At 70.0% G+C, this 57671-nt stretch carries 46 protein-coding genes (2 of these 46 only partly in view); 27 read left to right on the top strand and 19 right to left on the bottom strand.

Annotation, left to right across the window (positions count from 1 at the left end):
- The 4 genes from LPC10_RS22915 to LPC10_RS22900 all read right to left on the bottom strand — a co-directional run.
- Positions 1-1357: the 5' portion of a bifunctional transaldolase/phosoglucose isomerase gene (locus tag LPC10_RS22915; RefSeq protein ID WP_231344545.1), read on the bottom strand. It extends 1466 nt beyond the left edge of the window; only the first 1357 of its 2823 coding nucleotides appear in the window; its start codon is at positions 1355-1357; its stop codon lies beyond the left edge, outside the window.
- A 235-nt stretch (positions 1358-1592) separates the two neighbouring features.
- Positions 1593-3668: a transketolase gene (gene tkt / locus LPC10_RS22910; protein ID WP_231344544.1), complete on the bottom strand. Its 2076-nt coding sequence runs from the start codon at positions 3666-3668 to the stop codon at positions 1593-1595.
- A 51-nt stretch (positions 3669-3719) separates the two neighbouring features.
- Positions 3720-5579 carry a glycoside hydrolase family 15 protein gene (locus LPC10_RS22905; RefSeq protein ID WP_231344543.1) on the bottom strand — a complete coding sequence of 620 codons (1860 nt, stop codon included), beginning with the start codon at positions 5577-5579 and terminating at the stop codon, positions 3720-3722.
- A 206-nt stretch (positions 5580-5785) separates the two neighbouring features.
- Positions 5786-6403 (bottom strand): hypothetical protein, encoded by a 618-nt coding sequence (locus LPC10_RS22900; protein ID WP_231344542.1) that lies wholly within the window; start codon positions 6401-6403, stop codon positions 5786-5788.
- A 236-nt stretch (positions 6404-6639) separates the two neighbouring features.
- Here LPC10_RS22900 and LPC10_RS22895 point away from each other — a divergent pair, with 236 nt between their 5' ends.
- The 8 genes from LPC10_RS22895 (at position 6640) to LPC10_RS22860 (ending at position 16337) form a co-directional block, all read left to right on the top strand.
- Positions 6640-7227, top strand: coding sequence for an ANTAR domain-containing response regulator (locus LPC10_RS22895; RefSeq protein WP_108942211.1), 588 nt, complete (start codon positions 6640-6642; stop codon positions 7225-7227).
- The gene (locus LPC10_RS22890) at positions 7224-8240 is read left to right on the top strand and encodes a CmpA/NrtA family ABC transporter substrate-binding protein (protein WP_231344541.1); all 1017 of its coding nucleotides are present in this window, start codon (positions 7224-7226) and stop codon (positions 8238-8240) included. The genes LPC10_RS22895 and LPC10_RS22890 overlap by 4 nt, the downstream gene beginning before the upstream one ends.
- Before the next feature lie 487 nt (positions 8241-8727).
- A complete protein-coding gene (locus tag LPC10_RS22885; protein ID WP_231344540.1) occupies positions 8728-10020 on the top strand; it encodes a CmpA/NrtA family ABC transporter substrate-binding protein in 1293 nt (430 codons plus the stop codon).
- Complete coding sequence (gene ntrB, locus LPC10_RS22880) at positions 10020-10877, top strand: nitrate ABC transporter permease (RefSeq protein ID WP_231344539.1); 858 nt, start codon at positions 10020-10022, stop codon at positions 10875-10877. Before LPC10_RS22885 ends, ntrB begins: the two co-directional genes overlap by 1 nt.
- A gap of 13 nt (positions 10878-10890) precedes the next feature.
- On the top strand, positions 10891-11685 hold the full coding sequence (locus LPC10_RS22875; protein WP_231344538.1) for an ABC transporter ATP-binding protein: 795 nt from the start codon (positions 10891-10893) through the stop codon (positions 11683-11685).
- 25 nt (positions 11686-11710) lie between these two features.
- A complete protein-coding gene (locus LPC10_RS22870; protein WP_231344537.1) occupies positions 11711-12931 on the top strand; it encodes an NAD(P)/FAD-dependent oxidoreductase in 1221 nt (406 codons plus the stop codon).
- Positions 12932-12942: 11 nt separating this feature from the next.
- A complete protein-coding gene (locus tag LPC10_RS22865) occupies positions 12943-14736 on the top strand; it encodes a NirA family protein (RefSeq protein WP_231344536.1) in 1794 nt (597 codons plus the stop codon).
- On the top strand, positions 14733-16337 hold the full coding sequence (locus tag LPC10_RS22860) for a sulfite reductase subunit alpha (protein WP_231344535.1): 1605 nt from the start codon (positions 14733-14735) through the stop codon (positions 16335-16337). Before LPC10_RS22865 ends, LPC10_RS22860 begins: the two co-directional genes overlap by 4 nt.
- Positions 16338-16481: 144 nt before the next feature.
- Here the strand turns inward: LPC10_RS22860 and LPC10_RS22855 are convergent, their stop codons facing one another.
- Positions 16482-17387, bottom strand: coding sequence for a LysR family transcriptional regulator (locus LPC10_RS22855; RefSeq protein WP_231344533.1), 906 nt, complete (start codon positions 17385-17387; stop codon positions 16482-16484).
- 153 nt (positions 17388-17540) lie between these two features.
- Between LPC10_RS22855 and LPC10_RS22850 the strand changes: the two genes are divergently transcribed.
- Positions 17541-18167, top strand: a complete 627-nt coding sequence (locus tag LPC10_RS22850) for a glutathione S-transferase family protein (protein WP_231344531.1) — start codon at positions 17541-17543, stop codon at positions 18165-18167.
- Positions 18164-19087 carry a pyridoxamine 5'-phosphate oxidase family protein gene (locus LPC10_RS22845; protein ID WP_231344530.1) on the top strand — a complete coding sequence of 308 codons (924 nt, stop codon included), beginning with the start codon at positions 18164-18166 and terminating at the stop codon, positions 19085-19087. Before LPC10_RS22850 ends, LPC10_RS22845 begins: the two co-directional genes overlap by 4 nt.
- 54 nt (positions 19088-19141) lie before the next feature.
- On the opposite strand, the gene LPC10_RS22840 is transcribed toward LPC10_RS22845, so the two are convergent.
- A complete protein-coding gene (locus LPC10_RS22840) occupies positions 19142-19843 on the bottom strand; it encodes a hypothetical protein (RefSeq protein WP_370644607.1) in 702 nt (233 codons plus the stop codon).
- Positions 19844-20023: 180 nt separating this feature from the next.
- On the opposite strand from LPC10_RS22840, the gene LPC10_RS22835 reads away from it, so the two are divergent.
- A complete protein-coding gene (locus LPC10_RS22835) occupies positions 20024-20353 on the top strand; it encodes a hypothetical protein (RefSeq protein ID WP_231344528.1) in 330 nt (109 codons plus the stop codon).
- A 243-nt stretch (positions 20354-20596) separates the two neighbouring features.
- A complete protein-coding gene (locus LPC10_RS22830; RefSeq protein ID WP_231344527.1) occupies positions 20597-22723 on the top strand; it encodes an ABC transporter ATP-binding protein/permease in 2127 nt (708 codons plus the stop codon).
- Positions 22724-22858: 135 nt separating this feature from the next.
- On the opposite strand, the gene LPC10_RS22825 is transcribed toward LPC10_RS22830, so the two are convergent.
- From LPC10_RS22825 to LPC10_RS22810, 4 genes are read right to left on the bottom strand one after another with little or no spacing between them, the layout of a single operon-like run.
- Positions 22859-23665: a fructosamine kinase family protein gene (locus LPC10_RS22825; RefSeq protein WP_231344526.1), complete on the bottom strand. Its 807-nt coding sequence runs from the start codon at positions 23663-23665 to the stop codon at positions 22859-22861.
- The gene (locus LPC10_RS22820) at positions 23662-24153 is read right to left on the bottom strand and encodes a low molecular weight protein-tyrosine-phosphatase (protein ID WP_231344525.1); all 492 of its coding nucleotides are present in this window, start codon (positions 24151-24153) and stop codon (positions 23662-23664) included. Before LPC10_RS22820 ends, LPC10_RS22825 begins: the two co-directional genes overlap by 4 nt.
- On the bottom strand, positions 24150-25988 hold the full coding sequence (locus LPC10_RS22815; RefSeq protein ID WP_231344524.1) for an aminopeptidase P family protein: 1839 nt from the start codon (positions 25986-25988) through the stop codon (positions 24150-24152). The genes LPC10_RS22820 and LPC10_RS22815 overlap by 4 nt, the downstream gene beginning before the upstream one ends.
- A gap of 41 nt (positions 25989-26029) precedes the next feature.
- The gene (locus LPC10_RS22810; RefSeq protein ID WP_231344523.1) at positions 26030-26947 is read right to left on the bottom strand and encodes a 50S ribosomal protein L11 methyltransferase; all 918 of its coding nucleotides are present in this window, start codon (positions 26945-26947) and stop codon (positions 26030-26032) included.
- Positions 26948-27262: 315 nt separating this feature from the next.
- Between LPC10_RS22810 and LPC10_RS22805 the strand changes: the two genes are divergently transcribed.
- From LPC10_RS22805 to modA, 3 genes are all read left to right on the top strand, one after another.
- Positions 27263-27463: a hypothetical protein gene (locus tag LPC10_RS22805; protein WP_231344522.1), complete on the top strand. Its 201-nt coding sequence runs from the start codon at positions 27263-27265 to the stop codon at positions 27461-27463.
- Positions 27464-27568: 105 nt separating this feature from the next.
- A complete protein-coding gene (locus LPC10_RS22800) occupies positions 27569-27739 on the top strand; it encodes a hypothetical protein (RefSeq protein WP_231344521.1) in 171 nt (56 codons plus the stop codon).
- A gap of 162 nt (positions 27740-27901) precedes the next feature.
- The gene (gene modA / locus LPC10_RS22795) at positions 27902-28723 is read left to right on the top strand and encodes a molybdate ABC transporter substrate-binding protein (protein WP_231344520.1); all 822 of its coding nucleotides are present in this window, start codon (positions 27902-27904) and stop codon (positions 28721-28723) included.
- 31 nt (positions 28724-28754) lie between these two features.
- On the opposite strand, the gene LPC10_RS22790 is transcribed toward modA, so the two are convergent.
- Positions 28755-29300 (bottom strand): hypothetical protein, encoded by a 546-nt coding sequence (locus LPC10_RS22790; protein WP_231344519.1) that lies wholly within the window; start codon positions 29298-29300, stop codon positions 28755-28757.
- A gap of 270 nt (positions 29301-29570) precedes the next feature.
- On the opposite strand from LPC10_RS22790, the gene argC reads away from it, so the two are divergent.
- The 3 genes from argC to LPC10_RS22775 all read left to right on the top strand — a co-directional run bounded on the left by argC (position 29571) and on the right by LPC10_RS22775 (position 32520).
- Positions 29571-30515: an N-acetyl-gamma-glutamyl-phosphate reductase gene (gene argC, locus LPC10_RS22785; protein ID WP_231344518.1), complete on the top strand. Its 945-nt coding sequence runs from the start codon at positions 29571-29573 to the stop codon at positions 30513-30515.
- Positions 30516-31441: 926 nt separating this feature from the next.
- The gene (locus LPC10_RS22780; protein WP_231344517.1) at positions 31442-31966 is read left to right on the top strand and encodes a MucR family transcriptional regulator; all 525 of its coding nucleotides are present in this window, start codon (positions 31442-31444) and stop codon (positions 31964-31966) included.
- Positions 31967-32244: 278 nt separating this feature from the next.
- Complete coding sequence (locus tag LPC10_RS22775) at positions 32245-32520, top strand: hypothetical protein (RefSeq protein ID WP_231344516.1); 276 nt, start codon at positions 32245-32247, stop codon at positions 32518-32520.
- Between the two features lie 59 nt (positions 32521-32579).
- Here the strand turns inward: LPC10_RS22775 and LPC10_RS22770 are convergent, their stop codons facing one another.
- Complete coding sequence (locus tag LPC10_RS22770) at positions 32580-33584, bottom strand: hypothetical protein (RefSeq protein WP_231344515.1); 1005 nt, start codon at positions 33582-33584, stop codon at positions 32580-32582.
- Positions 33585-33851: 267 nt separating this feature from the next.
- Between LPC10_RS22770 and thiE the strand changes: the two genes are divergently transcribed.
- From thiE to LPC10_RS22755, 3 genes are all read left to right on the top strand, one after another.
- The gene (gene thiE / locus LPC10_RS22765) at positions 33852-34613 is read left to right on the top strand and encodes a thiamine phosphate synthase (RefSeq protein ID WP_231344514.1); all 762 of its coding nucleotides are present in this window, start codon (positions 33852-33854) and stop codon (positions 34611-34613) included.
- Between the two features lie 111 nt (positions 34614-34724).
- Positions 34725-35531, top strand: a complete 807-nt coding sequence (gene thiD, locus LPC10_RS22760) for a bifunctional hydroxymethylpyrimidine kinase/phosphomethylpyrimidine kinase (RefSeq protein ID WP_231344513.1) — start codon at positions 34725-34727, stop codon at positions 35529-35531.
- Positions 35532-35726: 195 nt separating this feature from the next.
- Positions 35727-36356, top strand: coding sequence for a helix-turn-helix domain-containing protein (locus tag LPC10_RS22755; RefSeq protein ID WP_108942164.1), 630 nt, complete (start codon positions 35727-35729; stop codon positions 36354-36356).
- Positions 36357-36608: 252 nt separating this feature from the next.
- Here the strand turns inward: LPC10_RS22755 and LPC10_RS22750 are convergent, their stop codons facing one another.
- Entirely contained in the window at positions 36609-44870 is an 8262-nt protein-coding gene (locus LPC10_RS22750; RefSeq protein WP_231344512.1) for a hypothetical protein, read from the bottom strand.
- A gap of 363 nt (positions 44871-45233) precedes the next feature.
- Here LPC10_RS22750 and LPC10_RS22745 point away from each other — a divergent pair, with 363 nt between their 5' ends.
- The gene (locus LPC10_RS22745) at positions 45234-45578 is read left to right on the top strand and encodes an Hpt domain-containing protein (protein WP_231344511.1); all 345 of its coding nucleotides are present in this window, start codon (positions 45234-45236) and stop codon (positions 45576-45578) included.
- Positions 45579-45585: 7 nt separating this feature from the next.
- On the opposite strand, the gene LPC10_RS22740 is transcribed toward LPC10_RS22745, so the two are convergent.
- Positions 45586-47217: an NAD-dependent malic enzyme gene (locus tag LPC10_RS22740; protein ID WP_231344509.1), complete on the bottom strand. Its 1632-nt coding sequence runs from the start codon at positions 47215-47217 to the stop codon at positions 45586-45588.
- 310 nt (positions 47218-47527) lie between these two features.
- On the opposite strand from LPC10_RS22740, the gene LPC10_RS22735 reads away from it, so the two are divergent.
- Together LPC10_RS22735 and LPC10_RS22730 are read left to right on the top strand one after the other, a co-directional pair.
- The gene (locus LPC10_RS22735) at positions 47528-47848 is read left to right on the top strand and encodes a 2Fe-2S iron-sulfur cluster-binding protein (RefSeq protein ID WP_108942160.1); all 321 of its coding nucleotides are present in this window, start codon (positions 47528-47530) and stop codon (positions 47846-47848) included.
- A gap of 49 nt (positions 47849-47897) precedes the next feature.
- The gene (locus tag LPC10_RS22730; RefSeq protein ID WP_231344508.1) at positions 47898-48323 is read left to right on the top strand and encodes a hypothetical protein; all 426 of its coding nucleotides are present in this window, start codon (positions 47898-47900) and stop codon (positions 48321-48323) included.
- 43 nt (positions 48324-48366) lie between these two features.
- Here the strand turns inward: LPC10_RS22730 and LPC10_RS22725 are convergent, their stop codons facing one another.
- Positions 48367-49542 (bottom strand): VWA domain-containing protein, encoded by a 1176-nt coding sequence (locus LPC10_RS22725; RefSeq protein ID WP_231344507.1) that lies wholly within the window; start codon positions 49540-49542, stop codon positions 48367-48369.
- Between the two features lie 257 nt (positions 49543-49799).
- Between LPC10_RS22725 and LPC10_RS22720 the strand changes: the two genes are divergently transcribed.
- On the top strand, positions 49800-50207 hold the full coding sequence (locus LPC10_RS22720; RefSeq protein ID WP_231344506.1) for a hypothetical protein: 408 nt from the start codon (positions 49800-49802) through the stop codon (positions 50205-50207).
- Positions 50208-50578: 371 nt separating this feature from the next.
- Positions 50579-51115 (top strand): MucR family transcriptional regulator, encoded by a 537-nt coding sequence (locus LPC10_RS22715; protein ID WP_231347128.1) that lies wholly within the window; start codon positions 50579-50581, stop codon positions 51113-51115.
- A 488-nt stretch (positions 51116-51603) separates the two neighbouring features.
- On the opposite strand, the gene LPC10_RS22710 is transcribed toward LPC10_RS22715, so the two are convergent.
- The 4 genes from LPC10_RS22710 to LPC10_RS22695 form a co-directional block, all read right to left on the bottom strand.
- Positions 51604-52338, bottom strand: coding sequence for a sigma-70 family RNA polymerase sigma factor (locus LPC10_RS22710; RefSeq protein ID WP_231344505.1), 735 nt, complete (start codon positions 52336-52338; stop codon positions 51604-51606).
- A gap of 295 nt (positions 52339-52633) precedes the next feature.
- Positions 52634-53443 (bottom strand): class II glutamine amidotransferase, encoded by an 810-nt coding sequence (locus LPC10_RS22705; RefSeq protein ID WP_231344504.1) that lies wholly within the window; start codon positions 53441-53443, stop codon positions 52634-52636.
- A 51-nt stretch (positions 53444-53494) separates the two neighbouring features.
- The gene (locus LPC10_RS22700) at positions 53495-54724 is read right to left on the bottom strand and encodes a hypothetical protein (RefSeq protein ID WP_231344503.1); all 1230 of its coding nucleotides are present in this window, start codon (positions 54722-54724) and stop codon (positions 53495-53497) included.
- Positions 54721-56649: a DUF3341 domain-containing protein gene (locus LPC10_RS22695; RefSeq protein WP_231344502.1), complete on the bottom strand. Its 1929-nt coding sequence runs from the start codon at positions 56647-56649 to the stop codon at positions 54721-54723. The genes LPC10_RS22700 and LPC10_RS22695 overlap by 4 nt, the downstream gene beginning before the upstream one ends.
- A gap of 454 nt (positions 56650-57103) precedes the next feature.
- On the opposite strand from LPC10_RS22695, the gene LPC10_RS22690 reads away from it, so the two are divergent.
- Positions 57104-57671 carry the 5' portion of an ATP-binding cassette domain-containing protein gene (locus LPC10_RS22690; RefSeq protein WP_231344501.1) on the top strand. 2036 nt of this gene lie beyond the right edge of the window, so only the first 568 of its 2604 coding nucleotides appear in the window; its start codon is at positions 57104-57106; its stop codon lies off the right edge, out of view.

Genomic DNA, 57671 nt, shown 5'->3' with positions numbered 1-57671 from the left:
CGAGCACCACCGCATCGGTGAAACCCTCCGCCCGGACCTCCTCGGCGAAGCCCTCGTAGAGTTCGACCCGCTCCAGTTCGTCCTCGACGATGCGCAGCCAGCCGAGCCACTTGTCCTCGTCGCGGCCGGTCCAGACGCTTGCGTCGTGGGCCCAGAGGCGGCGGATCGCGCCGCTGGCGCGCCAAGCCTCGACCGCCTTGTCGGTCGCCGCCTGGAGCGCGTCGTCGAACTTGAAGGTCTGGGCATCGAGCCGGTGGTCGAGGAAGGCCGCGCGCTTGCCCGCGACAGCGCCGAGCAGCGCGTCGGCGGCATCGACGAAGAGCTGCACGCCCTCATCGACGAGTTGGCGGGCCACCGCCTCGATGTCGATGCCGGCCTCAGCGAGCCGCGCCATCACGGTCTCGGCCTCGCCGATATTCTCCTCCAGCGTCGCCCGCACCCGTCCATGGTCACGGAACGCGTCCATGGTGGCTGGCGGCATGGTGTTGACTGTGTTCTTGCCGATCAGCTCCTCGACGTAGAGCACGTCGGAATAGGCCTTGTTCTTGGTCCCCGTGGAGGCCCAGAGCAGGCGCTGCGCCTTGGCGCCCTTGGCCTCCAGCGCCGCCCATTTCGGCCCGGAGAAGATGCGCTTGTAGCGCTGGTAGGCGAGCTTGGCGTTGGCGATCGCCACCTTGCCCTTCAGATCCTCGTAGCCGCCGATTTCGTCGAGCCGCTTGTCGACGAGGGTGTCGATGCGGCTGATGAAGAAACTCGCCACGCTCGCGACCCGAGAGACGTCGCCGCCCCTCTCTCCGAACTCGGTCAGGCCGTCGATGAAGGCGTGGGCGACCTCCTCGTAGACATCTTGCGAGAACAGCAGGGTGATGTTGACCGAGATGCCCTCCCTCGTGAGCTGGCGGATCGCCGGCAGGCCGGCAGGGGTGGCCGGCACTTTCACCATCAGGTTGTCGCGCCCGACCGCCTGATGCAGGCGGCGCGCTTCCCTCAGGGTCTCCTCGGTGTCGAGGGCGAGGTAGGGTGAGACTTCGAGGCTGACATAGCCGTCGGCGCCGTCGCTCGACTCGTAGACGGACCGCAGCACGTCGGCCGCCGCCTGGATGTCGGCGATGGCCAGCCCCTCGTAGAGGTCGATGACGCGGGCGTCGCCGTGATCGAGGGCGGCCTTGAGGCTGTCGTCGTACTCGGCCGAATGGCCGATCGCCTTCTCGAAGATCGCCGGATTGGAGGTGACACCGCGCAGGTCGTCCTTCTCGACCAGCGCCTTGAGTTCGCCCTTGGCGATGAAGCCGCGGGCCACGAAGTCGAGCCAGACCGCCTGCTCGTGCTCGGAGAAGAGGGCGTTCAGCGCGTTCATCTCGGTCGTCCTCGCGTGAAATTTTCAGGCGTCACCTGCCCGTAGATAGGGCGGCGCGCTGCACGTTACCCTCCCCCCTCTGCGGGGGAGGGTGGCCCGCGAAGCGGGTCGGGAGAGGGGCAAGGTTTCCGCTGGATCGACGCCCGCTTGACCTGGCGCCGTCGCGCTGCCCCTCACCCGCCAGCTCCGCAGGCACCCTCTCCCGCAGAGGGGAGAGGGTTCATCGCCTGCGCCCTTATTTCTTGTGCTTGGTCACCTGCGCGCGGGCGGCTTCGATCACCTTCTCGGCGGTGAAGCCGAACTTGCCGAGCAGGTCCTTGATCGGGGCCGAGGCGCCGAAGGTGTGCATGCCGACGATCGCGCCCGAGGAGCCGGCGTAGCGGTCCCAGCCGATCACGCTGCCCTGCTCCACCGCCACGCGCGCCAGCACGTCCGGCGGCAGGACGCTGTTGCGGTAGGCCTCGTCCTGGCGCTCGAACAGCTCCCAGGACGGCATCGAGACGACGCGGGCCTTCACGCCCTCGCCCTTCAGGGTCTCGTAGGCGCCGATGCAGAGCTGCACCTCGGACCCGGTGCCGATCAGGATCACGTCCGGCGTGCCGTCGCTGTCGGCCAGCACGTAGGCACCCTTCGCCGTGCCCGAGGCGGGCGCGTATTTTGTGCGGTCGAAGGTCGGCAGCGGCTGGCGCGAGAGCGCCAGCACCGCCGGCTGGTCCTTCAGCGAGAAGATCACCCGGTAGGCCTCGGCCACCTCGTTGGCATCGGCCGGGCGCAGCGTCACGAGGCCGGGGATGCAGCGCAAGGAGAGCAGTTGCTCCACCGGCTGGTGGGTCGGCCCGTCCTCGCCCACGCCGATCGAGTCGTGGGTGAAGATGTGGAAGACCGGCAGCTCCATCAGCGCAGCGAGCCGGATCGGCGGGCGCATATAATCGGCAAAGACCAGGAAGGTCGCGCCGTAGGCCCGCAGGCCCACGAGGCCGAGGCCGTTCACGATCGAGCCCATGGCATGCTCGCGCACGCCGAAATGGATGTTGCGCCCGCCCGGCTCGAACGGGGTCAGCGAGCCCGCGCCCTCGAAGGTGAGGTTCGACTTGTTGGAGGGCGCGAGATCGGCCGAGCCGCCGAGCAGGAACGGCACGTGCTTGGCGATGGCGTTGAGCACCTTGCCGGAGGATTCGCGGGTCGCGAGGCCCTTCGCGTCGGCTTCAAAAACCGGGATGTCGCGGTCCCAGCCCTGGGGCAGCCGGCCTTCGAGGAAGGCGGAGAGTTCCTCGGCGTGCTCGGCATCGGCTGCCTTGGCCGCCTCGAAAAAGCCCTGCCACTGGCTGTAGAGCGCGGCGCCGCGCTTGCCGATGCCCTCGGCGAAGGTCTCGTAGACCCCGTCCGGCACGAGGAACTCGGAATCCTCCGGCCAGCCATAGGCGCGTTTGGCGCCCTTCACCTCGTCGGGGCCGAGCGCGTCCGAGTGAGCCTTCGACGTGTTCTGCTTGGTCGGCGCGCCGTAGCCGATGATCGAGTTGACGATGATCAGGGTCGGGCGGTCGCTCGATTGCAGGAAGGTCTCGAGCGCCGAGGCGATGGCGTGGGTGTCGTTGGCATCGGCCACCCGCAGCACCTGCCAGCCATAGGCGAGGAAGCGCGCGGCGACCTCCTCCGAGAAGGCGAGTTCGGTGTGGCCCTCGATGGTGATGGTGTTGTTGTCGTAGATCCAGCACAGGTTCGACAGGCGCAGGTGCCCGGCGATCGAGGCCGCCTCCTGGCTGACGCCCTCCATCAGGTCGCCGTCCGAGCAGATGGCGTAGACGTTGTAGTCGAACAGCGGCAGGTCGGGCCGGTTCAGGCGCTCGCCCTTGAAGCGGCCGCCGATCGCCATGCCGACGGAATTCGCCACACCCTGGCCGAGCGGGCCGGTGGTGGTCTCGACGCCGGTGGTGAAGTGGTATTCCGGGTGGCCCGGCGTCCGGCTGTCGAGCTGCCGAAACTTCTTAATGTCGTCGAGCGAGATAGCGGGCGTGTTGCCGCCGTCCTTCTCCGCGACCCGAGCCAGATGCAACAGCCCGTAGAGCAGCATCGAGGCGTGACCCGCCGAGAGCACGAAGCGGTCACGGTTGGGCCAGTGCGGATGGGCCGGATCGTATCGCAGATACCGGTTCCACAGTGTGTAGGCGACGGGAGCCAGCGCCATCGGCGCGCCGGCATGGCCGGAATTCGCCTTCTGCACCGCGTCGATCGCGAGCGTCCGGATCGTGTCGATCGCGAGCTTGTCGCCCTCGCTCAGGGCCGCCTTCGGGCTCGTGTCTGCACCGCTCATGGAGTACCCGTCTTTCTCGCTTCCATTGCCCGCCCGCCGGACGGGATGCGCCTACCGCGCTGCAACGGATTCGCCTACCCTCGACTCGGAATGGTCCGCGCCGCTGCCTCGTTCCGTCGCCGGACCGACCGCGCGGCTGTAATTGAGGATCGTGTTCACGAGTGCAACATGCGTGAACGCCTGAGGGTAGTTCCCCACCAGCCGTTTTTCGCGCACGTCGTACTCCTCCGAGACCAATCCGAGATCGTTGCAGACGCCGATCAGGCGCTCGATCAGCGCCCGCGCCTCCTGGCAGCGGCCGAGCCCGATCAGGTTGTCGGCGTACCAGAAGCTGCAGGGCAGGAAGGCGCCCTCGTTGCCGGGCAGGCCGTCGGTAGTCTGGCCTTCGGTTTCGTAGCGCAGGATGAAGCCGTCGCGCATCAGGTGCCGCTCGATCGCCGCCACCGTGCCGATCACGCGCGGATCGTCCTGCGGCAGGAAGCCCATGTGCGCGACCAGCAGCAGGCTCGCGTCGAGCGCCTTGCTTCCGTAGGACTGGACGAAGCTGTTCAGCTCGGGGTCGAAGCCCTTCTCGCAGACCTCGGCGTGAATCTCGTCGCGGATCGCCTTCCAATGATCGACCGGCGGTTCCACGGAGTGCAGATCGTCCACGCCCATCATCTCGACGCTGCGGATCGCCCGGTCGAAGGCAACCCAGGCCATCACCTTGGAGTGGACGAAGTGGCGCCGCCCGCCGCGCACCTCCCAGATGCCTTCGTCAGGCTCGCGCCAGGCGGTCTCGAGGTGCTTGATCAGCGCCTGGCCGACGCGCAGGCCCTCCTTGTTCTGCCCCATGCCGCCGGCGCGGGCCTGGAACAGCGCGTCGAAGACCTCGCCGTAGACGTCGAGCTGGAACTGCGCGATCGCCGCGTTGCCGACGCGCACCGGCCTTGAGCCCTCGTAGCCGGGCAGCCAGTCGAGTTCGATTTCCGGCAGAAGCCGCTCTCCGGCGATGCCGTAAAGGATGTGCGCCTGCTCCGGGTTGCCGGCCACCGCCCGGGTCAGCCAGTCGCGCCACGCGCGGGCCTCCTCCATGTAGCCCGAATCCATCAGGGCGAGCAGCGTGAAGGTCGAGTCGCGCAGCCAGCAGAAGCGATAGTCCCAGTTGCGCACCCCGCCGAGTTCCTCGGGCAGGGAGGTGGTGGGCGCGGCGACGATCCCGCCGGTCGGGCGGTAGATCAGCGCCTTCAGCGTCAGGAGCGAGCGGCGCAGGATGTCGTTCCAGGGCGTCTCCAGGGTGCAGCGGCTCGACCATTCGCGCCAGAAGCGGTTGGTGTCGTCGAGCCAGCGGCGCGGCTCGATCGGGGCAGGGTCCTCCTCGTGCGAGGCGCCGTAGCTGAGGACGAACCGAACCGCGTCGCCCTTGTAGACCGTAAATTCCGAGACCGTCGTCTGGCGGGTGGAGCCGCGCATCGGCGCGTTGGTGCGCAGCACGACCTTGTGCGGCCCGGAGATGGCGCGCAGGTCGCCGAGTTCGCTGCGCGACACCCACGGCACCGCCGAACCGTAATCGAAACGCACAGCCAGTTCCATGCGCATCGCCATCCGGCCACGCACGCCCTCGACGAGGCGGATGACGTGGCTGCCGTCGCCGACGGGCATGAAGTCGGTAACGCGGACCTCGCCTTCATGGGTCTTATGCGTCGTCTCCAGCACCAGCGAGCCGGTGCGGTAGCGCCAGGAATGCTGCGCGCCCTCGGCTGCGGGGGCCAGCTTCCAGAAGCCGTGCTCCTCCGTTCCGAGCAGGCTCGCGAACAACGCCGAGGCGTCGAAGCGCGGCATGCACAGCCAATCGATGCTGCCGTCGCGCCCGACCAGGGCAGCGGTGCGGCCGTCGCCGATCAGGGCGTAATCCTCGATCCGTCCCGCCATCCCGGTCTCCGTCGTCGCGTCCGAGCCGAACGGCGTGGGGGATACGCGGGCTTCGGCTTTCTAACAGGGCATCACGCGCGCAAAAGCCGCCTCGCTGCGGAGGCGGGCGCAATCGCGGCTGTGCCCCGCGCGAAGTGGCGCAGCGGCCGCGCTTCGCAAGGTTTCCGGACTAAACGATTCTGAGAACGCCGGGCCGGTGCGCGGGCTCAGCGCAGTTCCGACACGAGACTGACGACCGAGCTGCCGAGGCTCGTCACGCCGGTCGCAACACCCGTCGCCGCTCCGGTGCCGGCCCGGCGGGCCGCATCCCAGGCCGCATCGACGGCGGCGAAGGGGAGGGCACCGGTGGGAAGGAAGCGGTCGTCCTCTTCCTCCGCGCGGGCCATCGCGGCAGGCGCCGGGACGACCGGCTCCGCATTCTTCTGGGGGTTCGCCGGCTGGGTCGTCACCATCCGGCTGGCAGGCGCGCGACGGCGCTCGGGCCGGGCGGCGACACGCGGAGGACGGGCTGCGGCCGGCGCGGCCTCGCTCGCCGCGACGAGGGGCATGAGGCGGGCGAAGGTTTCGCTGGCCGGCCCCGCCTCGACGTCGGCGAGGAGCGCCTTGCCCGGATCGAACACCGCGAGGCCAGGCGCCGCGGCCATGGCCGGAACCGGCCGCGACGAGCCGGCCGGTTCCATGGTCGGTCCCTTGGCCGGCTCGCGGCAGGCGAGCGACAGCAGCGCGGCGACCACGGCGAGGCCGAGCGTCGGCAGGAAAGGGGGAAGCACGGGGCGAGGGGTCGCGGACACGTCCGGCTTCCGCAGCAGATCGACGACGCGCATGGACCGACCCCTCTCAATGGATTCGTGAACGGCTTGAGTGTGCGCCCCGGTTTGCGGCAGAAGCGGGGCCGACAGATGTCCGGTTCGTAACTGTTGTCGCAGATCGTCGCGGATCGGGCGGCGCACGGCTTGCGTGTCAGCCGACCTTTGGTGCCATCAGCACGTTCTCAAAACACCTGCTCCTCCAACTCCCACCCGCACGTCCTCCTCGAACGGATCGAACCATTCGGGCCTCGATGACCGAGACCAGCCTCACCGTCGCCGTGATCGACCCGAGCCCCGCCCGCGCGGCCATCCTGGAGGAGGGCCTGCGGGCCTCGGGCGTCGACAGGGTCGTCGTCCTGCCCGACGGGCCCGATCTCCAGGCGCGGGTGGCGGGCCTCAAGCCCGACGTGATCGTGGTGCATCTGGAGAGCCCGAGCCGCGACGTGCTGGAGCAGATGTCGGGCCTGTCCCGGCAGGCGGAGCGGCCGGTGGCGATGTTCGTGGACCGCTCGGACCAGACCATGATGCAGGCGGCGGTCGATGCGGGCATCTCGGCCTACGTGGTCGATGGCCTGCGGACCGAGCGGATCCGCTCGATCCTCGACATCGCCATCCTTCGCTTCAACGCCTTCGCGCGGCTCCAGCGCGAACTCGACGAGGCCCGCTCCGAACTCGCCGACCGCAAGCTGATCGAGCGGGCCAAGGGCATCCTGATGACGCGCAAGGGGATGAGCGAGGACGAGGCCTACAAGCTCCTGCGCCGGCAGGCGATGAACGAGAAGCGCAAGATCGTCGACATCGCCCGCGCCATCGTTACCGCGGCGGACCTGCTCGGATGAGACTCAGGCTCGGATACGTTCCGCTCACCGATGCTGCCCCCGTGATCGCGGCGGCCGAGATGGGCTTCGCGCGGGCCGAGGGGCTCGAGATCGCGCTGTCGCGCGAGCCGTCCTGGGCAACCCTGCGCGACCGGCTGGCGCTCGGCCATCTCGACGCCGCGCACATGCTCGGGCCGCTCGCCATCGCCAGCGCATTGGGGCTCTCGGGGCCGCAGGCAGACATCAGCGTGCCGATGGCGCTCGGTCTCAACGGCAATGCGGTGACCGTCTCGAACGCGCTCTGGGCGGCGATGGCGCCCGAGAGCGACGGTCTCACCGACGTGGCGGCGAGCTTCGCCCGGGTCGCCCGCACGCGGGCCGGGGAGGGACGTCCGCTCACCATCGGCACCGTGCATCCCTTCTCCAGCCATTCCTACCAGCTTCGCCTGTTCGCGGGCCTCGGCGGGCTCGATCTCGACGCCGCGGTGCGCCTCGTCGTGGTTCCGCCGCCCGATACGGTGGATGCGCTCGGGCGCGGACGCATCGACGGCTTCTGCGTCGGCGCGCCCTGGAACAGCGTCGCGGTCGCTGCCGGCCTCGGCCGGATCGCGGCGCTCGGCTGCGAGATCGCACCCGATTGCCCGGAAAAGGTGCTGGCCCTGCCTGCCGAGGGAGCGGACTTCATGCCTCCCCTGGTGCGGGCCGTCCATCGGGCCGGGCTGTGGTGCGCCGATCCGGCCAACCGCGTCGCCCTGAGCACCCTGCTCGCCGCGCGCGCCGAGCTCGATTCGGATGCCGCGCTCATCGCCCGCACGCTCGCCGGTGCGCTGATCGTGGATGCCGGCGGGCGCGAGCGTGCGAACCCGGCCTATCTGCGCCTCGACGCCGCGACCCATCGGCCGGACCCGGCCCATGCCCGCTGGCTGGTCACGCAGATGATCGCCTGCGGGCAGGTCGCGCCCGGCGGCGACGCGGCGGACCGAGCGGCCGCGCTCTACCGACCGGACCTCCTCGAGGCGGCCATCGGCGGGTGAGCTCCCTTCGAGCGCGTCGAACCCACTTGGGCTGCGCATCGCGGCATCAGCAGCCCATTTTTTGTGCAGCGCCATCGATCTCCGGCCTGTCGACCGCGTGCAATGCAGCAAGGGGTCCGTTACGGCGGCCCGGCGTGGCGACCTTGCCCGCCCTGAGCGCGTCCCTGCATCGGTCTCACACCCTTCCCGGCCGGTTGGTCCGGTTCGGCGCCGTCATCTCGGGGCGCTGCAACACGAAGCTGGGGTGACGGAAAGCGGCGTCGAAGCGATCGAGCCGAGACCGGACGACACGTCAAACCGCTCCTGACACCGCCTTTGGCACGGCTCCTGCAAAGCCGTTCGCACGGGCTCGCCAACGGTGACGGGCCTCAAACGTCAGCAAAGCCGCTGATCCGGAATGCCCGCACGCGACGAATGTCGATCGCGCAGGCGATCCCCGGACAGCGGCTTTTTTCATGTGCAGACAGCGCACCGGAGCGAAGAGCGGATGAGCATCGATCACGGCAACACGACCCGTCGCGGCGTCCTCAAGGGAGCGGCGGCCGCCCTCGCCCTGGCGGGTGCCGCCCGCGCCGCCCTGCCGGTCGGTGCCTTCGCGCAGGGCGCGGGGCCCGAGGTGAAGGGCGCCAAGCTCGGCTTCATCGCGCTCACCGACGCGGCGCCGCTCTTCGTGGCCAAGGAGAAGGGCATCTTCGCCAAATACGGACTGCCCGAGACAGAGGTGCTGAAGCAGGCGAGCTGGGGCACGACCCGCGACAACCTCGTGCTCGGCTCCGAGGGCAACGGTATCGACGGCGCCCACATCCTCAGCCCGATGCCCTACCTGATTTCGGCGGGCCGGGTGACGCAGAACAACGTGCCCGTGCCGATGTACATCATGGCCCGGCTCAACCTGAACGGTCAGTGCATCTCGATCGCCAAGGAGCATATCGACCACAAGATCGGGCTGGACACCAAGCCGTTCAAAGCGGTGCTGGAGGCCAAGAAGGCGTCGGGCAAGGCGGTGAAGGCGGCCATGACCTTCCCCGGCGGCACCCACGATCTCTGGATCCGCTACTGGCTCGCCGCCGGCGGCATCGACCCCGACAAGGACATCGAGACCATCGTCGTGCCCCCGCCTCAGATGGTGGCGAACATGAAGGTCGGCACGATGGACTGCTTCTGCGTCTGCGAGCCGTGGAACGAGCAGCTCATCCATCAGGGCATCGGCTATACCGCCATCACCACCGGCGAACTCTGGAAGGACCACCCGGAGAAGGCCTTCGCCATGCGTGCGGCCTGGGTCGACAAGTACCCCAACGCGGCGAAAGCCCTGCTGATGGCGGTGATGGAGGCCCAGCAATGGTGTGAGAAGCCCGAGAACCGCGACGAGATGGCGGCGATCGTGGCCAAGCGGCAGTGGATCAACGTGCCGGTGGCTGACGTCGTCGACCGGATGAAGGGCAAGTTCGATTACGGCACCGGCCGCGTCGTCGAGAACAGCCCCTTCACCATGAAATTCTGGGCCGACAACGCCTCCTACCCGTACCAGTCGCACGACCTCTGGTTCCTCACCGAGGACATCCGCTGGGGCAAGTTCGACGCGCAGACCGACACCAAGGCGCTGATCGGCAAGGTCAACCGCGAGGATCTCTGGCGCGAGGCTGCCAAGGCCCTCGGCGTCTCCGCGATCCCGACCTCCACCTCGCGCGGCGTCGAGACGCTGTTCGACGGCAAGGTCTTCGATCCCGATAACCCCGCCGCCTACCTCGCCAGCCTCGGCATCAAGAAGGTCGCGTGATGGCTACCGGAGCAACCCTCGCGGCCACCCGCGAACGCGCCGCCAAGGCCCGCGCGCCCTTCGTCACCCTGGCCGGCTTGCGTGGCGTCGCCGCCCGCGTCCTGCCGCCGCTCGTCGTCCTGGCGGGCTTCCTGCTCCTATGGGAGGTGCTGTGCTCCTCCCCCACCGCCGGCCTGCCGCCGCCCTCGCGGGTGGTGGCGGAGGCCTGGGACATCATCGTCGATCCATTCTACGACAACGGCGGCACCGACAAGGGCCTGTTCTGGCATATCGCCGCGAGCCTGAAGCGCGTGGCGCTGGGCTTCTCGCTGGCAGTCGTGGCCGGCGTCCTGCTCGGCACGCTCGTCGGCCAGTCCGAATGGGCGATGCGCGGGCTCGACCCGATCTTCCAGGTGCTGCGCACGATCCCGCCGCTGGCGTGGCTCCCGCTCTCGCTCGCCGCCTTCCGCGACGGCCAGCCCTCGGCGATCTTCGTGATCTTCATCACCTCGATCTGGCCGATCATCATCAACACGGCGGTCGGCATCCGCAACATTCCGCAGGACTACCGCAACGTCGCCGCCGTCATCCGGCTGAACCCGATCGAGTTCTTCTACAAGATCATGCTGCCCTCGGCGGCACCCTACATCTTCACCGGTCTTCGCATCGGTGTCGGCCTGTCCTGGCTCGCTATTGTCGCGGCCGAGATGCTGATCGGCGGCGTCGGCATCGGCTTCTTCATCTGGGATGCGTGGAACTCCTCCCACATCTCCGAGATCATCGTCGCCCTCGTCTATGTCGGCCTCATCGGCTTCGTCCTCGACCGGCTGGTCGCCGGCGTCGGCGTGCTGGTGACCCGCGGCACCTCCGCAAGCTGAGGGAGCAACAAACATGGCCCACCTCACTCTCTCACAGGTCGGCATCACCTTCCGCCGCGGGGCTAACACCTCTGAGGTCCTGCGCGACGTGAACCTCGACATCGCCAAGGGCGAGTTCGTCTCGATCATCGGGCATTCGGGCTGCGGCAAGTCGACGGTGCTCAACATCGTCGCCGGCCTGCTCAAGGCCTCCACCGGCGGCGTGCTGCTCGACGGCAAGGAAGTGAACGCCCCCGGCCCCGACCGCGCCGTGGTGTTCCAGAACCACTCGCTCCTGCCCTGGCTGACGGTGCGCGAGAACGTGGCGCTGGCCGTCGACAAGGTGCTCAAGGGCAAGAAGACCCGCACCGAACGCGCCCAGTGGATCGAGCACAACCTCGCGCTGGTGAACATGATGCACGCCGCCGACAAACGCCCGGCGGAGATCTCGGGCGGCATGAAGCAGCGCGTCGGCATCGCCCGCGCGCTGGCCATGGAGCCGACCGTCCTGCTGATGGACGAGCCGTTCGGGGCGCTCGACGCGCTGACCCGCGCCCACCTTCAGGACCAGCTCATGGAGATCCAGACGCGGCTCAGAAACACCGTCATCATGATCACCCACGACGTGGACGAGGCGGTGCTGCTCTCCGACCGCATCGTGATGATGACGAACGGGCCCTCGGCCACCATCGGCGAGATCCTGCCCGTGCCGCTGGCCCGGCCCCGCCGCCGGCTCGATCTCGTGGAGGACGCGACCTACGTCCACGCCCGCGCCGCGGTGCTGGAATTCCTCTACGCCCGCCACGCCAAGCCGGCGCTCGCGGCCTGAATTCGTGAAGGGGGATCACGGGTTCATGAGCGTTAAGGACAGACTCGTCGTCGCCGGCAACGGCATGGCCTCGCTCCGCTTCCTCGAGCGGCTGACGGAGCGGGCGCCGGATCGCTACGACGTGACCGTGGTCGGCGCCGAGCCGGTGGCGGCCTACAACCGGGTGCTGCTCTCCTCGCTGCTCGGCGGTGAGGTGGACGAGGCGGCCTGCGGCTTCCGCCCGCTCTCCTGGTACGAGGCACACGGCATCCGCCTCGTCACCGGCGCGCCGGTGACCGAGATCGACCGGGTCAACCGCATCGCGATGGTCGGGCAGACGCATGTCCTGCCCTACGACAAGCTGGTGCTGGCGGTGGGCTCGCTGCCGATCCGTCTGCCGCTGCCGGGCATCGACCTGCCGGGCGTCCTGACGTTTCGCGATTTCGCCGACGTGGCGGCGATCCGCAAGGCGGCGGTGGAGCACGCCAAAGCGGTCGTGATCGGCGGCGGGCTTCTGGGCCTGGAGGCCGCGGTCGGGCTCGCCCGGCTTGGCGTCGACACCACGCTGGTCCACGTCATGGACCGGGTGATGGAGCGTCAGCTCGACCACACCGCCGCCCGTCTCGTGCGCGCGGCGATGGAAGCCCGCGGGGTCCGGGTGATGCTGTGCGCCGACACGGCGGCGATCGAGGGCGACGGACGGGTCGAGCGGTTGGTGCTGAAGGACGGCACGGTGATTCCGGCCGATCTCGTGGTGATGTCGGTGGGCATCCGCGCCTCGACGGCGCTGGCGCAGGGCTGCGGGCTGACCTGCGGGCGCGGCATCACGGTGGACGACCGGATGACCACCTCCGACCCGGCGATCCACGCGCTCGGCGAATGCGCCGAGCACCGGGGTGTCGTCTACGGCCTGGTCGAGCCCGCCTACGAGCAGGCCGAGGTGCTGTCGCGCGTTCTTCTCGGCGAGGCGGCGGCCTATCCCGGCACGTCGCTGGCCACCAGCCTCAAAGTCTCGGGCCTGCCGGTCTTCTCCGCCGGGCTGGTCGATACGCCCGAGGGCGCCGAGGCCGTCGTGATGCACGACGCCGCCGCCGGGCTCTACCGCAAGCTGATCATCGTCGACGACCGCCTCGCAGGAGCGGTCTTCGTCGGCGATATCGCGGAGCAGGCGCGCTGCAAGGAGCTGATCCGCTCCGGCGCGCCGCTTTCCCCCGACGACCGGGACGACCTGATGTTCGGCCCGGCCCCGAAAACCCTCGCAGCGTGAGTGAGGCAGCGATGGCAGACGAATTCAACGCCGAGCAGACGCGGTATCTCGAAGGCTTCGCCTCGGGCATCGCCGCCGCCCGGATGACCGGCGGCCTCGCGATCGGGCAAGCGGCCGCTTCCGCCCCGCCCGCGGAGCCCACGGGCCCGGATGCGATCCACATCAAGGCGCAGGAGCGCACCGTGAAGGCGGGCGGCAAGCTGTGCGACCAGGAGAAGTGGAAGCGCGCCGAGAACCCCTTCGACGGCCATAATCGCCTGAAGGCGGAGGCCGCCACCGGCAAGGCTCCGAAGCCCGAGGACAATTTCCGCTGGCGCTACCACGGCATGTTCTGGGTCGCGCCGAACCAAGTCTCCTATATGTGCCGGATCCGGGTGCCCAACGGTATCCTGAACCACTGGCAGTTGGCCGGCATCGCCGACCTCGCGGACGCTCATGGCGGCGCCTATAGCCACGTCACCACCCGCGCGGGCCTGCAGGTGCGCGAGATCAACCCGGAGCACGCGCAGCCCTTCCTCGACGGGCTGACCGATCTCGGCCTGACCGCGCAGGGCGCGGGCGCCGACAACATCCGCAACGTCACCGGCTCGCCCGCCGCCGGCATCGACGCGCAGGAACTCTTGGACACGCGGCCCCTCACCAAGGCCTGGCACAACTGGATCCTGAACGACCGCTCGCTCTACGGCCTGCCGCGCAAGTTCAACGTCTCGTTCGACGGCGGCGGCGTGATGCCGGCCCTGGAGGAGACCAACGACATCGGCTTCCAAGCGATCCAAGTGCTGGAGGGCGCCGCCGTCGCGCCGGGCGTCTGGATGCGCCTCGTGCTCGGCGGCATCTCCGGCCACAAGGATCTGGCCCGCGACACCGGGATCATCCTCAAGCCCGAGGACTGCAACCGCGTGGCCGACGCGATCATCCGCGTCTTCATCGAGAACGGCGACCGGACTAACCGCAACAAGGCCCGGATGAAGTACGTCCTCGATGCCTGGGGCTTCGACAAGTACATCGCCGCCGTCGAAGAAAAACTCGGGCGCAAGCTCGACCGGGTCGATCCCGCCTATGTCGCGCCCCGCCGTCCGACCGACCGCTTCAGCCATGTGGGCGTGCACAAGCAGGTCCAGCCCGGCCTGAACTGGGTCGGCGTGGTGCTGCCCGTGGGCAAGATGACCACCGACCAGATGCGGGGGCTGGCCAAGGTCGCGGCCGAGTGCGGCGACGGCCAGATTCGCATGACGGTCTGGCAGAACTTCATCTTCTCGGGTGTGCCGGACGCCAAGGTCGCCGAGGTCGAGGCCCGCGTCGAAGCGCTCGGCCTGACGGTCAAGGCCGCCGGCATCCGCTCCGGGCTCATCGCCTGCACCGGTTCCCGCGGCTGCAAGTTCGCGGCCTCCGACACCAAGGGCCACGCGATGATCATCGCCGATCACGTCGAGAAGACCGTGCCGGCGCTCGACGTGCCGGTGAACGTCCACCTCACCGGCTGCCACCATAGCTGCGCCCAGCACTATATCGGCGATATCGGCCTGATCGGCGCCAAGGTCGTCGTCTCGGAGGAGGGCGACACCGTCGAGGGCTACGACATCGTCGTCGGCGGCGGCTTTGCCGAGAACCCGAAGATCGGCACCGAGATCTGGAAGGCCGTGAAGGCCGAGGACGCGCCCTCGCGCGTCGAGGCCCTGCTCACCACCTATCTCGCCCGCCGCCAGGGCCCGGAGGAGAGCTTCCAGGCCTTCACCGCGCGCACCGGCCCAGAAGCCCTGCGCGATGCTGCCGAAGAACAACCCGCCCTCAAGGCCGCCGCATGACCCAGCACGTCGCGCCCCCCCTCGTTCTCATCCCCGAGAGCGCCCCCTTCAACGCCGACCAGCGCTCCTGGCTGTCCGGCTACTTCGCCGCGCTGCTCGGCCCGGCGGTCGAGGGCGCCACCGCTCTGGCGCCGGGCGAGGCGTCCTCGACGGGCCCCAAGCTCGCCGACAACGACGACGCGCCCTGGCACGACCCGTCGATGCCGATCGACGATCGCATGGCGATCGCCAAGGATCGCTCGGAGCCGCAGAAACTGATGGCCGCCATGGCCCAGCAGGATTGCGGCCAGTGCGGCTACAACTGCGCCGACTACGCCAACGCGATCTTTTTGAAGAGCGAGGAGCGGCTGAACCTCTGCCAGCCCGGCGGCAAGGAAACGCTGCGGATGCTGAAGAAGCTGGAGGAGGAGTTCGGCGCCTCGGGCGGCCCGGCGGCCCCGAAGAAAGCGGAAGGCGACACACCGAAGAAGGAGCCGGAACTCGGGCCGCTGGGCTATTGCCGCGAAAACCCGGTCGAGGCGACCTTCCTCTCCCGCACGCGCCTCAACGCGCCGGGCGGCGAGAAGGAGACTTGGCACATCGAGATCGACCTGAGGGATACGCCGATCCAGTATGAAGCCGGCGACTCTCTCGGCCTGTTCCCGGCCAACGCTCCGGCCCTGGTCGATGCGGTGATCGCCGAACTCGGTACGCGGCCCGAGCGGAAGATCGGCGGCAAGACCCTGCGCGACCGGTTGCTCACCGACTACTCATTGGGTTCGGCGCCGGACAACCTCTACCAGCTCCTGTCGCTGCTGACCTCGGGCGAGGCGCGCAAGAAGGCGCAGGCGCTGGCGGCCGGCGAGGATCCGGACGGCGATGCCGCCTATCTCGACGTGCTCGGCGCGCTCCACAAGTTCCCCGGTGCGCGGCCCGATGCCGAGGTCTTCCTGGAGGCGCTCGACGAGTTGCAGCCGCGGCTCTACTCGATCTCGTCCTCGCCGAAGATGGATGCCGGCCGCGTCTCGCTGACCGTCGATGCGGTGCGCTACAACCATCGCTCGCGGCTGCGCCTGGGCGTCGCCTCGACGCATCTCGGCGAGCGTCTGCCCGAGCAGACCAAGGTCCGCATCTACCTGCAGAAGGCGCACGGCTTCGCCCTGCCGCAGGATGCCTCCAAAGACGTGATCATGTGCGGCCCCGGCACCGGTGTCGCGCCGTTCCGCTCCTTCCTGCGCGAGCGCGCGGCAACGAAGGCGCCCGGCCGCAACTGGCTGTTCTACGGCCACCAGCGGCAGGCGACCGACTTCTTCTACAAGGACGAGCTGAACGGCCTGAAGGACGAGAAGGTGCTGACCCGCCTCTCACTGGCCTGGTCGCGCGATGGCACCGAGAAGACCTACGTGCAGGACCGGATGCGCGAGAACGGCGCCGAGCTGTGGAAGTGGCTGGAGGGCGGCGCCCATTTCTACGTCTGCGGCGATGCCAAGCGCATGGCCAAGGACGTGGAGCGCGCGATCATCGACGTCGCCGCGCAGCACGGCGGCAAGAACCCCGACGAGGCGGTGGCCTATCTCGCCGCCCTGAAGAAGGCCGGGCGTTATCAGGCCGACGTGTACTGAGCGGAGTGGGCGGGGACTCCTTGCCCTCGCCATCATCGCGCGCGACGGCGAAGCGATCCAGCGGCGCGACGAATCCTGAAAGGGAAGAGCCCTTGGATGGCTTCGGCTCCGCGTCGCCATGACGGCGTCGGAGTCTGAGCGGCCTCACCCCGCCGGGTTCACCCTCGGATCGGCGCGCAATCGGGCCACGGCAAGATCGACGAAGGCGCGGGTCTTGGCCGGGGCCCGCCGCCCCTCGGGGCTGACCACGTGGATCGGGACCGGCGCCTCTTCATCGTCGCTGAGCAGGATGCGCAGGCGTCCCTCCGCCACCGCCGGCGCGACCTGATAGGACAGCAGCCGCACGATTCCTCCCCCGTCGAGGGCCGCGGCGAGCGCCGCATCCACGGTGTTGCAGGTGAGCCGGGGATGGACCGCGACCACGATGCGCCGCTCGGGTCCGAACCGCCATTCCGGTAGGGCACCGGGGCTCCACGCGCCGATCACCGCGTGTTCGCGCAGGTCGCGGGGCGTCTCGGGTATGCCGTGCCGTTCGAGATAACTCGGCGCGGCGCAGATGACCCGACGCACGCTGCCGACGCGGATCGCGCTCAGCCCGGAATCGGCGAGGTGCCCGATCCGCACGCCGACATCGATGCCCTCCTCGATCATGTTGCTGATTCGGTCGAGGAAGAGCGCGCGGATCGACACGGCCGGATGGCGCGCGAGATAGTCGGTCAACACCGGCAGCACGTAGAGGCGGCCGAACTGCACCGGCGCCGTCAGCGTCAGCATACCGGTCGGCGTCGCGGTCGAACCGGCGGCGGCCGCCTCGGCTTCCGCGATCTCGGACAGGATTCGGCGGCAATCCTCGAGATAGCGGCCGCCCGCGTCGGTCAGCTTCACCGAGCGCGTGGTGCGGATGAACAGCCGCGCGCCGATAGCGATCTCGAGCGCCGCGACCGCACGGGTAACGGCGGCCGGACTCATGCCGAGCGCCCGGGCCGCTCCGGCGAAGCCGCCGCTCTCGGCCACCCGCACGAACACACGCATTCCCTGCAACCGATCCATGACGGCGCCCTCCGGAAACCCCTTCCCGGCGAGCAGAGAGGCGATTGTTCCGCATAACGCAACAGTTGCTTGCCGATTATACCAGTTCACCTCGCGGCCCAGAGGGAGTGTGATCGATCCACAGCCGATCCAGCGGCTCGCGGAGACACCCCCATGAAGCTCTACAGCCTGACGCTCTCGGGCCACGCCCACCGAGCGCGCCTGTTCCTGTCGCTGCTCGGCCAGCCCTTCGAGACGGTCGAGGTCGATTTCGCCAGCGGTCAGAACCGTTCGCCGGACTTCCTGGCGATGAATTCGTTCGGGCAGGTTCCCGTCCTCGACGACAACGGCGTGATCGTGCCTGATTCGAATGCCATCCTCGTCTACCTCGCCAAGAAGCTCGGGCGCGGCGACTGGCTGCCCGAGGATGCGGAAGGGGCAGCGCGCGTCCAGCGCTGGCTCTCGGTTGCAGCCGGCCCCATCGCCTACGGCCCCTGCGCTGCCCGGCTCGTCACGCTGTTCGGTGCCGGCTTCGATGCAGCGGAGGTGATCGCCCGCGCCCACCAGATCCTGGCGCTGATCGATGCGGAATTGTCGGCACGCGATTGGCTCGCCGCCGAGCGCCCGACCATCGCCGACGTGGCGCTCTACAGCTACATCGCCGCCGCTCCCGAGGGGAACGTCGATCTCGCGGCCTACCGACATGTCCGCGCGTGGCTCGCCCGCATCGAGGCGCTGCCCGGCTTCGTGGCGCTTCCGGCCTCGCCGGTCGGCCTGAACGCGGCGGGAGGTTCGGCATGAGCGCGCAGGCCGCAGCCCCATCCTGGCCCTGGCACCGGGGCGAGGTGGCGATGCAGGAGCATGTCGGCATCGCCGGGCGGATGGCGGAACTCGGACCGCGGATGATCCGCGATCACCTGATCGAGCAGCACCGGGCGTTCTTCCCGCTCCTGCCGTTCGCGGTGCTCGGCAGCGTGGACGGGGAGGGGCGCCCCTGGGCGACCCTGCGCGAGGGGGCGCCGGGCTTCCTCCACGCGCCGGACCCGCTTCACCTCCGGGTGGAGGCGCCGCGCGATGCCGACGATCCCGCCGAGGCGGGATTGGAGGACGGGGCGGGTGTGGGTCTGCTCGGGATCGAGCTGGCTACGCGCCGCCGTAACCGCCTCAACGGACGGATCGAGCGGAGCGGTCCGGAGGGGTTCGCGGTCCGGGTCGAGGAGAGCTTCGGCAATTGTCCGCAATATATCCGCGTTCGACACGCGTCGGAACCGGACCGGCCGCGCGAATCACGGTCGCGCCCTCGCATGTCGGACCGGCTCGACGCAGCAGCGCGAGCAGTGATCGCGGCAGCGGAGACCTTCTTCGTCGCGAGCGCCGTCGAGGCACCGGACGGCCGGCGGCGGGTCGATGTCTCGCACCGGGGCGGGCCGGCCGGTTTCGTGCGGATCGGAGCCGACGGCCGCCTCACGATTCCCGACTATTCAGGCAACCGTGCCTTCAACACGCTGGGAAACATGATGGAAAACCCATGGGCGGGGCTCGTCTTTCCGGATTTCGCGACCGGCGATCTGCTGCAGATGAGCGGGCGCACCGAAATCGTGCTCGATCCGGCGGCGGAGGAACGGAGCGAAGGCGCCGAGCGCCTGTGGCGGTTCGTGCCGGAGCGGGTCGTGTTCCGGGCGGGCGCGCTGCGGCTGCGGTTTGCCGTCGATGCAGCGTAGAGCATCGTCCCGAAAGCCGGCGACCACCTTTCGGGACGATGCGCGAGCCGTTCGTCAATCGGATTTGCGGCTGCAGCGGATGTAGTTCGCTTGGCCCTTGCCGCTGCTCCAGGTGAGCCGGTCATGCTCGACGAGGAGGCGGACCTGGGAGGTCCAGCGGCGGCCACGCTCGCTGCAATCGGCGGCCATGGTCCAGGCGCTGCCCTCGCGGCGGTTGTTGCGGAAGCGGCAGACGGTGCGCCCAGCCTTGGCGCCGTCCTCCGTGATGGTGGCGGGCAGGAAGCCGCGGCGGCGCTGGCGCTGGCCGCAAGCGACCGAATTGGGTCCCCAGATGCCGACGAAGGCCGCCCGCTCCACCAGCGGCGCGGCGGGCCGCGGCTCGGCCCGGGCGACCACGGTGTCGAGCGGCGGGGCCGGTGCCGCGACCGTCAGCACCCGCGCCGGGGGGTTGGCGGCAGGTGTGACCGGCCGTTCCGGCTCGGGTAGGCGAACCTCCGGTACGTCGATCCCGTCGGCGGCGGCAAGCCGGGTGTGTCCGGCGTGCGCCGCGACCGGCCCGTCATCGGTGAGCACCACCAGCGTGTAGGCAAACAGGGCGCCCCAGCCCGCAGCGAGGACGACAGGGATCACGAGACGTCGCGACAGGGCGGTGGCGGGAGCCTCCCGCGTCGCGTCCTTCCCGTCCGCGTTGTGACCGTCGTCCGCCATCGCCGTCTCGCCGACCGTCCCTTGCGACTCTGCTCCCGACATCGTCATCGTAGCGTCCGAAAATACCTTTCAGGAAGCAGAACCTGCCGGCGCAGTCGATTTGTAAGCCTAGGAGTCGGGATAGACTCCCGGAATGCGGCAGAGGCACGGCAACCCCTTCCCGGCGCAAGCGGAACCTGCCATGGTCAAGCTTGGCGGCCGCCACCGGCCGTCGGCCGTACCCGCGTGATGAAACCTGTCACCCTCGCCGTTCTCGGCTCGGCATTGGCGCCCTTGCTGACGTCGCCCTTCGCCCTTGCTCCCGCCTTCGCCCAGTCGCGCACGCAGACGGTGCGGCCGACCTGCGCGGAGGCGATGGCCGTGGTGAAGGCGGAAGGCGCGGTGACGCTCGGCTTCGGCGGACGCCCGCCCGAGCGCTTCGTGCGCGACCGCAGCTTCTGCGAGATCACCGAGATTGCCGAGCTGCGCTTCGTCCCCACCCGCGACAACCCGCAATGCCCAATCGGCTACCGCTGCCGCGAGCCGGATTACGGCGACTGGAACTGGGACGCGAACTGATCGCGGTGACGACGCCTTTCGAGAAGTCCGGCCACGGTGTCGCACCCGGCGGACCGCGACGCTAATGAACGGCGGGCCGAACCGCGACATGACCGAAATTTCACGTGACAGGTGCGGCTCCGCGCCACGTTCTCGCCACGACGGATAGCCAGGGGCGCGGCATTCGGCAATTGAACCCGTCCGCCGGCACGATCCCTCCGTCAGGGAGGGGCAGGGCCGCCGCAGCGAGAAGGAGTGACCCGCGTGGCCGCATTCAAGAGCAGGCTCGGCATCCAGGCCGTGCTCACCGCGCTCTTCGCACTCCTGCTGCTAGCCCTGCCGGTGATCGTGCCGGGAATTCCGAGCCCGCCGCTCTACGTCTCGCTCGCGGGCTTTGCGATGGCGTGCATCCTCGTCGCCGCGAACAACCTCTCGGCCTATCTCAAGATTTTCGTCTCGGTCTACGGCATCGGCTACCTCGTTCTGGCCGGCGCCAAGACGCTCGCCGCCATGGGCGCGCTGCCCGCCACCGTCGCGGCGCTGCTGCCGCCGGATTTCGCGGCGACCGGCTCGGTGGTGTTCGGCGGCATAGTGCTCGCCATCTCCTATTGGAAGCCGATCCGCGACATCACCCTGATCGCCGACCCCTATTTCGCGAGTCACGACGCCCCGAGCCGCGAGATCGGGATGTTCCGCCGCTTCGGGCGCACGGAAGGGCAGATCGGCCGCAACCTCGTCGCGCTGTCGATCTTCGTGAACTTCGCCGATGTCGCGCTGACGCTGCGGTTCAACTTCTTCTATCGCGACATGTACAATGCGCTGCAGGAGTTCGATGCAGCGGCCTTCTGGTATCAGCTCGGCTACATCTTCGTGCCGCTGGCGATCCTCAACGTCGTGATCGGCATGATCGACATCTACGTCGATTCGGGGCTGCAACTGCGCTGGCGTACCTGGCTCACCCATAACCTGTACGAGCGCTGGCTGGGGCAGGGCACGCATTACCGCATCCCGTTCGTCGACGAGCACGCCGACAACCCGGATCAGCGCATCCAGTCGGACGTCAACAACTTCATCGCGCAGACCACGACGCTTTCGACCCGGCTCCTGTCGCAGGCCGCGCAGCTCGTGTCCTTCATCGTCATCCTGTGGACGCTCTCGCGCGACTTCGTGCTGCCCTTCACCGACACGGTGATTCCGGGCTTCCTGGTCTGGCTGGTGATCGCCTACGCCGTGGTCGGCACGTGGCTGACCCACCTGATCGGCAAGCCGCTCATCGGCCTCGACTACCGGCAGGAGCAGGTCGAGGCGGATTTCCGCTTCGCGCTGGCCCGCAACCGCATCTACTCCGAGCAGATCGCCCTGCTGCGCGGCGAGCAGGCCGAATCCTCGCGGCTCGCCACCCTGTTCCACGCCATCGTCGACAATTACGTCGGCATCATCTTCCGGCGCATCAAGCTGATCGCCTTCACCTTCAGCTACCGGCAGGCGAGCACGATCTTCCCGCTCGTCATCGCCGCGCCGTCGTTCTTCGCCAAGAAGATCACCCTGGGCGCCCTGCAGCAGACCTCGAACGCCTTCAGCAACGTTCAGAACTCGCTGAACTTCTTCATCAATTCCTACACCATCCTCGCCGCCTACAAGGCGAACACGATCCGTCTCGGCTCGTTCAAACGGGCGATGACCAAGGCCGAGGCGCTGGCGGGCGCCGGCTACGGCCTCGCCAACGGCAACGACACCGCCGGCGCCGTGACCGGCCGCGACCTGACGCTGGCTCTGCCCGACGGCCGCGAGATCGTGCAAGCATCCTCGTTCGAACTGCCCAAGGGCAGCGCGACGCTGGTCGCCGGCCCCTCGGGCTCGGGCAAGTCCACCCTGTTCCGGGCGATCGCCGGGATCTGGCCGTTCGGCAAGGGCCGGGTCGATGTGCCGGCCGGGCAGTCGGCGCTGGTCCTTCCGCAGCGGCCCTACCTCCCGCTCGGTTCGCTGCGCGGCGCGGTGGCCTATCCCAACACCATCGATCACTTCTCCGACGAGGCGATCCGCGAGGCGTTGCGGGCCGCGCGGCTGCCGCAGCTCGCCGACCAGCTCGACACCGTCGATAGCTGGGACCGGCGCCTGTCGGGCGGCGAGCAGCAGCGGCTGGCCATCGCCCGGGCGATCCTGGCCAAGCCCGACTGGCTGTTCCTCGACGAATCGACTGCGGCGCTGGACGAGGAGACCGAGGCCGAGATCTACCGGATGCTGCGCGAGACCCTGCCCGGCACCACCATCGTCTCGATCGGCCACCGCTCGACCCTGAACAAATTCCACGACCGGCGCGTCGAGATGAAGCCGACGGGCGAGGGTCGGTTCGAGCCGCGGATGTCGGCCATGCCGGCTCCGGCGGAGTAGGGACGACACACCGCGATCGGAGGCGGTGACCATACCGAATCGGGTTGATCCCTTCGGGATGGCGGATTTGGCCGTCGCTCCTGCGCGGCGCGGGCTTGCTGATCCGAACGCCGCTTTGATCAAGCGGAGATCGGGTCAGACGCCGGCCGCGTCGAGAAACCCCTCGACCATGCCATCGTAGCCGGCGCCGAACAGGCGCCGATGCACCAGGGCCGGCCAGAGCTTGTAGATCGGCGCCCGCTCCGCCGCGCCGGGCTCGAGCGCCCCGTAGGCCGCGTGGAAGGCGGGACCGGGGCGGCCGAACAGGCTGAGCATCGCCAGATCGACCTCGGCGTGGCCGTGATAGCAGGCGGGGTCGATCAGCCCCGCGACGCGCTCGCCCGCGTAAAGGATGTTGCCGCCCCAAAGGTCGCCGTGGAGCAGGGCGGCGCGGGGCCGCTCCGGCAGGCGGTTGCTCAAGTCATCCGCCAACCGCTCGACCCGCCGGAAGAGGGGAGCGGGAAGGTGGCCGGCATGGCAGAGCAGGCGGCGCTCTCTCCAGAAGGCGGGCCAGTCGTCGCTCCAACCGTTCTCGATGGCCACCGAGCCGAAGGCGTAGTCGGCGTGCCAGCCGTAGCGCGCGCCCTCCGCCGCGTGCAGACGGGCCACGACCCGGCCGAGATCGGCCTCGGCTTGCCGTCCGGCGCCCGTCGCGGGCAGGCATTCGAGGACGAGCACGGTCTCGTCGGCTGCGAGCACCGCGGGAGCCGGGGCACCGGTCGCGGCGATTGCGGCGAGCATCCGGGCTTCTTCCCGCGGCGCCGGCCCGCTTTTCGCCACCGCGTCCCGCCCATCCGTCAGCCTCAGGCGAACGCATCGGGAGAGGTCGCCGCCCGCCATCGGCCGAGCCTCGGCGACGGGGACGCCGAGCAGCCCCGCCGCGCGCCGCGCAAGCGCATTCATTCCGGCCCGGCGAGCCGGCGGGCAAGGGCGCGGGCAAGCGCGCGGGCGCCCGCGGTGACGTCGGCCCAAGTGGTGTCGAAGCCCTCATCCGCGCCGTAATAGGGGTCGGCCACGGGCTCGCCCTCCCGGCCCGGCACATGGTCGAGGAGCAGGCTCAACGCGGCCCGCGAGCCGGCCGGCCTCAGGGCGCGCAACTTGGCGAGGTTGGCGCGATCCAGGGCGACCACGTGGTCGAAGCGCTCGAAATCGCCCGGCGCGACCTGACGCGCGCGATAGCCGGAGATGTCGATGCCGTTCGCCAGCGCCACCGCGATCGCCCGAGGGTCCGGCGGCGAGCCGACATGCCAGTCGCCGGTGCCGGCGGAATCGACGGCGACATCGAGCCCGATCCGCTCCGCCTCGCGACGGAACGCGGCTTCGGCGAGCGGCGAACGACAGATGTTGCCCAGGCATACGAAGAGGACGGCGGGCTTGTGCGGCCCGCTCACGCGGCGGCCTCACCGAGCGGCCGGGTCGCCGCCTCAAGCCAGCCCCGCGTCGGCCGATCGAGGTCGGGCGACAGGACCGCCCGCACCCGCGCGTGATAGGCATCGAGCCAGGCGGTATCGGCCGGACCGAGCAGCACGGGATCGATCAGCCGCCGGTCGAGGGGGGCGAGCGTCAGGGTTTCGAAGCCGAGCATCGGCCGGTCGCCGCCGGGAATGGCGCGGGTCTCGACCAAGATCAGATTCTCGATGCGGATGCCGTAGGCGCGGCTGCGGTAGTAGCCGGGCTCGTTCGACAGGATCATGCCGGGCTTCAGCGGCACCGTGCCGGTCTTGGCGATGCGTTGGGGTCCCTCGTGGACCGAGAGGAAAGCGCCGACGCCGTGGCCGGTGCCGTGGTCGTAATCGAGCCCCGCCTCCCACAGGCTCATCCGGGCGAGGGCGTCGATCTGCGCCCCCGTCGTCCCCTCGGGGAAGACCGCGCGGGCGATGGCGATGTGGCCTTTGAGCACGCGGGTGAAGCGGTCGCGCATCTCCTCCGTTGGCGTGCCGACCGCGACGGTGCGGGTGATGTCGGTGGTACCGTCGGCGTACTGCGCGCCGGAATCGATCAGGAACAGTTCGCCCGGCTGCGCGGTGCGGTCGGTGGCGCGGGTGACGCGGTAATGGACGATGGCCCCGTTCGGACCCGAACCGGAGATGGTGGGGAAGGAGACGTCGCGCAGCCCCCCGCCCTCACGGCGAAAATCCTCCAGCGCCTCGACCGCGGCGATCTCGCTCACGCCCTCGGCAGCGGCACGGTCGAGCCAGGCGAGGAAGCGCGTCACGGCCAGGCCGTCGCGGTGATGGGCGGCGCGGGTACCGGCGATCTCGGCGGCGTTCTTGACCGCTTTCATCGCGGTGATCGGATCGGCGCCGACATCGGCGACGCCCCCGGCCGCCTCCACTCGATCCTTCAGCGCCGCGGCACCCGTCGCCGCATCGAGCCGCACCCGCGCGGCATTCTTGCAGAGACCCGCCAGATCCTCGGCGAAGGCGCTCCGCGGGCGCAGATCGGCCAGCGGTGCGAAAGCCGTGCGGAGGTCGGCATCGATCGCCTGCGAGGTCAGGTAGAGCGCGGCCCGCCCCTCGCGGGGGACGATCGCGTAACCCAGCGCGAGCGGCGTGTGCGGGATGTCGGCCCCGCGCAGGTTGAAGGCCCAGGCGAGGTTGTGCGGATCGGAGATGACGAGGGTGTCGATCCCGCCCTCGGCCAGCGCCGCGCGGATGCGCGCGAGTTTTTCCGGCACCGTCTCGCCGGCCAGATCGTCGGGATGAGCCGCCACACGGCCGGCCGGCGGACGGGGCCGCCCGGCCCAGACCGCGTCGACGAGGTTGTCCGGCACGGCCCGCAGCGACGCGCCCGCCTTCAAGGCGGCGCGTTCCAAGCGGGCCACGCCGTCGGGCGTGTGGAGCCAGGGATCGTAGGCGAGGGTCTGGCCGGGCTTCAGATGCGTGCCGAGCCACGCCTCCGGCGTCGTTTCGGCGAGCGGCACGACAGAGATCGCGCCCGTGTCGACTTGCTCCGGTGCCTGGAGGGTGTAGCGGCCATCCACGAACAGGGCGGCCTCCTCGGCGAGCACGATCGCCAGGCCGGCCGAGCCGGTGAAGCCGGTGAGCCAGGCGAGCCGCTCGGCGTTGCCGGGCACGTACTCGGATTGATGCTCATCGGCCCGCGGCACCACGAACCCGTCGGCGCCGATCTCCCGCAGGGCGGCGCGCAGGGCCTCGATCCGCTCGGGCCCCTTGGCGTGGCTCGGATCGTCGAAGGTCTGGAAGCGGGGAGGCGTCGTCGTCATGGCGGAAACCTACCGCGTCGCTCGTCCCCGCGACAGCCTTCTCAGCGCGGGCGCGCCGCCGCCCCGCCCCTGCGCAGCACCAGCGTCGCCCAGCCCTCGATCACGCCGAAGCGGGCGAGGTGGAAACCGCGATGGCGGTAGGTCGAGAGCACGCCCGGCACGTCGCGCTCGATCAGGCCGGAGAGGATCAGCACGCCGTCATGGGCCACCACGGCGGTGAGCGAGGGCGCGAGCCGCTTGAGCGGGCGGGCCAGGATGTTGGCGAACACCACGTCGAAGCCGCGGGGCCGGTCGGCAAGCGCATGGCGCACGCCCGGCGCGTGGTAGAGGCGCATATAGGGCCCGAGCCCGTTGAGGCGGGCATTGCCGCGGGCGGTGCTCACCGCCTCGGGGTCGAGGTCGCCGGCGATCACGGGCGTGCGCAGGGCCTTGGCGGCGGCGAATCCCAGGATGCCCGTGCCGGTGCCGACATCGAGCACGCGGGCCGGACGCCGCCGCTTCAACTCGTCGACCAGGGCCCGCAGGCAGCCGAGCGTGGTGCCGTGGTGGCCGGTGCCGAAGGCGAGCGCCGCCTCGATCTCGATGGCGAGATCGTTGGCCCGCACCTGATGCCGGTCATGGCCGCCATGGACGAGGAAGCGGCCGGCGCGGACCGGTTTCAGTCCCTCCAGCGAGGCGCGCACCCAATCCTGCTGGTCGATGGTCTCGAAGACGGCCTCATCCGCCTGCGCGCCGAGCATCGGGCGGATCAGTTCGCGGATCATCTCCGCGTCGGGCTCCTCCGAGAAATAGGCCTCCAGCCGCCACGCACCAGTCTCCTCCACCTCGAAGGCGGCCACCGCCGTCTCCATCGGGTCGAACATCTCGCCCAAGAGCTCGGTCATGGCGCGAGCGGAGGGCTCGTCCGTGATCAGGCGCAGGACGTGCGTGGGTCGGTGCGGCGGCAGACCTTCGAGCATGGAGCGCCCTCTACCACTCGCGCGCGTCGAGAGCCACGGTCTTCCCATCCGCCCGACCTCGATCCAGGATGCGGCGAACGGTGCGGCTCATTCAGCACAGGCAAGACAAAGTCTGATTAATCCACAGGCATGATGTTTAATTTCTAGACGAAATCCGCGGAACCGGAGCCAAAAGGCGGCGTTCACATCGTCCGGAGCGCCTTGAGCCTGCCCCTCGTCGATCCCCCGATCGGCGGGGCCATGCCCGGTTGACGGACCTTGCGAGGGGCGCTTCCCAGTACCGTTCATCATGCGCCCTTGAGTGCCTATCGCGTCATGACACCCAGATCCGTCCGCCGCCGTTCGCCTGTCGTCGTGAAGCGTGAGCCGCGGCCCGACCGCGGCCGCTCCACGCGGGCGGACATCCTCGCACCGGGGGCCCTCGAGGCCCCGTTGCCGGGCTCGCTGCTCGTGCTGCTGAGCCGCCTCCACCGCGCCGAGGTCAAGCCGACCCCGGAATCCGATTCCATCGCCTGAACCCGGCGAAGCATCCGCGGGAACCGCGTCCGCTCGGACACACTTCTGTTCCCGCGCCCTCCGGCCCGGCGGCGCGCCGGGCCCGCATCGAGAAAGGATCGGTCGATGGCCGTGGTGTCGAGCAAGATCTTCGAAGAGGGCAAGGCCGCGAAGGCGATGGGCCAGCCCGATTCCGCAAACCCCTACGAGGCCGGCTCGCAGGAGAGCCTGGACTGGCTCGAAGGCTACACCGCCGACGAACCCGAGCCGTCCGCCGCCGGCCCGGACGAGGACTGATCGGCGACCCCTCAACCCGCGGAAGGCATGGCCGCGTCGACCGGCCCCGGCTAGAAGCGGGATTGCGCCTTAACGACGCCACCCCTCATGGCAGAGGCGGCGTCACGGGATCGGCGCGATCGCGGCCGGATCGGACGCTGCGGATCATTCGAGGGTATCAGCATGTCAGCGCCGCGCTTTCATTGGACCCGCCGCGCCGGAATGGCCGGTCTGCTGCTTGCGCTCGCGGCCTGGTCGTCGCCGGGGTCGATGGCCGCCCGCGCCGCGGACGAGCCCGTCGTGGTCTTCGCCGCCGCCAGCCTCAAGAACGCCCTCGACGAAGCCAGCGCCGTCTGGGCCAAGGAGACGGGCGGGACGAGCCGGATCTCCTATGCGGGCTCCAACGCGCTGGCCAAGCAGATCGAGGCCGGCGCCCCGGCCGACCTCTTCATCTCCGCCGACCTCGCCTGGATGGACTACGCCGAGAAGAACGGCACGATCCGCGCCGACAGTCGCGTCAACCTCTTGCGCAACGCCATCGTCCTCGTCGCGGCCAAGGGGTCCGGTCAGCGCGTGACCCTTGAGCCCGGCATCGATCTCACCGCCAGCCTGGCCGGCGGTCGGCTGGCCATGGGCAACGTCGATGCGGTGCCGGCCGGCAAGTACGGCAAGGCCGCCCTCGAGAAGCTCGGTGCCTGGGACTGGGTGAAGGGTCAGGTCGCCCAATCCGAGAACGTGCGCGCGGCCCTGCTGCTCGTTTCCCGCGGCGAGGCGCCGCTCGGCATCGTCTACGCGACGGACGCGGCCAGCGACCCCGGCGTCGAGATCGTTGCGACCTTTCCCGCCGACAGCCACCCGCCGATCGTCTACCCCGCCGCGCTGACGCGGGAGGCGGCCGGCGCGACCCAGGCCGCCTCCTTCCTGAGCTTCCTGCGAAGCCCGGCGGCCCGCCCGATCTTCGAGCGTCAGGGCTTCGTCGTCGTCGGCGCCGAGAAGCGCTCCTGAGATAACAGAGGCGCCCCCGGCCTCGCGCGGATCAGGAGGCGAGGGCGCGCTCCAGTTCGCCCTTCGTCATCTTCGAGCGACCCGGAATGTCCTGCTTGCGGGCGCGCTGCATCAGCTCCGCCTTGGTCGAGCCGCCCTTCTCCGACGTCTTCCTGTCCGACGTCTTGCCAGTCCTGCCGCCTGTCTTGCGAGCGGAGGCGGCCTTCTTCGCCACATCGGCGGGCTGCTTCGAGTGCTGCTGGCCCTTGGCGGAATCGGCGCGCTTCTTGGCGGTCGAGCGCTCGTAGTCCGAGTCGGAGAGCTTTTCGCGCGCCTTCTTGGGCAGGTAGCGCTCGCCGGTCTTGCCGCTCTCCTTGCCCGATTTCGTGCCCCACTCCTCGTCGGTCCACTGCTTGAGACTGTTGTCGTCGGACTTCTTGCCGGCGTAGCCGCCGCCCTCCTTCTTGTACTCGCTGGTGGCCATCTGGGCCTTGCGGGCCGACCATTGTCCGGGCTTGCCGCCCTTGGACGACTGCGTGACCTCTTTCTTTACCTTGTCCCAGAGCTTCGGATCGGTCTTCTTTGCGGCGCCTGACATGGTTTTCACCTCCTGAGCGACATTCGGCTGTCAACAGAAGGCGTCATCGTCAGTTCCGGCCGCGCCGAACCTGTCCAAGGACAAAGATCCGCGAGGGCGGCCGCGGGAAGCGGATGCAGGGTTTGCCGGGGGCCGTTGACAGGGGAGGACGAAGCTTCCACCTCCGCGCCACCGACAAATCGTGCCGCTGGCGGCGTCCCCTAACGGGGAGGCTCCGCCCGCCCTGTGTTTCAGAGCGGCCCGGATCAGGGCCGAACGAGGATTGTTGCGATGTCCGACGGCGTCAGCGCCCCGAAGGTGTTCATCGATGGCGAGGCCGGCACCACCGGCCTCGGCATCCGCGAGCGCCTGGAGCGCGAGGGCAGGGTGCGTCTCGTCAGCATCCCGCACGAGAGCCGGAAGGATGCCGGCGCGAAGCGGGCGATCCTCGCAGAGGTCGATCTCGTCGTGCTCTGCCTGCCCGACGAGGCCTCCCGCGAGACCGCGGCGCTCGCCGACAGCCTGCCGGAGGGCGGCCCCAAGCTGCTCGATGCCAGCACCGCCCACCGCATCGCGCCGGGCTGGGTCTACGGCTTTGCCGAGATGGCGCCGGAGCAGGCCGAGGCCATCCGCGCCGCGCGCCGTGTCGCCAATCCCGGCTGCTACCCGACCGGGGCGATCGCGCTGCTGCGCCCACTGGTCGAGCGTGGCTTGATTCCGTCGGATCATCCCGTCAGCATCAACGCGGTGAGCGGCTACAGCGGCGGCGGCCGCAGCATGATCGAGAGCTACGAGCGCGGGGAGGGCGCGCCGTTCCAGCTCTACGGGCTCGGCTTCGGCCACAAGCACCTGCCGGAGATCGAAGCCTATAGCCGGCTCACCCGGCGGCCGATCTTCATCCCCTCCGTCGGCAACTTCCGGCAGGGCATGCTGGTCAGTATCCCGCTCCATCTCGGTGCCCTGCCCGGCCGCCCGAAGCCGGGCGATCTGGAGGAGGCGCTGGCCGATTGGTACGCGGACACCCCGCTGGTGAAGGTGGTGCGCGGCGCGGAGGAAGGCGCCCACCGCGAGCGCATCGAGCCGGAAGCCCTCAACGACACCGACCGGCTCGAACTGAGGGTCTTCGGTTCCGACAATCACGGCCAGGCCGTGCTGGTCGGCCGCCTCGACAACCTCGGCAAGGGCGCCTCGGGAGCGGCGGTGCAGAATCTCGGGCTGATGCTCGGCCTCGACTGAGCGTCTCTCACAAAGCTCCCATCGCGCTGGCGTCGCCAGCGCGAGAACGGCCGTGACCGGGCGTTATGTGAAGCCCTTTGAGCCTCGGCCCCTTGCTGACCGAACTGAGCCCGACACCGCCCGCCGCGCGCAGTGTCGGCAGCCGTCCCGCCAACATCATGGACCACCCTCGGCACGCGTCGCAGAAGCGAGGCGGCGCAAGCAGATGCGCGGAGCATCCTGCTTCACCAGCACTCCCTCGCAGTCTTTCAAACATCCGCAAAGCTTCGAACTGCGACAGATCTCGGATCGCCTGATCCGGATCGCCGTTGCGCAGGTTTCCGAAGATGCCTTTTCAGGAGCAGAACGCTCCGGTCGGCCACCGGACGGCACCCCTGGCACGCTCGTGACCTCTATAGGCAACCAGCCTTGTACATCCGCTCGGTTGGGGTGAATCTCGGGCTTTGCAAATCCGGACCAGAACGTTTTGCTCGCCGCAAACCTCTGGCACATCCGGTTCAGCCCTGAGGGAATCCACAGAAAATACGTAGGCGTGCGGCCGGGTGTCGCAATCGAACCGTGCCTCACGCGGTGATCTCGTTACAGTCGGGTTTCGAGCAGATCGATCGGCTGCGGCGACGGTAAAACCGCTTGGCCGAGCAAATTCTCAACTCGTTGAAACATCATCATTTTCCGCGAAACGGCGGACACATTCTTAACATATGAAATATTTCGGTCGACTCTTCCGGATCATCCGTAAGGTGGAGGCAATCGTTTTTTCTGGCAGTGACACATCGTGGATTTTTCCATTCGAGCTGCATAGAAACGCGTGCAACGCTTCATTCCGCTCGACATGAGTGCGCCCGAATTCAACCATGATGACTTGCTCATCAGCGGCTCTGAGCTTACCGTCTTTTAGGTAATCCTCCCGCACAGAAGATCGCGCCATGGAACCCAGTGAACAGGACGCGGAAACGGCCCGCCTCGTTACCCTTACGGCCGATGTCGTTTCTGCCTATGTTAGCAACAACCACGTCCAAAGCGCCGATCTTCCGAAACTTCTCGGAGAGGTGCACGAGGCGATCCGCTCGGTAACCCTGAGCGGGCGGCCTTCCACCGAGACCGGGCCGCCCAAGGCGACGCCGCAGGAAATCCGCAAGTCGATCAGCCACGACTTCCTGGTCAGCTTCGAGGACGGCAAGCCCTACAAGACGCTGCGCCGCCACCTCACCCTGCGCGGCCTCTCGCCGGAGCAGTATCGGGCGAAGTGGGGCCTGCCCAACGACTATCCGATGACCTCGGCGAGCTATTCGGAGCAGCGCTCCGAGCTGGCGCGTGCCCTCGGTCTGGGTCAGCAGCGTCGACGGATCGCGGAGCCTGAGGCAGCGCCCGAGCCGGTGGCCGCCGAGCCGGAGCCCGCTCCGGAGAAGAAGCGCCGCGCCCCGCGCCGCAAGAAAGAAGCACAGGCCTGAGGCCGGTTCGGGCCGGTTGATACGGTCTCCGCTCGATCAGAGCGGGGCGCGTATTGGCAATCCCGCGCGGCACCTGAGCGACGGCCAAATCCGCCATCCCGAAGGGATCGACCGGATTTGGCGTGACGCGGGCTCGGGGCCGTCGCGGCGGAGTCCGGATCTTCCGACGATTTCGGCGGCCGCTTCATCCGTGGGCGGCCGCGGCACCTGCCCTGCGCCGGGATCGATTGAGGAAGCGTCATCGAGCCGGCAAACGCTCCCTGGGAGGGCGTCTACCGATGGTCTGGGCACAAAAGCGGATTGCGGCCGAAGCGGTCGGGTCGGTCGCGCTTCTGTTTCGCGAGCAGGCGGCCTCGCTTGATCCGTCGCACCGGATGCTCCTCGTCAGCGTGGACGAGGAGTGGCCGATGGTCCGTCTCTGGGTCTGCGTTCCCGAAGCGGACCTGCTGACACCCTATTACGGCTTCACCCTCTGCACCCGCGCCGACCTGCCGCTGGCGCCGACCCTTGTGGCCGGTTGCCCCGAGCAATTCGGGCGCGTCCTCCAGGGCTGATCACCCCCCGGACGGTGGCCAACGGCTCTCCCAAGCCGAATTAAGCCCCGCGCAGGCCCCTAAACCGTCCGCCGCGACGGGGTGAGCCGCACGCCCGGCGCCGGGCGCTCCAGCAGAACCTCACGCCGAAATCGCACAAGCCGGGCCGGACGGCCGGCATTGCCGCTGGTGAGCGCCTCGGTCTCCTCGACGAGGCCCTGCTGCGCCACGAGGCGGCGGAAGTTCTGCTTGTGCAGCCGCGTGCCCGAGAGCGCCTCGACCGTGCGCTGTAGCTGGAGCAGGGTGAAGGCGGGCGGCATCAGCTCGAACACCACCGGGCGATACTTGATCTTGCCGCGCAGGCGACCGATCGCGGTCGCGAGCACCCGGCGATGGTCATGCGCCATCGGCTGGCCGGTGATCGCGAGGTCGTCGGGCACCGCGGCGCCGTTCTGGCCGCTGGCCTCGGGGATCAGGCCGGCCTCGAACAGCAATTCGTAGCGCTCCAGCACCCGCTCCTCGTTCCAGGCACCGCCGATGCCGAAGCTGAGACCGACCCGATCCTCGCGCAGGCGCCGCAGCTTCGGATCGGAGGCGGCGGCGACCCAGGCCATCAGGCGCGGCTCGATTTCGGCGAGCGCCGGGGGCCGTCCCTCTCGAAAATCCTCCCAGGGCAGGTAGCGGTACCAGTTGCGCCACGCGGCCTCCGCGAGGCCCGCCGGGCGCAGCTCGCGCACGAGCGCGAGGTAGGCCACGGAAAGCAGGTGCACGCCGTGCTGCCCGTCCTCCCGGTCGCGGTCGCCGAAGGTGTAGAGCTGCTCGACATAGCCGAGGCGCTGGTGGGTCTGCTGCTCGACCCAGGCGCGCAGGCCCCGCTCCAGCGTGGCATGCTCGGGCACCAGAGGTCCCGCGGGCAGGGCGGTCTCGCGGCCCTTGGCCTGGCCTCCGACCTGAACGGTGAGCGCGCGCGGCTCCCCGTCCGTCGCCGCGACGATCACGGCGACAAGCCCCACCGAGGAGGCGCTGGCATCGCGCATCCCCGCATCCGCCACGGCGGCGGTCACACCCGGTTCGGCCGTGCTCATGCGTTCGTCGGCCTTGAGCCCCTCTCCTCGGGCCTTCCTCGGCGGCGGAAGCGGTTCCGACCCACCGCCTCGCTCTTGCCGGATCGGCCCCTTCACCGTCAACGGAGGCGACGGCCTCATCCGCAGCCGAGTACGGTCACGGTCGCCGCGGCGGGCCGATCCTGCTAGATCGAAAGCAGGATCACCGAAGGGAGCGGCCCAACGAGCGGCGATGGCGAGCGGCGATGGCGCTCGGACGGCAGACGCTCGAACGGGATCGGGGGCAGCATGAGCATCGGGGCGGGGCAGGAGAGACGGCATGACGCGGGGAGCGGTGCAGGGCTCGGCTTGGCCCGGCCGTCGGCAGGCATCGCGGTGGACCTGCGCCTCTACGGCATCCTCGATATCGGCGTGCTCGGCGGCGATGCGGCAACGCTCGCCGCCCTGGCGGCGGAGGCCGTGGCCGGGGGCGCCACCCTGCTCCAGTACCGCGAAAAGGACCTGACGGACGCCCGCGCGGCGCTAGCGCGGATCCGGGCGATCCACGCCGCCGTGGCCGGCCGCGCGCCGCTGCTGGTCAACGATCGGGTCGATCTCGCTCTCGCCGCCAGCGTCGAGGGCGTGCATCTCGGCCAATCGGATCTCCACCCGGAAGAGGCGCGCCGCTTGCTCGGACCGCGCGCGATCATCGGGCTCACCGTGAAGACCGGCGCCCAGGCCGACGAGCTCTACCGACTACCCATCGACTACGCCTGCATCGGCGGCGTCTTCGCCACCGCCAGCAAGGACAACCCGGATCCGCCGGTCGGCCTCGACGGGCTGCAGCGGATCGTGTTCCGCGCCAGGCTTGCCCGCGGCCAGGCCCTCCCGCTCGGCGCGATCGCCGGGATCGACGCCAGCAACGCGGCCTCCGTGATCCGGGCGGGTGCAGACGGGGTGGCGCTGATCGGCGCGCTGTTCAAGGGCGGCGCCACCGAGGCCAAGGCACGGGATCTGCGTGCGCGGGTCGACGAGGCCCTCGGGCAGCGCGGCAACGCGGGGATGCGCTAGAGCATCGTCCCGAAAGGCGGTGGACGGCCTTCGAAAAAGACGATGCGCAAACAACAAGAGAGCATCGTCCCGAGAGGTGGCCGACACAAAAATCGACGACGGGAGACGCCCATGACCGCCATCGCCCTGACCATCGCCGGCTCTGATTCGAGCGGGGGCGCCGGCATCCAGGCCGATCTCAAGACCTTCGCGGCGCTTCGCGTCTACGGCGCCAGCGTCGTCACCGCGCTGACCGCGCAGAACACGACGGGCGTGCAGGCGATCCACGACGTGCCCGCAGATTTCGTCGCCGCGCAGATCGACTCGGTCTTCGCCGACCTCGCGGTGGGTGCGGTGAAGATCGGCATGCTCTCGCGGCCCGAGACGATCCGGGCGGTGGCCGAGGGCCTGCGGCGGCACGCCGCCGGCATTCCGTTGGTGCTCGACCCCGTCATGGTCGCCACCAGCGGCGACCGGCTGATCTCGCAGGAAGCCGTCGAAACCCTGCGCAGCGCGCTGATGCCGCTGGCCACCGTCGTCACGCCCAACCTGCCGGAGGCGGCGACCCTACTCGACGAGGCGGAGGCCGGACACGAGAACGAGGCGGTGGGCCAAGCCCGCCGGCTGCTGGGGCGCGGGGCGCGGGCGGTGCTGATCAAGGGCGGCCACGGCGAGGGCCGCGAAAGCGTCGATCATCTCATCGCAGCCGACGGGACCCTGCGCCGATTCGCGGCGCCGCGCATCGAGACGCGCAACAGCCACGGCACCGGCTGTACCCTTTCGGCGGCCGTGGCGGCCGGTCTGGCCCGTGGGCAGGGCCTCGCCGAGGCGGTGGGCGGGGCGAAGACCTACGTCACGGCGGCGATCCGCGCCGCCGATTCCGTGCCCGTCGGCCACGGCCACGGTCCGCTCCACCATTTCCACACGCTCTGGCAATAGTTTCGCGCTCCAGCCAGCACCGAGGGCAGGGACGAAACCGCCCTTCGCCGTCGATTTGCGTTTGACAGATCAAACGCTCGTTCGGATAACGGAACGCCTTTCGGTGCCCCGCCCACGATTTCGTGATCCGATCCGCCCGCGAGGGTGTCTTCGGCGCGCGGAGAGTTCGGCGGGCACTTTCAGCGGACCGACGTGATGCAGGACATAGCGGCAAGCCTCGAACGCGGACGGCCGAAGGATCTCGCCAGCGGCGCGCAGGTGCTCTCGGGCCAGCTCGGCAAGACGATCCAGCGGCTGCGCAAGGCCTACAACCTCTCCCTCTCTGAATTGGCCGAACAATCCGGCGTGGCGAAGTCGATCATCAGCCAGATCGAGCGCAACGAGACCAATCCGACACTGGCCACGATCTGGCGCTTGAGCCAGGCGCTCGACGTATCGATCGAGCGTGTGCTCGCCACTTCCGACGAAGAGCCCTTCATCGAGCGCTTCTCCCGCGCCGACACCCCGCGGCTCGTTTCCGACGACGGGAAAGTGCGGCTCGCCATCATCGGCTGGATCAAGACCGTCGAGTGGCTGCAATGGTACGACGTCACCGCCGATGCCGGCGGCGTGCTCGAATCCGACGCGCATCAGCGCGGCTCGGTCGAGTCGCTGTCGGTGCTGGAGGGCAGCTTCGAGGTCGAGGTGGCTGGCGAGGTCCAGCGGGCCAATGCCGGCGAGACCCTGCGCTACCGCTGCGACCGCCCGCACAGCATCCGCTGTCTCGGCGACGAGCCGGGCCGGGCGACGATGGTGGTGATCATGAAGGCCGCCGTGATGGAGTGATCCGGCCACGGCGCGATCGGTTCGATCGACCGGCGCCACCCTCGTCCCGCATGTGGGGTGAGAGGCATCCCGGCAGGGCCGAAGTGATCAGCCGGAATCAGGACGAAACGGCTCCCTCGGGACAGCGACACGAGACAGAAAAGGCCCCCGGCGCATGCAAGCGCCGGGGGCCTTTTTCGTTGGATGCTCCGGTCGATTACGTCCCGAGGCAGGCTCGGCGACACCGAACCCGCCTCATCCAGCCCTCACGCCTCAGGCCTCGTCGAACCGGCCGCTGGCATGGGCGAGCATGGTGTAGACCTTGCCCGTCTCAGAGGTGAGGTAGGCGTCCGCGCGCTTGGTGTCGCGGTCGTTCTTCGTCACCTCGCCGAGCAGCCGCTCGAACTCGCCGACATAGCGGTCGACCGTGCGGCGGAACTCCGCATCCGCCCGGTAGCGGCGCTGGATCTGCTCGAAGGTCTGGCGGCCCTGCGCCGTGTAGAGGCGGCCGTCGAACAGGTTCGTGTCGCCGCGGCGGTAGCGCTGCCAGAACTCGACCGAGGCCTGATGATCGACCATGCGGGCGATATCGGTCGAGATCGCGTCGAGGGAGATCCGCTCCACCGATCCCTTCGTCTCGGGCGCAGTAGCCGGGACGGGGATCGCCTCGGCGCCGTCGTCATCGAGCGAGGCGCGAGTCAGGAGATCGGACAGCCAGCCGCGGTTGTCGCGGGTGCCGGGCCGTCCCTGGACGGGAGTCTGGGCTCCGGCCGGAGCGGCGGCCGGGCTCGCCGGACGCGCGGGGGCGGGAGCCGCCGCCTGGGGCCGGGCCGCCGTCGGCGCCGCAGCGCGGGCCGGCGCAGGCGCCGGCTGCGGTGCGGCGGCGGGCGCGGAGGCGGCGCGGCCTCCCTCGGCGGTGCGGCGCTGCTCGGCGCCGCGGGCCTGCGCCGCGGGCTGGGCGACATCGACCGAGCGGTTGGAGCGGGCGACGAGCGCCGCCAGCTCGTTCAGCGCGTCGATCTGCTCGGCCACGACACGGCGCATCTCGCCCGTCGCATCCTGCGTCTCGCGCGGCAGGTCGAGGACGCCGCGCTGCAGGTCGGCGCGGGTCGCGTCGAGCTCGCGGCGGATCTCGGCGGCCATCGCGTTCATCCGCGCGACCGAGTCGCCGAACTGGCCGGAGGCGGCCGCGAAGCTCTCCATCATCTTGGCGGAGGCCGCCTCGATGGCGCTACGGACCGCCCCCGCCGTGCGGGCGCTCTCCTCGTCGGCGCCGCTGCGCAGGCGCTCGAAGTCGCCCGCCACCGCGGTGCCGGCTTCGCGGGCCGCGCGGGCCACGCTCTCGCTGAGTTCGCGGGCACGGGCCTCGGCCGCGCGCAGCGTCTCCTCGACCACGCTGCCGAAGCGGCCGGTCTGCGCCTCGATGGCTTGGCTGCGCTCCTCGAGACGGGCCAGCACCGCCTCGATCACCGCCTGCCGGTTCGTCAAGCTCTCGGCGAGACGGCCTTCCACCGCCTCCAGGGTGCCGGCGGCCTGCGAGAGTGCGCCGACATGCGTGCCGGTGTGCTCCACCAGGGCCCGGCCGCGGGCGTCGAGGGTCTCGGCGAGGTCGGACGCCTGGGCGAGCGCCCCCTGCGAGGCCTCGCGCAGGGCCACGACCTGCGTCGAGACCCGGTCGGAAGCCTGCGCCGTGTCGGCGGCAACCCGGTCGAGGGCCGACTGGATCTGCTCGACACGGGCCGCGAGCCCCTGCTCGACCGCCGCGAGGTTCTCGGAGGCGCCGCCGACGAGATGCTTCAGCCCGTCATTGGCGCTCTCGATCCGGCTGAGGAAGCCGGCGACGTCGCGGCGGACCCGCTCGTTCGCCTGGGCGAGGGTGTCGGCAGATGCCGCCGCGCCCTCGTCCAAGGCCGCGCGCAGAGCCTGGGCCGACTCCGCGGTGCGAACGACGATGGCATCGGTGCGCTCGCGCAGAGCCTCGACCAGCGGCGTGCCCTTGTCGGCGATGAGCCGGTCGAGGGCCTGCTCCCGCTCGGCCAGCGCGTCGGCCAGGGAAGCGGCCGGGCCGTCGATCAGGCGGGCAAGCGCCGCATTGCGCTGATCCATCGTCTCGGCCAGCGCGGCGACGCGGCTCTGAACCTCGGCGGCGTGACGCTGGGCGCGCTCCTCCAGCATCCGGCCCATGCGGATGATGCCGTCCTCCACCAGCGAGGCATAGGCGCCCTGGCGCTCATCCAGGGTCTCCGCCAGCGCCGCCTGCCGCTCGGCCCGCTCGTCGAGCGCCGCGACCATCCGGGCGGTGCCGCCGTCGATGAGGGCCGCGTAGGCCTCCTTCTGGCGATCGAACGCCTCGGCCAGCACCGCGTGACGGCGCGCGCGCTCTTCGAGAGCGGAGACCATCCGGGCAGTGCCCTGCTCGATCAGGCTCGCATAGGCGTCCCGCTGCCCGTCGAAGGCCTCGGTGAAGGCCGCCTGCCGCTCCGCGCGCTCGTCGAGCGCCGCGACCAGGCGGGCCGTGCCTTCCTCGATGAGCCCTGCGACGGCCCGCTGCCGCTCTTCCACCGTCTCGGCCTGCGCCGCGTGGTGGCGCGCCCGCTCTTCGAGGGCCGCGACCATGCGGGCGGTGCCCTGCTCGATCAGGCTGGCATAGGCGTCCCGCTGTCCGTCGAAGGCCTCGGTCAGCGCCGCCTGCTGCCGGGCGCGCTCGTCGAGCGCCGCCGCGATCCGGTCGGTGCCGGCCTCGACCAGGGCGGCGACGGCCTTCTGGCGCTCCTCGACCGTCTCGAACTGGGCCACGTGCTGGCGGGCGCGCTCGTCGAGCGCGGTGGCCATGCGGGCCATGCCTTCATCGATCAGGGCCGCGTAGGCGTCCTGGCGCTCGTCGAAGGCATCGGCCAGCGCGTTGGCGCGGCTCGCCACCACCGTGGCGAAGGCGCGCAGGCGTGCGTCGATGCGGGCGGTAAAGTCCTCGCTGCGGCTGTCGACGGTCTGGGCCAGAGCCGCGGCCTGGCGCTCCACGAGCTGCGCGAAGGCGCCGCCGCGGGTTTCCACCAGCCCATCGAGGCTCTGCATCCGCTCGTCGAACAGGGCCGCCATCGCCTGGGTCTGGCCGTCGAGACGGCCGGTCAGCGCGGTCGAGCGCTCGTCCACCAGCGCGCCGAGGCGGGCCTGGAACTCGTCGAACAGGCGGACCAGCTCCTGCGTCCGCCCCTCGACGGTCTGCGCGACCTGCTGGCCGCGTCCGTCGACGATGTCGCCGAGGACGCCGAGGCGCTCGTCGAACAGGGCGGCGAGGCCCCGCGTGCGGGCATCGACCTCACCGGCGGCACGGCCGATGCCGCCCTCCAGCGTCTCGACGAACAGGCGTGCGCCCTCGGTCAGCGCCTCCTGGAGCGGCAGGATCCGGCCCTGGAAGCCCTCGTCGAGGCGGCCGGCATGGCCGTCGAGCAGCCCGCGGATCTCGCCCGTGCGGTGGTCGAGGATGTCCTGAACCGTGCGGGCCCGCTCGTCGAGCGTCGTGCGAAGGTCGTCGCCGCGGGCGTCGAGCATGGCTCGGATCTCGCCGGCGCGGCTGTCGAGCAGGTCCTGCACCGTGCGGGCCGGCTCCTCCAGGGCAGCGCGCAGGGCGTCGAGCCCCGTCTCGAACTCGCCGCGGACACGGCCGGCGCTGCCGTCCACGAGGCCGCGCAGCTCTCCGGTGCGGCTGTCGAGGGTGTCGCGGATCTCGCCGCTGCGGGCATCGAGCAGGTCGCGCACCGTGCGCAGACGCTCCTCCAGCACCGTCTCCAGGGCGCCGAGGTTGGCATCGAAGGCGCCGCGCACCTGCCCGGCACCGCCCTCCATCAGGCCGCGCAGGTCGTCGGTGCGGTGATCGAAGGTGTCGCGGATCTCGTTGCTGCGGGCGTCGAGCAGGTCGCGCACCGTGCGCAGACGCTCCTCCAGCACCGTCTCGAAGGCACCGAAACCGGCTTCGAGTTCGCCGCGCACCCGGCCGGCGCTGCCTTCCATCAGGCCGCGCAGGTCGTCGGCGCGGCTGTCGAGCAGAGTCCGGATCTCCTCCGCACGACTGTCGAGAGCGGAGCCGAGGCGGCCCGCGCCCTCGCCGAGGAGGTCATCGACCTGCCCGACGAGATCGCGCAGGGCGGCGAGCAGGGTGGTGCCGCGGCGGTCGAGCAGGGCGCCGAGCGAGGCGCCGCCCTGTTCCAGGGCCCCGGTGATCTCGGAGAGGCGGCCCTCGAGACCCTCGACCGTCGCGCGGCTACGCTGGTCGAGATCGGCGGCCAGCGCGCCGCCGCGCTCGTCGAACAGGTGGTTGAGGCTCTCGGCCCGCTCGTCGAAGAGGCGGGCGAGTGCCTCGACATGGCCGCCGAGCGCTTCGACCGCGAGGCCGCCGCGGCGCTCCAGCAGGGCGACGAGGTCGCGGATGCGGCCGGTCAGCTCGCCGTCGATGGTGCGGGTGCGGCTCTCGATCAGGCGCACCGCTTCGAGCGCCTGGATGCCGAAGGACTCGTCGAGATGGCGGGTGCGCTCCTCCAGCGTGCCGCTGAGGGTGTCGAGGCGCGCGACCACGCCGGTATCGAGGCGCTCGGCGCCCTCGTCGAGGCGGCGGGCGAGATCCTGGGTCGTGCGTTCGAGGCGCTCGGCGATCTCGGCGGCGCGGGCCGCGAGAACGTCGCCCACGGCGCGGCCGCGGTCGGCGATGTCCTGCGCGGAGCCTTCGATGCGCCGGTCGAGGGATTCACCCAGAATGCGGTTGCCCTCGTCCAGGGTGCGGGCGATCTCGGAGGTGCGCAGCACCAGGGTCTCGTTGAGGGCGTTGGCGCGAGCGCCGAGCCGCGTGTCGACATGGCCGACGAGGGCCGCGAAGCTCTCACCGATCTCCGCGGCGCGCTTGGCCGAGAGGGATTCCATCTCACCGATGCGCGACTCGACGGTCTCGCTGGCGAGGCGGGCCCGCTCGGCAAGGGAATCGGCAAGCGCGTTGCCCTGCACGGCGATGATCCGGTCGATCTCGGCGAGACGCGAATCCAGGGTCTGGCCGAGCGACTGCGCGTTGCCGGCGATCCGGTCGGCGAGGATGTCGCCGCGGGCGATGGTCTCCTGAAGGGCGGCCAGGCGGCTGCCCAGCGCCTCTTCCACCGCGCGGGCGCGGCCGTCGGCAGTCTCGACGAAGGCGGAATGACTGCGGTGGAGCGCATCGCCGACCTGCGACGCGTGGCCGGCGATGGCCAGCGCCACCTCGCGGCCGGCCCCTTCGAGGCGGACCTGCGCCTCGTCGGACTGGCGGGCGATGAGCGCGGCGGCGCCGCGGCCGTGACGGTCGAAACCTTCCTCCAGGGCGGCGAGACGAGCCTCAAGCTCGGAGCCGACGCCGTCGGCCGTGCGCGACAGCGCCTGCGCCGTGGACGCGCCGCGGGCAGCGACCTCGTCGCCGAGCCGCCGCAGCGTCTCGCGCAGGGCCTCCAGCGCCGTCTCGGTGCGGCCACCGACCTCGCCGCCGGCCTGTTCGGCCACGCGGGCGAGCGCTGCGGTGGCCTCTTCGCTGCGGGCGGAGAGTTCGTCGCCGATCCGGGCCAGGGCGTCGCGCAGGCTCCGCAGCGACGCCTCGGTGCGGGTGCCGACCGTGCCGCCGGCCTGCTCGGCCACGCTGGCGAGCGCCGCGGTGGCCTCTTCGCTGCGGGCCGACAGCTCGTCGCCGACCCGGGCCAGAGTCTCGCGCAAGGTCCGCAGCGACGCCTCGGTACGGGTGTCGATCGCACCGCCGGCCTGCTCGGCCGCGCGCGCAAGAGCTGCGGTGGTCTCGCTGCTGCGGGCCGACAATTCGTCGCCGATCCGGTCCAGCGCGTCGCGTAAGGTCCGCAGCGATTCCTCGGTCCGCGTTCCGACCTCGCCGCCGACGCGCTCGGCGGTCCGCGCCAGGGCCTGCGTGACCTCGGCACTGCGGCCGTCAATCTCCTCGCGGACCTGACCCAGAAGGGCGCGCAGACCCTGCGCCGATTGATCGGCACGGCTGCCGATGTCGCCGCCGGCCTGGGCCGCGGCCAGCGACAGGGCGACGCTCGCCTCGGAGCCGCGGACGGCGATCTCGTCGGCCACCTGCCGAAGGAGATCCTGAAGCGACTGCATCGACTGGTCGGTGCGATTGCTGATCTCGCCGCCGGCATGGGCGGCGGCGAGCGCCAGCGCCCCGGTCGCCTCGGCGCTGCGGGCCGTGAGTTCGTCGGCCATCCGCTGGATCGCGGCGTGGAGGGTCTGGGACGCGCTCTCGCTGCGGCTGCCGAGTTCGCCACCGACACGCTCGGCGGCGGCCTGGAACCGGCCGACCACGTCGTCTGAGCGGGTCTCCACGGCGGCGGCGGCCTCGTCGGCGGCCCGGCGCAGGGTCTCGGCAGCCTCGGCGAAGCGCGCGGCGACCGCGGCGGCCTGCGCCTGCGCGGCGCCGGAGGTCTCCTCGGCGGTGTGCAGCATCCGCGCGGTGGATTCGGCGGTGCGCTCGGCGAGCAGGCCGCCCACGGTCTCGATGGCCTCGCGCAGGCGGCGCTCCAGCGTCTCGACGCTGGCGCCGACGCTCTCGGTCGCGGCCTCGGTGTTGCGGCGGATGCCGTCATGGGCGGCAGTGGCCCGCGCGTCGAGGGCGTCGCCCAACCGAGCTACGGTCTCGCGCAGGCGCTCGGCGGTGCCGGAGGCATTCGCGGCGAAGGACGAGCCGAGCCCGGCAAGCGCCCCCTCGACGGTGGCGGCGGCCTGCGCCGCGCGGTCGCTCATCAGTCCAACGACGCGCTCGCCCGCCGCGTCGAGATTGGAGGCCAGCGCGCCGCCCTGGACGGCGATGACGTCTTCGACGCGGGTGGCTGACGCTTCGATGCGGCCGGCCAATTCGAGGCCGCGGCCGTCCATGGTCTCGGCGGCGCGGGTGGCGGAGACCAGGAAGGCCGCGCGCACGCCGTCGATGCGGGCGGAGAAGTCGTCGGCGACGCTGCCGGCGGCGAGCGCCAGCGCGGCCTGCGCGTCGCGTCCGCGGCCCTCGATCAGCTCGGACACGCCGGTGCCGGCGGCCTCGATCTCGGTGCGAAGCAAGGCGCCGCGGGCGGCGATGTCCTCGGAGATCGCCGCGCCGGTGGCGGCGAAGTGGCGGCTCAGGCCCTCGCCGGTCTCGGCAAAGCGCGCGGTGATCGCGCCGCCGGTCTGGGCGAAGCGCTCGGTCAGCTCGGTCCCGCGCGACAGGAAGGCCTCTTCCAGGCCCTTGGTCGAGCGTTCGAAGGTCTCGCGGACGGCGCCGCCCTGGCGGTCGAGCGCCTCGATCAGGCCGGTGCCGGTCTCGGACAGGGATTGCGCGACGGCGCCGGCATTGTCGGCCAGCGTGCGGGTCAGCGCCCCGCCGGTGCGTTCGAAGGCCTGCGTCACCTCGTCGGCGCGCTGCTGCAGCGCGCTGGTCAGGTTGGTGCCGATCTCCTCCAGGCCGCCGCGCACGCCCTCGCTGGTGGCGGTGAGCTGGCGGATCAGGTCGTCGCCGCGCGTCGAGACGTTGCCGACCACCCGCTCGCCGACTTCGCCGAGCGCCGTGGTGATAGCCTCGCCGCGGGCATCGAGCGCGCCCGTGACGCGCTCGCCCGCGCCGTTGATCGCCGCGACGATACGCTCGGCCGCACCCTCCAGCTCGCTCGACAGGTTCTCGTGCGAGCCGGTGATCGCGCCGCGCACCCGGTCGGCGCTGCCGACGATGGATTCGCGCTGGGCGATCAGCTCGTCGACGAGGCTGCGGATGCGGATCTCGTTGTCGGAATAGGCCCGTTCCAGGGTCGAGATCTCGCCGCGCACCAGGGTTTCGAGTTCGCCCGCGCGGGCCAGCGCCCGCTCCACGCCGTCGCCGACGGCGGCGACCTCGCGGCGCACGGTCTGCGACATGGTCAGCACGGCATCCGTCGAGAAGCTCTCCGGCTCGGCCAGCCGGATCGCCACCTCGCCGACGGCGCGGGCGACGAGGCGCATCTCGTGGGCGCGCACCGCCAGCATCGCGGTGATGAGGAACAGCACGATCGGCCCGGCGATGGCGGTGGCCACCACCGCCGCCTGAAGCGCGGTGAGCCCGGTGATGAACGCCTTCAGGTCGCCGCCGGACTGGTTCCAGGCGAGCGCCACGAGGCCGTTGAGCCAGAAGAAGGAGGCGACCGCCGCGACGAGGTACGGCTTGCGCGAGGGCCGCACCCGGAGGGTCTGCTGCAGGATGCCGATGTTCTGGCGGTCATCGTTGGCCACGAGCGAGCGGTCGGGCGGCAGCAGGCCGCCCTCGCGGCGCGAGCGGCCGCGCTCCGGCAGGGGAAGCTCCGAGGCGGCGGGATCGATGTCGAGGTTCGGGGTGCGGCGTCCCCCGGCCTCGGAAAAGGGATCGGCCAGCAGGTCGCCGTCGCCGACATCGGGCAGGCGGGGCTCGACACGGGCGGCCTCGCCCGGCGCCGGGATGTCCAGATTCAAAGCCTGCTCGATCGCGGAGAGGGCCGCCTCCGCCGGATCCTTCAGCTTTTTCTCGGTGGCCATGCAACCCTCGTACGCATCGCCGTCCAGTGCGGAGCTCGCGCTCTCCGCAATGGAGACGGATTTACCCGACGTCCCACGGAACTTTAGTCCCTGGGAACCCGCACCCGATACCCGATCGGCCCGGCGCACCCAAGAAACCTTAACGGAATGGTTACCAAGCCAGGTCCCGTGATCCGGCACAGGGCCCAAGTTCTGACGCCTGCAGCGTGAAACCGGTACGCCTCGGGCCGCCCTGCGCTGTGGATAGCCCGCGCCGCCCACAGGCAGGTCGCCGCGCCCGACCCCGTTTTCCGTGGAGCCGGGCGGATTGGACGACCGTTGCAACCCCGACCATCGATCATCAAGCAGACGAAGAGAACGGACGTGGACGTTGAGAAACCCCCCACCCCTCTGCTCGATCGCGCCCATCTCGAGGCGCAGACCTTCGGCGACGCGGATCTCGCGCGCGAGGTGCTGAGCCTGTTCGAGGATCAGTGCCGCCGGCTGCTGCCGGCCCTCGCGGAGGAGGGCCGCCCGGCGGGAGACCGGGCCGACCTCGCCCACACCCTCAAGGGCGCGGCGCTCGGCGTCGGAGCGATGCGGGTGGCGCAGGCGAGCGCGGCCGTGGAGGCGGGGTTCCGCACCGTCGGCGAGGCCGATCTCCGGACCCTGCGGCGCGCCGTCGAGCAGACGCTGGAAGCGCTCGGCAGCGTCGGCCTGGAGGCGTGAGGACCCTTCAGTATCCCGGCTTGTAGAGAAGCCCTTCGAGCCAGGCGCGGATGTCGTCGGGACGGGGCACGCCGGCCTCGCCACGGTCGAAGATGAATTCGGCCACCCGCGCCGCCGTCGTCACCTCCGTCTGCAGGATGTCCCTCTGGGCCGGGAACAGCATGCCCTTGGCGCGCAGGTCCGGTCCGACCTGATCGGCGCAGGCGCGGGCGGCCTCGATGAACATCGCGTCGGTGATCCGCTGCGGCCGCGTCGCGTAGACGGCGAGCCCGATGGCCGGGAAGATGTAGAAGTTGTTGGCCTGCCCCGGATGGTAGGTCCTGCCGTCGACCGCGACGTCGGGAAACTGAACGCCGGCCGCGTAGAGCACCGTCCCCTTCGACCACGCATAGGCGTCCTGGGCCGAGACCTCCGCCTTCTCGGTCGGGTTGGACAGGGCGAAGATGATCGGTCGCTCGTTGAGCTGACACATCGCCTCGACCACCTTCCGGTCGAAGGCGCCTCCGCTCGTCGAGACGCCGATCAGCGCCGTCGGCTTCACCCGCTCGATCGTCGCGACGAAATCGGTCTCGGGCTCGGCCTTCTGGGCGAAGGCCTTCTGCTGCGGCGTGAGATCCGTCCGCGAGGGCTCGATCAGGCCGTTAACGTCGAACAGGGTGATGCGCGCCCGCGCCTCCGCCTCGTCGAGGCCCTCGCGGCAAAGCGCGGAAACGATCATCTCGGCGATGCCGATCCCCGCCGAACCGGCGCCAAGAAACAGGAAGCGCTGATCCCCCAAAACCTCGCCCTTGATCTGCAGGGCTGTCGTCAGCCCGGCGAGTGTGACCGAGGCCGTGCCCTGGATGTCGTCGTTGTAGCAGAGCACCTTTTCGCGATACCGGGCCAGCAAGCGCAGGGCGTCGTCGCCCTTCCAGTCCTCGAAATGGATGCAGGCGCCGGGAAAGACATCCTGAACCGCCTGGACGAACTCCTCCACGAAGGCGTCGAGTTCGTCGGTCTCCGGAGGCCGGCGGCGCAGGCCGAGATAGAGCGGATCGGCACGCAACGCCGCGTTCTCGGTGCCGATGTCGAGCAGGATCGGCAGCAAGGACTGCGGCGGCACCGCGGCGCAGGCCGTGTAGAGCTGCAGCTTGCCGATCGGGATACCCATGCCGTTGGCGCCGATATCGCCGAGCCCGAGGATGCGCCCGCCGGTCGAGACACAGACGAAGGCAACGTCCTTCACCGGCCAGTTGCGAAGCACCTCGGCGATGCGGCCCTTCTGATCGAGGCCGACATACAGGCCGTTGGCGCCGCGGTAGATGTGACCGAAGGCGAGGCAAGCCTCGGCAATCGTCGGATCGTAGACGATCGGCATGAACCGCGCCGGATCGGACATCACGGTCTTGTAGAACAGCGTCTCGTTCCGGTCCGACAATTCGATCAGATAGATGTAGCGCTCGAGGTCGCTCGGCTTGGCCGCGAGGTGACCGAGCACCCGCTCCAATTGCCGGTCGAGCGTCTCCACGGCCGGCGGCAGCAGCCCTTCGAGGCCGTGCTCCCGGCGCTCTTCCAGACTGAACGCGGTTCCCTTGTTGCGGCGGGGATCGTTGAGGAGCTCAGATCGCTTCCCTGCAGTGCCCGCTCGGCCTCGTGCCATCGCCTCGTCCTCGTCGGAACGGGCGGCCTCACGCCGCCGTGTTCGCGGACACGACGTTGTGCAGTGCAGCACGGTTCCGGTGAGGACTGACGATCCTCGGCATATGACATGCCGCTGCGGCAGGATGTCGAAGATGGCTCGAACAGGCCCGGCTTGCCGTCGCCTCAAGGCGGCGGTCCGGGCCATCGCTCCCGGCGCGACGGAAAAGCGCCCGCTTCCCGCTTGCATTCTGGCGCCGCCGCCCGCAAGCAGGCGCCACGCCGCCCCTCGAAGGATCGCAGGCGGACGCCGACACGTCCCGGAGCAAGGTATGCCCAAGATCACCTACGTCGATCACGCCGGCACGGCCCGCACGATCGATGGTGAGGTCGGCTCGACCGTCATGGAGACGGCGATCCGCAACAACGTTCCGGGCATCGATGCCGAGTGCGGCGGGGCCTGCGCCTGCGCCACCTGCCACGTCTACGTGGACGAGGCCTGGGCCGACAAGGTCGGGCCGGCCGAGCCGATGGAGCAGGACATGCTCGACTTCGCCTCGGACGTGCGCGCCACCTCGCGCCTGTGCTGCCAGATCCGCGTGACGCCCGAACTCGACGGCCTCGTGGTGACGACCCCGGCCCGCCAGGGCTGAAGATCTGCCTCGGGGTGCGCCGCCGGTGGCTCCCGTTCTCGCGATCCTGATGTTCCTGCCCGTCCCGCTTTTGCAAGGGCTGGGCTATACGGGAACCTGCACGCAGAACGACATCGATCCCTTCCTGACCGGCGCGCTCCTGAGCCCTCCCTTCGGGGCCACAACCCTCGGGCTGGTATGGCGTTCGCGGCACCGTGCGCGAAGCCATCCCGAGGCCGGGGTACCGTGGCTGATCTGTCTGACAAGCCTCGTCTTGGTCTGCGTCTGCGCACTCGTCCTGCTGATGAACGCGGATCTTGCGCGGGATACCCTGCTGTTCGGACGGTCGCCTTGCGGCGCCGAGCACACTCATACAGCATTCGAAACGGAATATGTCGTGATCGGTGCCGTCTACGGCGCCTTGCCGCTCGCAGTCCTCATCACGGCCCTGGCGGCCTTCCAGGCGGCTCGATCCGCCGCCACTCGGCGAGCCTGAACCCCAGGCGGCCGACTTTGGCGGCCAACGCTTACGGCGTCGCCTATCGCAGTAGCGCCCGCATCGCCCCATCCAACCCTTCGAGCGTCAGCGGGAACATTCGGTCGGAAAAGATGCGGCGGACCATGCCGATCGACGGCGTGTAGGCCCAGTGCTCGGCCGGAACGGGGTTGAGCCAGACTGCTTTCGGGAAGTGATCGAGAATGCGGCCGAGCCAGACCTCGCCCGCCTCCTCGTTCCAGTGCTCCACCGAGCCGCCGGGATGGGCGATCTCGTAGGGGCTCATGGAGGCGTCGCCCACGAACACCACACGGTAGTCGGACGGGTAGGTCCGGATCACGTCGAGGAGCGGGATGCGCTCGTCGTGACGGCGATGGTTCTCCGTCCACATCGCCTCGTAGGGGCAGTTGTGGAAGTAATAGTGCGCGAAGTGCTTGAACTCGGAGCGCGCCGCCGAAAAAAGCTCCTCGGCGCGCTCCACGTGCCAATCCATCGAGCCGCCGACATCGAGGAAGAGCAGCACCTTCACGGCATTGCGACGCTCGGGACGCAGCCTCACGTCGATGAAGCCCTTGCGGGCGCTCTCGCGGATGGTCCCATCGAGGTCGAGTTCCTCGGCCGCTCCCGTGCGGGCGAAGCGGCGCAGCCGCCGCAGGGCCACCCGCATGGAACGGGTGCCGAATTCGCGGGAATCATCGAGATCCTTGAACTCGCGCCGGTCCCACACCTTCACCGCGCGGAAGTTGCGGTTGCCGTCCTGGCCGATGCGGATACCCTCCGGATTGTAGCCGTAGGCGCCGAAGGGCGAGGTGCCCCCGGTGCCGATCCATTTCGAACCGCCCTGATGACGGCCCTTCTGCTCGGCGAGACGCTGTTTCAGGGTCTCGAACAGCTTGTCCCAGCCGAGCGCCTTCAACGCGGCCTTCTCGTCGTCGGTCAGGTATTTCTCGGCGAGCTTGCGCAGCCACTCTTCCGGGATGGCGGCGGGCTCCACCGCCTCGCCGAGCGTCTCCAACCCCTTGAAGACCGAGGCGAAGACCCGGTCGAACCGGTCGAGGTTGGACTCGTCCTTCACCAGCACGGTGCGGGCGAGGAAGTAGAACTCCTCGACCCGCTTGTCGGCGAGGTCGCGCTCCATCGCCTGGAGCAGGGTGAGGTATTCGCGCAGGGACACCGGAACGCGGGCCTCGCGCAGACCCGTGAAGAATTGCAGCAGCATGGGGCCTACACGCCCGAGCCCGGCGGGCGGGTCAAGCCGGACGCCCTCCCGACCGTTGCACCACGGCACCGCTGCGTCGTCCGGAAGCCGGCCGGGAAGACATGAATGAAATCGTCGGCGCCTGTGGACGACGCCGCTTTCCGGTGGATATCGCCCGACCGCGCCTTTGCGTGTGAGGAACAACCGTCATCTCACCGGACCTAAGGTGCGTCGCGCAATGCAGGATGAGTCCGTGACTTGACGATTGGATGGACGCCATGCCCGTGGTCTTGCGATCTCTGAGCGATTTCAAGAAATTTCTCCGCAAGCCCGGGGCGACGCTGCAGATCGTCCAGAACACCTTCGTCGATCGGCAGGATGAGGCCTCCCGTGTCGCCTATCGCCGCAAGGGCCTCTACGAGCCGCGAACCCTCAGGGCGATGTCGAAGAAGGCCGCCGTCTTCGACGTGAAAGGCCACGACACCACGGTGTGGCTCTACTGGGATCGCGGCACCCGCAACTGGCGCTTTTCCGGCGACACCGTCACGGTCCCGCTCAACGCCACCCTCGGACCACCCGATGCCGTGGTCTATCGCTGCACGCTGCCGACGCAGCCGGAGCGTGGAAGGCAACGCCGCGCGGCCTTCCGGAACGAAGATGATGAGATGACGCTGCCGGGCATGTAAACACGGCGACCGGCCGCTCGAATTTTGCCGCGCCGACGGAGAGAGATGATCCTGAACCTGCCGCAATCCTTGGAAGCGGCGCGCTTCACGGAGCGAGATCAACGCCAAGCCCGGACTTGCCTCTCACGATTTGTTGAATGGCCGAATCACATCACGCTGATCATGACAATGGTCTAACCTCAGCTTGAACGCACCACCTTGAGACCCCCCAATCTGTCGTCTCATCCGGTCTGATCGTAGACAATATCGAACGGATCGCCACTTTTTCTCGGTTTTGCAGTCGTTTTCCGGGAAAACTCCTTGATCCGGCCTTGAAACTTTCTCAAATCCTTTTAGCTCACGAGAACGAGGGGTTAACAGGATCATGGACAATGTCTGAAACAAGTCAGGTCTCACAACAAGATCGTATCGAACTCGCCGCCGATCTCGTCTCGGCTTACGTCTCGAATAACTCGCTGCCTTCGCCCGAACTTCCGGCCCTGATTGTTCAGGTCCATGCCGCACTCGTCGCCCTCTCGGCGCCGCAGGCTCAGAAAGAGGAAGAAGTCGAGCGGGCGACGCCGGCCCAGATCAAGAAGTCGATCACGCCGGACGCCCTGATCTCCTTCATCGATGGCAAGCCCTATAAGACGCTCAAGCGCCACCTGACGACGCACGGGCTCGATATCGAGGGCTATCGCCGCCGCTACGGCCTCCCCGCCGACTATCCGACCGTCTCTTCCAACTATTCCGCCGCCCGTTCGGCGCTCGCGAAAGATCTCGGCCTCGGCCAGCAGCGTCGCAAGTCGTCCGCGAAAGCCACCGAGCCTGCGGACGAAGTGGTCTCGGAAGCGCCGGCCGAGCCGCGCCGCAAGAGCGCCGCTTCGGGCGAGGGCCGCAAGACCGGCGGACGGCGCAAGGCAGCGTGACACCAAGGCTCGAACCGGCAGGGTGATCGTCCCTGCCGGTCGGCTCGATTTCATCACCGCGCAGATGGTCCGGTGAAGAGGACGTTTCGGTCGTCCAGCTCTTGGACGACCTGACGATTCCATGCAGCTTCGTGTCTCTCACGAAACTCCCGCCGCGCTGTCCTCGTCAGAGCGAGAACGGTGGGTGACCAGGAGTTTGTGAGGCACCCTCAACGCCGCTGATCCGCACTTCAGATCAAGGCGCGCCAGCGCAGATCGCCGACCGGACATTCCAAGTCACGGATTTCAAGCGACGTCCAAGAGATTGCTTCGGCGTTTGTCGGACGCCGTCATCACGAGGCGGAGCCGAAGCGATCCAGAGCGCGACCTCCCGGGACATGCCACGCTCTGGATTGCCACGGCTTCGACTCGCAATCCGAGCCGATCACTTGGACGCGGCATCATAGGCTACACGGGCGTTCCGGCCCACCGCCGCCCGCGCCGGCCCCTCAGGCGTCCGGCATCGCCGACTGGATGAAGCGGTCGGAGGAGAGATCCTCCTCATCGTAGCCGAGAAGCTCGGCGAGACGCCCGCGGGCGCGGCTGACGCGGCTCTTCACCGTGCCGACCTTGCAGCCCATGATGGTCGCGGCCTCCTCGTAGGAGACGCCCTCGGCACCGACCAGCACCAGAGCCTCGCGCTGGTCCGGCGGCAGCTTGGCGAGCGCCGTCTGCAGATCCTCGACGTCGAGCCGGTCGCCCTGATGCGGCGCGGTGGCGAGGCGGGCGGCATAGGAGCCGTCCTGGTCCTCGACCTCGCGGACGCGCTTGCGGTGGTCCGAGTAGAAGATGTTGCGCAGGATGGTGAACAGCCACGCATTGAGGTTGGTGCCCGGCTGGAAGCGGGCACGGTGCTGCCAGCCCTTGAGCAGGGTGTCCTGCACGAGGTCGTCGGAGCGGGCCGGGTTCGAGGTCAGCGACAGGGCGAAGGCGCGCAAGGACGGCACGGCGGCGAGCAGGCCGTTGCGGAAATCGGGATCGATCCGCTCTCCCTGGGCCTTGAGCGCCTCTTCGAGCTTGCCGATCAGCTCGGAGAAGCGGACCGGCGTGTCCTCGCCCGCGCCCAGCGTGTCGTAGACGCTGCGAAGGTGATCGCCGAGATGGCTGCGGATCGAGTCGGAGAGTTTGGGACGGCCGTCTGTCATCGCGGGACGATCCAGGGTGGCTTCGGTCTCGTTGCGCATCGGGTACTTCGCGGTCGGGGCATTTCGGCAAACGTCGGGACGGCCCGGCACGCGGCGATGGCCCCGGCGAGGCGCTTAACATAGTTGTAGCGCATCGGCCCCGCACCGCACACCCGCGCCACGCGAAATACTGCCACGCTTGCACACAACACGATCCGCTGTGGCGCGAAGGGCAAAACCCAAACTCGCTATTCCGAACGGCTTCGATCGGGTTCGGTTTGAGTTGATCGGCCGATCCTGCGGCGTGAATGCGGCAGATCGACAGCATCGCTTGCGGCTTTCAGTCCGCTCCGCGTCAGGCGGCGCCGCGCATCTCCGGCTGCGCGCGCCGCTTACCCTTCAGCACACGGACCGCCCCATCGGTGAGGACCAGCGTGTCGCCGCGCTCCAATTCGGTCCAGGTCTCGTCGCGGGTCAGCGCCCGCGTGGCGATCACAGTGACGATATCGGTCTCGGTCGTCTCCTGCGCGAAATCGACCCGCCAGTCCTCGTCGATCAGCGTCGCCGTGCCGAACGGCGCCCGGCGGGTCAGGTAGCAGAGCCTCTTGCCGCAATGGGCGTAGAGCACCCGGCTGTCAGTGAGCAGCATGTTGAACACGCCGAGTTCCGACAGGGTCAGCGCGTAGCCGGCGATCGCCGCCTCAAGGGCGGCCGTGCGCGGCGGCTTCGGGAAGCGCGCCTGGAGCTGCGACAGGATCCAGCAGAAGGCGTGTTCGCTGTCGGTGGTGCCGACCGGCTCGAACCGCCCGAGCGGCAACCGCTTCACGCCCTTGAGCTGGCCGTTATGGGCGAAGGTCCAGGGCCGGCCCCACAGTTCGCGGGAGAAGGGATGGGTGTTCTCCAGGCTGACCCGTCCGCGATTGGCCTTGCGGACATGGGCGACGACGATGCGGCTCTTGATGGGATAGCGGCGCAGCAGCTTGGCGAGTTCGGAGCGGGCGCTCGGCTCGGGGTCGTGGAAGGAGCGGCAGCCGCGTCCCTCGTAGAAGGTGATGCCCCATCCGTCGGCGTGCGGCCCGGTCTCGCCGCCGCGCCGGGCCAGCGCCGCGAAGGAGAACCGGATGTCGGTGGGCACATTCGCGCTCATTCCGAGCAATTCGCACATGGTCGCCGGGGTCTTCTCAAGTCGCGCGAGGTCGAGGTGGGGTGAGGGAAACTAGGAAGCTTCGGGGGGCCGAACAACCGATTTGCGGCGCGTGTCCCCTGTCGCCGCTCCCACGCGGCCCTTCAGGCGCTCCCGGCCCGGCCAGGCCGGCGTAACGGCGAGCCCCGGGATCAGGCGGCGGATTGCGGGTGCCAATCCCATCGCCAGCCCAGTGACGCCGGCGAGCGCCAGGAGGTCCGTGAGGCCGAGGCGGAAGGTGCCGCGGAAGGCCGGCGTAACGAACCAGAACAGTTCGGCGAGATGGACACCGACGGCGAGCGCCGCCACGAGCCGCGTGCGGTTCTCGCCGGGGCGCAGGGTCAGGGCGGCGGCGAGCGCCACGACGCCGGCGGCGGACAGCGCCAGGACACGGCCGTAGAAGCTCGACCGCAGCCGGTACCAGGCGGCGGCCTCCGGATCGGCGGCAGCGCCGAGCATCAGGAACTGCACCGCGTGCAGGCCGGCCCAGACGAGGAGCAGCACGGCGAGCGGGGTCAGGCGGTCGTGCCGGCGCCGCGCCGGCCCGACATCGGGCGGCGCGACGAGGATCGCCGCAGCCAGCGCGAGGCTCGACCAGGCCGAGAGCACCAGAAGGCCGAAGGCGCTGGCGTGGAAGCGCAGGCCGGGATCGGTGCCGACGGCCATGACGAGATCGAAGGCCGCCAGCGTGCCGACCACGGTGTGGAGGCCGAGGCCGAGCGCGGCACGGCCGTCATCGATCCGCCCGGCCTTGGCCCAGGGCTCGCCGCCGCGGCGGGCGAAGAGCAGGGCAAGCCCGGTCCACAGAGCGAAATAGAGGCTGAGGCGGGCGGCGAGGAACAGCGGCGCGTTGCCGAGCAGGATGAGCGGCCCGTCCGGCCCGGCCCTCTCCGGGGCCGGGTAGAGCAGGGCGGCGACCAGCGGGATCGGCAGGGCCAGGATCGCGGCCACCGGCATCAGCACCAGCAACCCGCGCAGGGTTTCCAGCAGGGCGGTCTCGGGCTGCGGGCGCCACGCATCCGCCCGCTCGATCATGATCGCGACCGGCAGCGCCCCTGCGGGAAGCGCGAGGAGGCAGGTCCAGGCGGCGAGATAGGAGGGCGCGAGCCGCGGCAGCCCGGCATGGTGGAACGCCAGCAGCAGGCAGCCCAACCCGATGGCGAAAGCCGCCGCCGGGCGGCGGGCGGGATCGCGGAAGTAGCCGCTGGCGGATTTCGCCCCCGCCGCCTTGCGGGCGGCGGCACCCTTCTCCTCGGCGCTCACCGCCGTGCCCCCAAAGCGGCGGGACCGTAGAGGGCGAGGGGACGTCCAGCCGCCTCCGGCAGGGCGTTGAGGCGCCGCACGAGGGCGGCAGGGTTGAACGCCCCGCGGGAGGGCTCGACCGGGGGGTCGATCGTCAGGACGAAGCGGCCGTTGAGAGCGGAGGGCGGCCTGCGGCCTGTCCGTCCGGCTCTGACAGCCGCGACGAGCGCCCCCCCGAGACCGAAGACACCGCCCATCGCGCCGGCCGACAAGGCCGGTACTGCCGCCATGGCCCAGGAAAGCGGCCATGAGACCGGCCACAGGAGCGACGACGAGAGCGGCGATGCGAGCCCCAAGGCGCCGGGCCACGTGGCGGGTGAGGCGAGCGCCGCCACGTCCGCGAATCCCTGCGGCATCGCATCGGCGAGGCCGATGAGGCGAGCGGCGAGGAAAGCCACGACACCGAGAAAGGCACCGAACAGCGCGAAGCGATTCAGCGGCCGCCCACGCGCGTGGAGGGCGGCCGCGGCCTCCGGCATCGGCACGGGACCGTAAGCGTCGAGCTGCGACGGCGTGTCGGGTCCCGAGAGGCCGCGCACCCCCTCCGCCAGTTCGGCCTCGGCGGCGAAGACCGCCAGAAGGCCCGGCCGGGGCTTCGGATCCGCCGAAACGTCACGACCGGATTCGAGTCCCGCCTCCGGTGCCCGGAGCGCCGCCTGCGGGTTGTGGGCGAGGGCGAGTTGCCGCGTCTCGACGATCGAGACCGGAGGCACGAGGCGGAACAGCACGAGCAGACCGAGAACGAACAACCCGGCGGAGCCGAACGCGGCGGCGGCGGCGGTCGCGAGACCCGCAAGATCCGTCCCTGCCGCGCCCGCCCGCGCGGCGAGCACGTGATCGGCGCCGAGGCCGGCGGCAACGAGACCTCCGATCAGGCCGAGCGCGGCAGCGCTGCGGCGGACGGGGGTGATCCAGAACAGTTGCGTGGGAAGAAGGCCGGCGAGCATGAGCGTCCAGAAGGCGGGAGCCTCGTCGCCGAGGATCCTGCGGGTCACGCGGGCCCGCTCGGCGGCGTCGCCGTAGAGGAGCGCGGTGACGTTCTCGGTGACGTGGCAATAGAGGGCCGCGAGTCCGAAGGCGAGGATCAGTCGGCCCAGGATGTCGAGGTGGCGGCCGGTGATGAGGCCGTCGAGCCCGAGGCTCCGGCGCAGGGCCACCGCCAGCGCCGCGATCAGGCCTGCGCCCGAGAGCACCGCCTCGACCAGCAGGGCGACCGGAAGCAGGGTGTCGTGGCGGTCAGTGCGAAGGGCTGCGGCCAGCGCAAGGTCGATCAGCACCGCCACCGCCGCGAGGATGGCGAGCAGGGCGAGCCCGCGGCAGGCTCGCTCCCAGGCGTGCCATTGCTGCACCGAGCCGCACCAGCCGGCCGCGAACGCGCGGTAGAGGCGGGCACGGCGGCGATCCGGCTCCGCGGCGAGGCGGTCGCGCAGAACCGCCAGATCCGGCAGGAGGGCGGCCGCCCAGAGACCGCCCGTCGCCGCGAGCAGGGCCGCGAGACTGACCGCGTGGAGCGGTGCCGGGTGGAGGGCGGCGAGACCGGCGCAGAGCAGGGCGGCCGTCTGCGCCAGCCGGCTGATCCCGCAGCGCCATGCAACGTCCGCGAGCAGCAGCAGCCCCGAGATCAGCAGACACCCAGCGGCGAGCCCGATCCACCACCCGGCTCCGGCCGCGGCCAGCGCGGCGGGCACGGCCGGGCGCAGGCCGGCCCAGAGAAGGATCAGGGCGAGCATGCCGGCGACGGCAAGCCACCAGCGGCGGCCGCCGGGCGCGAGCACGGCCCCGGTCAATGCGGCACCGATCGAGGAGACCGTCTCGCCGGCCCCGATCACCGGCATTCCGTAGAGGGAAGCCGGCTCGGAGACAGGCTGATGCGCGGATTCGTTCATCGGCTCAACGACCGGCCGTCGGGCGCGGACGGCTCCGGAACCGCAAGGAGAAAGCAGGCGCTGGGATGTCTCGCACGGGCATCCGGCATCGTCCGGTGAGAGGGGAGGGCGTGGCCCCGCCGAACGGAATGGCTGGGAACCGGGCGAAAGGCAGGCTCACCGCGCGGAAGACGCAGGAATGCTCTGCCTGCCATGTGCTCTCCCGCACCAAAGAGCAACGCGCACGCGGGATTGCAAAGCGGCATGCGGGCTGGCCGGGCTTGCACCCTGGTGTTTCCGTGCGAAGAGGACGGTCCGCGACGGCCTCCTCGCGCGTCGGACCGCCGAACCAGTCCTCCACCACGCCAAAGCCCAGTTCACTCGAAGCCCAAGTCACCGGATAGCCTCCGCCCGATGCCGCTTTCCTCTCCCGCCAACCTGCCCGGCCCGCCTCGGTCCGGTGCCCGGAATGCCGATGGAGCGTAACCCCGTCCGGTTCGCCCTCGCCTCGTCGCCGCGCCGGCACGCGGCGGCGCTCGGGCTGGCTGTGGGCCTGGGCGGACCGCTGGCGCTGTTCGTGCTGCTGTGCCTGCGCGACCTGATCGCGGTGCTCACCCGCAGCAGCCCGAACGTCCTGCCCTTCCTGCGGATCGCCCTGCCGCTGCCGGGCCAGCACGGCAGCGAGGCGCCGATCCTGTTCGAGGGCTGGAGCCTGCCGCCGGCCGAACTGCCGCTGATCGCGCTGAGTTCGCTTGCCGCCGCGGCCCTGCTTTTCGCCGTCCTCGGCGCGGCGGTCGCCTATCTCTGCTTCTCCGTTCAGGCGCGGGCCACGGCGCGGTTGCGGGCGCGGGCCACCGAGGCGATCCTCGCCTCGCCGCCGGGCGCCCGCGAGGACCTGCGGGCGCTGCCCGGCCTCGTCGGCCAGGCGCTCGCGCGGATGGGATCGCTCGCGGCGGTCGGCATCGTCGTGCCCGGCCTGACGCTGGCTGCGATCCTGCTCGCCCTGGTGATGGCGGAACTCGCCGCCCCGCGCCTCGTGCCGG

This window comes from Methylorubrum sp. B1-46 (genome assembly GCF_021117295.1).
GTDB lineage: Bacteria > Pseudomonadota > Alphaproteobacteria > Rhizobiales > Beijerinckiaceae > Methylobacterium.
The sequence above is the reverse complement of the archived record's forward strand: the minus strand, read 5'-3'. Positions and strand labels throughout refer to the sequence as shown.

Bases quoted from the DNA above. Each gene is read 5' to 3' on its own strand.
- tkt (WP_231344544.1), bottom strand. From the start codon at position 3,668: ATGAGCGGTGCAGACACGAGCCCGAAGGCGGCCCTGAGCGAGGGCGAC.
- LPC10_RS22905 (WP_231344543.1), bottom strand. From the start codon at position 5,579: ATGGCGGGACGGATCGAGGATTACGCCCTGATCGGCGACGGCCGCACC.
- LPC10_RS22900 (WP_231344542.1), bottom strand. From the start codon at position 6,403: ATGCGCGTCGTCGATCTGCTGCGGAAGCCGGACGTGTCCGCGACCCCT.
- LPC10_RS22895 (WP_108942211.1), top strand. From the start codon at position 6,640: ATGACCGAGACCAGCCTCACCGTCGCCGTGATCGACCCGAGCCCCGCC.
- LPC10_RS22890 (WP_231344541.1), top strand. From the start codon at position 7,224: ATGAGACTCAGGCTCGGATACGTTCCGCTCACCGATGCTGCCCCCGTG.
- LPC10_RS22885 (WP_231344540.1), top strand. From the start codon at position 8,728: ATGAGCATCGATCACGGCAACACGACCCGTCGCGGCGTCCTCAAGGGA.
- ntrB (WP_231344539.1), top strand. From the start codon at position 10,020: ATGGCTACCGGAGCAACCCTCGCGGCCACCCGCGAACGCGCCGCCAAG.
- LPC10_RS22875 (WP_231344538.1), top strand. From the start codon at position 10,891: ATGGCCCACCTCACTCTCTCACAGGTCGGCATCACCTTCCGCCGCGGG.
- LPC10_RS22870 (WP_231344537.1), top strand. From the start codon at position 11,711: ATGAGCGTTAAGGACAGACTCGTCGTCGCCGGCAACGGCATGGCCTCG.
- LPC10_RS22865 (WP_231344536.1), top strand. From the start codon at position 12,943: ATGGCAGACGAATTCAACGCCGAGCAGACGCGGTATCTCGAAGGCTTC.
- LPC10_RS22860 (WP_231344535.1), top strand. From the start codon at position 14,733: ATGACCCAGCACGTCGCGCCCCCCCTCGTTCTCATCCCCGAGAGCGCC.
- LPC10_RS22855 (WP_231344533.1), bottom strand. From the start codon at position 17,387: ATGGATCGGTTGCAGGGAATGCGTGTGTTCGTGCGGGTGGCCGAGAGC.
- LPC10_RS22850 (WP_231344531.1), top strand. From the start codon at position 17,541: ATGAAGCTCTACAGCCTGACGCTCTCGGGCCACGCCCACCGAGCGCGC.
- LPC10_RS22845 (WP_231344530.1), top strand. From the start codon at position 18,164: ATGAGCGCGCAGGCCGCAGCCCCATCCTGGCCCTGGCACCGGGGCGAG.
- LPC10_RS22840 (WP_370644607.1), bottom strand. From the start codon at position 19,843: ATGACGATGTCGGGAGCAGAGTCGCAAGGGACGGTCGGCGAGACGGCG.
- LPC10_RS22835 (WP_231344528.1), top strand. From the start codon at position 20,024: ATGAAACCTGTCACCCTCGCCGTTCTCGGCTCGGCATTGGCGCCCTTG.
- LPC10_RS22825 (WP_231344526.1), bottom strand. From the start codon at position 23,665: ATGAATGCGCTTGCGCGGCGCGCGGCGGGGCTGCTCGGCGTCCCCGTC.
- LPC10_RS22815 (WP_231344524.1), bottom strand. From the start codon at position 25,988: ATGACGACGACGCCTCCCCGCTTCCAGACCTTCGACGATCCGAGCCAC.
- LPC10_RS22810 (WP_231344523.1), bottom strand. From the start codon at position 26,947: ATGCTCGAAGGTCTGCCGCCGCACCGACCCACGCACGTCCTGCGCCTG.
- LPC10_RS22805 (WP_231344522.1), top strand. From the start codon at position 27,263: ATGACACCCAGATCCGTCCGCCGCCGTTCGCCTGTCGTCGTGAAGCGT.
- LPC10_RS22800 (WP_231344521.1), top strand. From the start codon at position 27,569: ATGGCCGTGGTGTCGAGCAAGATCTTCGAAGAGGGCAAGGCCGCGAAG.
- modA (WP_231344520.1), top strand. From the start codon at position 27,902: ATGTCAGCGCCGCGCTTTCATTGGACCCGCCGCGCCGGAATGGCCGGT.
- LPC10_RS22790 (WP_231344519.1), bottom strand. From the start codon at position 29,300: ATGTCAGGCGCCGCAAAGAAGACCGATCCGAAGCTCTGGGACAAGGTA.
- argC (WP_231344518.1), top strand. From the start codon at position 29,571: ATGTCCGACGGCGTCAGCGCCCCGAAGGTGTTCATCGATGGCGAGGCC.
- LPC10_RS22780 (WP_231344517.1), top strand. From the start codon at position 31,442: ATGGAACCCAGTGAACAGGACGCGGAAACGGCCCGCCTCGTTACCCTT.
- LPC10_RS22775 (WP_231344516.1), top strand. From the start codon at position 32,245: ATGGTCTGGGCACAAAAGCGGATTGCGGCCGAAGCGGTCGGGTCGGTC.
- LPC10_RS22770 (WP_231344515.1), bottom strand. From the start codon at position 33,584: ATGAGCACGGCCGAACCGGGTGTGACCGCCGCCGTGGCGGATGCGGGG.
- thiE (WP_231344514.1), top strand. From the start codon at position 33,852: ATGAGCATCGGGGCGGGGCAGGAGAGACGGCATGACGCGGGGAGCGGT.
- thiD (WP_231344513.1), top strand. From the start codon at position 34,725: ATGACCGCCATCGCCCTGACCATCGCCGGCTCTGATTCGAGCGGGGGC.
- LPC10_RS22755 (WP_108942164.1), top strand. From the start codon at position 35,727: ATGCAGGACATAGCGGCAAGCCTCGAACGCGGACGGCCGAAGGATCTC.
- LPC10_RS22750 (WP_231344512.1), bottom strand. From the start codon at position 44,870: ATGGCCACCGAGAAAAAGCTGAAGGATCCGGCGGAGGCGGCCCTCTCC.
- LPC10_RS22740 (WP_231344509.1), bottom strand. From the start codon at position 47,217: ATGGCACGAGGCCGAGCGGGCACTGCAGGGAAGCGATCTGAGCTCCTC.
- LPC10_RS22735 (WP_108942160.1), top strand. From the start codon at position 47,528: ATGCCCAAGATCACCTACGTCGATCACGCCGGCACGGCCCGCACGATC.
- LPC10_RS22730 (WP_231344508.1), top strand. From the start codon at position 47,898: ATGTTCCTGCCCGTCCCGCTTTTGCAAGGGCTGGGCTATACGGGAACC.
- LPC10_RS22725 (WP_231344507.1), bottom strand. From the start codon at position 49,542: ATGCTGCTGCAATTCTTCACGGGTCTGCGCGAGGCCCGCGTTCCGGTG.
- LPC10_RS22720 (WP_231344506.1), top strand. From the start codon at position 49,800: ATGCCCGTGGTCTTGCGATCTCTGAGCGATTTCAAGAAATTTCTCCGC.
- LPC10_RS22715 (WP_231347128.1), top strand. From the start codon at position 50,579: ATGTCTGAAACAAGTCAGGTCTCACAACAAGATCGTATCGAACTCGCC.
- LPC10_RS22710 (WP_231344505.1), bottom strand. From the start codon at position 52,338: ATGCGCAACGAGACCGAAGCCACCCTGGATCGTCCCGCGATGACAGAC.
- LPC10_RS22705 (WP_231344504.1), bottom strand. From the start codon at position 53,443: ATGTGCGAATTGCTCGGAATGAGCGCGAATGTGCCCACCGACATCCGG.
- LPC10_RS22695 (WP_231344502.1), bottom strand. From the start codon at position 56,649: ATGAACGAATCCGCGCATCAGCCTGTCTCCGAGCCGGCTTCCCTCTAC.